Raw genomic sequence first — 57,671 nt, 5'->3', positions numbered from 1 at the left:
CCGCGGTCAACGGAACGGCCCAACCTGCCGTTCCAAGCGCCGACAGCAACAAAAACGGCCCGAACGGAAACCGGCTCACTCCCGCCATATACGGGCAAATTTGCCGCACCCCGGGAGCATAGCAGCCGAACAAAATCCCCCATTTGCCATAGCGGCCAAACCATCGGCGAGCCCGCTCCCAACGTTCAGCCGTAATTCCGACGCACTTGCCGTACTTTTGCACAAACGGCGCCCCCCACCACCGGCCGGCGCCGTATGCCGTCACCATGCCGGCCATCGCCCCGCCCCAGCATGAAGCGAGCGACGGTCCAAGCAGCAACTGCTCCTTGGCAACCATCACGCCGACCAAAAAGAGCAAGCTTTCCTCCGGCGCCGGAATGCCGACAATGCCGCAAAACAAAAAGAAAAACAGCATCACATATCCATATGACTGGACATACGGCAACCATACGCTTGTATCCATAGCTCCCCCGCTACATCGCCGAGATTTGTGTATTAGTTTGCACATTTCGCAGTTCCGTAATCGTCACCCAACGCATCTTTTTCGCTGCTTCATCCTTAAACAGCAGCTCGAGCGCTGACAACATTTGCTCTGGCGCGCGTTTGTCAGCACCTAGCGCATCCCCATTGTCATGAAGCACAATCACCGCCCCGCCGCGTATGGACGAACGCAAGCGGCGGAACAATTCCATTGTACCAATTTTTTCGTTCCAATCGCCAAGAATATGCGACCATAACACCGTTGTATACCGCTTTTGCACGATCGGCGTCCAAGCGTTAAAATGCCCCCACGGCGGGCGGTAATACACCGGGCGTTGGCCCGTCGCCCGCTCAATCGCCTTAGCGGCGCGGCGCACCCCCCAATCCAACCAAAGCGGCGGCAACAGCCAATTGCTGATGTGGCGGTAATTATGAATCCCAATTTCATGGCCTTCTTCGGCCATCCGCCGCACAATATCCGGATAGCGCTCGACTTTGCGGCCGACAACGAAAAACGTCGCCTTCACGCCGTATTTCTTTAATAAATCAAGCAACTTTGGCGTATAATACGGGTCGGGGCCGTCATCAAACGTCAGCGCCAGACAATCGGATGCCGTTCCCTCCCGAAACAAACGCACCCGCTTTTTGCGAATAATGATCGTCGGTACAATCCCATAAATGGCAATTCCCACAATGAAACAAACGAACAACCAAGCCCACATGGCATTCACCTCTTGATTGTACTTTACCAATATTTCTTCTCTCTGAAAATAGAAAAATGAACTTTCTATATTCGAGATCATCACGCTGTAGATGTTTTATCATATAACAAACAAATGAGAAATCGAACAGAAAATCATGAAAATTTCATGCAGACCGTCCAGTCTTCTTATTTCCTATACGAAAACCGCCATCGCTTGGTTTCCTCCCGAAGCTCGGTGGAATTTGCTATAATACATAACGATACACGAGCGATTAAAAAAAGACAGGTGATCCGCATTGCGAAAAAAAATCATCTTAACCGGCGGCGGCACAGCCGGCCACGTGATGGTCAACGTCGCTCTCATCCCGAAATTGAAAGAGCTTGGATGGGATATCGTTTACATCGGATCTCATCAAGGGATTGAACGGGAGATTATCGGCCGCATCGACGGCGTCCCGTACTATTCGGTTTCGACCGGAAAACTGCGCCGCTATTTTGACTGGAAAAACTTTAAAGATCCATTCAACGTGCTGAAAGGCGTTTGGCAGGCGTACCGCCTGATCCAAAAAGAAAAACCGGACGTCGTCTTCTCAAAAGGCGGATTCGTCTCCGTTCCCGTCATTCTCGGCGCTTGGCTGAACGGTGTGCCGTCGGTGATCCATGAATCTGACTTAACCCCGGGGCTTGCGAATAAAATTGCCATGCCGTTTGCGACAAAAATCTGCCTCACCTTCCCGGAAACGAAGCAATATGTCAATGCCGATAAAGCCGTCTACGTCGGCGCCGTCGTCCGCGAAGAGTTGAAGGATGGCAGAGCCGAACAAGGGAGGAAGATGTGCCAGTTCGACGGAAAAAAACCGGTCTTGCTGGCGATGGGGGGCAGCTTAGGCTCGAAAAAAATTAACGACGCCTTGCGCGCCAACCTATCGACGCTTCTTGCCGAATTTGACATCATCCACATTTGCGGCAAAGGGAACATCGACCCAAGCCTCGCAGGCCAAAACGGATACAAACAGTTCGAATACGTCAACGAAGAGCTGCCCCACTTACTCGCCTTAGCCGACATCGTCGTCTCCCGCGCCGGGGCGAACGCCATTTTCGAACTGCTCTCCTTGCGCAAGCCGATGCTGCTCATCCCGCTCTCGAAAGCGGCAAGCCGCGGCGACCAAATCCTAAACGCCCGTTCGTTTGAAAAAGCCGGCTATGCGGAAGTGCTGATGGAAGAGGACTTGACGAACGAATCGCTGCAAGCCGCCATTCACCGCCTATATGAAAACAAAGACCGCTACCGAAAAAACATGGAGAAAGCCGGCGCAAGCGATCCGCTGCAAACGCTGCTTGCAATCATTCAAGACACCGCCCGTTTGTAAAAACAGGCGATGCCCGATGCGGCCAACCACGGCCGTTTTTCGGCATCGCCTCGTTTTGTTTTCATCACCACACAACGAGCCTTCTCTCCTTTACACCGGCTCAAGCCGATAACGGTTGATACGGAACACATGGTCGCACAAGAGATCGATATCTTCTTGATGTTGTACTGGAATTGTGATGCTGGCTCAGTCTTAGCACTCAGCTAGCACTACGGGTTATTTTTATTCAAATTTTTTCGTTTGCCATTTCCTTCCCCCAACCAGAAAACCGCCCGGCGGAACACCCAGCCAGGCGGCGCGACTAGAAGTATAAGAAATAAATGACAACGGCCAGCACGATCCGATACACGGCAAACGGCACGAGGCGGATGCGGTTGATGAGCTCAAGGAAAAAGCGAATCGCGAGCAAGGCGAAGACAAAGGCGCTCAAAAAGCCGGCGATGAAAAACGGAATATCGGCGGTGGTGACGTATTGCCAGTTTTTCAACAGCGACAGCCCGCTCGCCCCAGCCATGATCGGAACAGCCATAATGAACGTGAAATCGGCGGCGGCGCGATGGCTCATGCCGACAAGCACCCCGCCAGAAATCGTCGAGCCGGAGCGGGAAAAGCCGGGCCACAAGGATAAACATTGCATCAAACCAACAAAAAACGCCTGCTTGTACGTAATTTGGTCGACCGTCTGCGTCCGCGCGGCTTTTTTGGCGAATTGGTCGGCGGCAATCATGAGCAACGCGCCGAGCACAAGGCCGATCAGCACCGTTTTGGTCGAAAACAAATGTTCATCGATGTAATCTTCAAACAAGACGCCGAGCACCCCAGCCGGCAGCAGGCCAATGATGACGTGAATGAGGTTAAGGCGCGGATGTCCGCCCGGATGACGGCCGCGAACGCCAAGCAAGTCGAGAAATCGGTCTTTAAACACGACCACAGCGGCTAGAATCGAGCCGAGCTGGATGACGACTTTAAACGTATTCGCCGCGTACTTGCCTAAAAACTCTGTGGATTTCAGCCAAAGATCGTCGACAATAATCATATGGCCGGTCGAGGAAACCGGGGCAAACTCGGTCAGCCCTTCGACCATCCCTAAAATGATCGCCTTCCATAATTCCATCCAGTGCATGTCCTTCCATCCTTTCTGCGCGGGGTCGTCCTTTCTATACATATGGGCCAAGCGGGTGGAATAACACTCCGCTTTTGGCCGCGCCTGCTCTATTGTACTACAAATCTTTGTCTTGTACTACCCGCGCTTTTTCTAGTCAGCGACCTTGTTTTCAAGACAGAACAGTCGACTTCCTGTTGCTGCCTAATGGGACGGGCCGGACGCTTCCCCTAACTCCCCGCGCCGCTCTAAGTAATGATACAAAGCGCCGAGCAAGTTCGCATCGTTTTTGAATTGGCACGTCTCCACCACTGGCTGGACTTTGGCAATGGGAACGAGCGACAATAACACCGAAAGCCGCTTGTTGATTTCGTCGACGAAATCGGGGCGGCTGCTAATGGCCCCGCCCAAAATGATTTTTTCCGGGTCGTATGCGTACTGCAAGTTAAAAATCCCTTGGGCCAATGAAAAATAAAACCGGTCAATGGCCTTTTGCGCGGCTTCATCGCCGCTCTCGGCCAACGCAAATACTTTTTCTCCGTCCAGCTCCCTCTCCGGCATCCCCTTTTCCTCAGCCGCCATCCGGATCAACGCGCTTGTCGCCGCCAGTTCGCTCCATGTTTTGCATTCGATCCTTCCGTTCTCATAGCGGACATCCATCAACATATAGCCAAATTCCCCGCCGTGCAAATGCGCCCCTTTATGGATGCGTCCGTCTTTCACGATCGCCCCGCCAATGCCGGTGCCGACAATGACAAAGGCGATGTCGCGGCAGCCCCGTCCCGCCCCCTTCCATAACTCGCCAAGCGCCGCGCAATTCGCGTCATTTTCCATCTCCACTGGCAGGCCCGTCGCCCCGCCGAATACTTCTTTAAAGTTTGGGCCGTGAATGCACGGCAATGCGCTGCTTCCGCCGATGATGCCGATGTCGCTATCCACGCTTCCTGCGGAACTGATCGCAATGCCGGAAAGTGGATAGTTGGCCTGCGCCTGGCGGACGACGTTAAGCAAGTCATCGCGAAATTGATGAAAGTCATGCCGCTCCGAACGGTAACGCCCCTTTTCGAAAAAGTCGCCATGCTCGTTCATGACGGCATGTTTGACATATGTGCCGCCAATATCAAAAACAATATAGTAACGCACCGATGACGCCTCCTTCGTTTACGATCTTTCCTCTCTTCTAGCTCCATTAGGCTTAGCTGTTTCTCCACTTTTATGTATTCGCCGTCGGTCCATCCGCTCCTCCCCGCTGCAATGAAAGAGGCCGCCCCGTTAGGCGGGGGCGGCTCGCCATCATCATCGTTCATATCCCATTGACAGCGCCTTTTGCGCATTGCGAACATCGTTATGCAGCAGCTGGGCAAGATCATATGCCGGGTAATAGCCGCGTTCATACATATAGTTGAACGCTTTTTCGTGCGTGTCAATGGCTTTGAGCAGATGTTTGACAAACGTTTTGCGCAGCACTGGCGTCGCCGCCTCGGTAATGGCAGCAGCATAATTGTGCACTGCCGTTTTTGAAAAGCCAAGCAAGTCGCCAGCGTGCAAGGCGCGGTCGCCATCATCATGGTCGCGGCTTTCTTCCATCATAGGTGCCGCCGGAATGAAGGCAAGCAGCTCGCGCAAATTCGTTTCCAGCCCTTGAATCGTCTCAAGGTACAATCCTTTTAATTCAGGACAGTCGATTTTGCCGACCGCCTTTTTCATTTTTATGAGCCCGTTTGCTTGAAAAGCGATCAGTTCATGCAACTCCAACGTTTCATGCCAAGCCAAATGGCGATGGCCGTGCATCTGTCCATGCATATGGATCACGTTCTCCCCTTGTTTTTCATTGGTTGATTTCCATTTACTGTATATGCCTGCCAAAAGGAAATGGTCACTATTGTCCAAGCTTCCCGCACCAGCAAAAAAAGGCGTCCCGCGAAAAGCGAAACGCCTTCCTCAGTCACTGTCACAACAGATCCCCGCCGTCAAATCCATCGCCGCCATCAAACCAATCATCCACGTCCAACCCGTCAGCGACATCATCGATCACATCGTCAAGCAACTCTTCCGCCACCATTCCCGCCAACATCCCGGCCGCAAATCCTCCAATGGCGCCAGCCCACCCATGTCCGCCATGATGCGAATGATGGACGGGTGGATAATGGCCTACTGGATGGCTATAGATTGGCGAATGCGGCGTTGCCAATGGATGCCCGCTCAGCTGGCCGAACGCCCCGGCCGCCCGCACCGCCTCTTCGATGGCTTCCCGAAGCAGACGGGCTGCCGTCGCCGAATCGCGAAGCTGTTCGTGAGTGATCAACAGCTCCCGTTTCATTTCGCGTTCCCCGCCAAAGCCGTGGCGGACGTCGATCTCCAGATACAAACGCACCCCTTCTCCCTCGACGAGGGCAAAAAACTCGACTTCTTGGACGATCCCTTGAAATTCGCTCGTCGGGAAGAACGCAAATTCCTGGCCATGCGGCGTAATGCTTCCGGATGTCGCTTTCTCCCGGAATCCCAGGGCGGCCAAAGCGGAAAACACTTGCTCCAAGGCCGTCGGCGGCAAAATGTGAATGGCGTCTTGGTCATATGCATCCGCCCCATCGGCAATATCCAGCCGGGTGACGAACGTATAACGGACCGTTGGGCGGCTGATCGGCAAATGGAGCGGCAGTGCGTACGAAAACGGGAGCACTTTCCGCTCACCGGGCTGAATCGTAAACGAGGAAGCGACCGGGATCACCGCTGCGGTTCGGCGATATGCCTTTCCTTCCGCGTGCACTTCCAATTGCAATACGACATCTAGGTTCCGAATGTGTTGGGCGACCGAACCACCTTCCAGCAAAAATTCCCCTTCCAACGTTTCACCAAGGCGCACATGAGGGCGATGCAGCACAAGATCCACTTTGGCAGCGCCAATGCCGAATTTCGATAAAAACTTTTTCCACATCGAACCTCTCTCCTTTCATCAACCTAATTTCACACTTGAATTACGAACAAGCCGCCAACATGGTGTCACCGAAATAATTTGATCAACCCTAGGACGATCAACACAACCCCAGGCAGCATTGTCGCCTTTTTCATGATTCCCGTTTTCGACACCATGTACCCCAACAATAAGCCAACGCGGATGAACACAAGATTAAACATGCCAACTAACAGGGCAAACGAAAGCGGGGGAAAATGCAAAAGCGACGAACTGATCCCGGCGCCAAACGCATCCATCGACAGGGCAAGCCCGATCAACACCGCTTCTTTTTGGCTGATCGTGCCTGAACGATCAAGATCGCCAAGTTCGGGGCGTTTCAATACTTGAACAGCGCCGCTGAATCGGTTAGCCTCCCCTGCTCCATCACATTCCATAGATGAATCGCTTCCATCTCCCTTTGGCTTATAGACGTTATAAATCGCCCAACCGCCAAGCGCAATGAGAATGACTGAAGCAAGCCCTCGCTCGACTTGCAACGGCAAAAAAAGCGCCAACAGACGGCCGATGTTCATGGATGCAAACACCACCGCCCCGGACATGGATGCGATCAGCGCCAACGAAAAGCAGGAAAAACGGACACCACCCATTCCATACGTAATGCCTACGCTCAAGCTGTCCATGCTCACACTGAAAGCGAGCAAAATCATGGACACCCATAACCACATATGAATCCCCCCTGCCGTACGATATGCAATTCCGTACGGAGAGGGGACTTTCTTGCCATTCGACACGCATCGATTTCCGGGGAAATGTTTCCCCTTTTCTCGACATTATTCCCGCAAATGATACGGCAATGTCGCAATGACAACATCTTTTTTCATGATCAAGAAAAAGCGCAAGATGATGGCTGTTTGGTTATGCAAAAATGTATGCCACCATTTTTTCACGATAAATTGAGGCAAGAGCACCGTCACCGGCGCGCGGTCTGCTTCTTTTTCCGCTTTCGTGATGTATTCTAACAATGGCGACAAAATGGTTCGGTACGGTGAATAGATGACTTTCAACGGAATGTCCGGATAAAACTTCTCCCACTTTTGCCGCAGCTTTTGTTCGTCTTTTTCGTCGAAAATAATCGACAGTGCCGTAATGTCGTCGGAAATGCTGCGAGCGTACTGAACGGATTGGGCGACCACTTTGCTGACGCCGGAAATGGGAATAATGACTTTTGGTTTCAACAGTTTCTCGCGCTGTTGCCACTCCCGTTCGTCAAGCCGCAATTGCTCGCCAAGTTTTTTGTAATGCTCGTGAATTCGGATGAACATCCAGACGAACAGCGGAATCGCCACGATAACGATCCACGCTCCTTGCGTAAATTTAGCGACCATCGTGACGAGCGTGACGATCCCGGTGACCACCGCTCCCGTTCCGACGGTGAGCAGCACGCCGATCTTCCGTCCTTCTTCCCGTTTCCATAATTTTTTAATCAACCCACCCTGGCCGATAGTGAAGGAAAGAAAGACGCCAACCGCATAAAGCGGGATGAGCGAATGAGTCTCCGCATGAAAAACAATGATCAACAAGATCGCCAACACGCTCAATAAAATGATGCCATTGGAAAACACGAGGCGATCGCCCCGGGCCGCTAAGCTTCTCGGCAAAAAACCGTCCTTCGCCATAATCGACGTCAGCTGCGGAAATCCGGCAAAACTCGTATTCGCCGCGAGCACTAAAATGACCATCGTCGCCAGCTGAAACAAATAAAACACAAGACCATTCCCAAATACATGACGCCCGATTTGCGAAATGACCGTTTGATGCTCGGTCGGAGTAACGCCGAATCCCGCCGCCAACACGGTGATGCCTAAAAACATCGTGCCAAGCAGCACGGACATCCACCCCATTGTAATCGCGGCATTTTTCGAGCTGTCCGGCCGGAACGCCGGCACGCCGTTGCTGATGGCTTCGACCCCGGTCATCGCCGAGCATCCTGACGAAAAGGCGCGCAGCAAAATAAACAAACTGTAACCGGACGCAAACATGTGAGCGGTTGACGCATGCTCATGCATCGTAAACCCATGCCATCCTTCCTGCCACAACTGCCACCCGCCGACAGCGATCATCACAAGAACGAAGCCAATGAACACATACGTCGGGTAGGCGAAAACCGTTGCGGATTCGGTAATGCCGCGTAAATTGAGCACCATTAAAAGCAAGACAAGAGCGACAGCGAGCTCCACTTTCCACGGCAGCAGCCCCGGAAACGCCGATGTCAGCGCGGCGACGCCGGAGCTGATGCTGACAGCGACGGTCAAGATATAATCGATCATGAGCGCCGCCCCAGCCACTAAACTGATTTTCGTCCCCAAATGGTCTCGGGCGACCACATACGCCCCGCCTCCAGACGGAAACGCGTAAATAATTTGCCGATACGACAACGTCACTAACAAGAGCAATACTAAAATCGCCACCGCGATCGGCAGCGAATAGAAAAAGACGCTTGTCCCTAATAAAGCAAGCACAAGCAAAATTTCTTCCGTCGCGTAAGCCACCGATGACAGGGCATCGGAAGAAAAAACGGCCAATGCCTTCCACTTAGGCAATTTTTCATGTTTCAACTGTTTCGTTTCCATCGGTTTCCCAATCAACAAACGTTTTAACGAAGCCATGCTTCCGTTCCTCCCTAAAGCATAAGAGTTGACTCATCGATTCAAAAGAAAAAACCGCTGAGGACGCACTCAACGGCTACAAATGTTCTAAAGCCATACTCGTCCCTCCCCAAAGCGCTTGCGAGGTTAGCTGTCGGGTTCGGGCTTGGAGAGATGCCCGTCCTTTCGGATTCACCCCTAGAGGGCCGGTGATTTAGTACAAAATGCCGCTATTCCATCTTTTTCTCAATTAGAGAAGCCTTGCGAAATCAGCCTTCTTTTTTTGGTGAAATGCCGCTGATTTGCTCGTGGCAGCCGTTTTTCACCGGCCTTCTAGCAACGAGCGTTGCAACGATTGGGTCCCCCGCTCCATGCCGGATTCAGCGCATCGTATCAAATTATTCTTGCTTCCATATCTTACTCCTTTGCTTGTCCCTCCGCCAACCTTGAAAAAGGGGGAAAACAGCGAGTTTCTGGGCTTTTGGGATTATTTTTTCTTTATTATTTCCCCTTCGCTCACGCTCCTGACATTTTTCTGTTTTTCACTCATCCAATCATCATTTTCCCTTTCGGATAGCGGAACGGATCAGGCTGACGGCGCAGCGTGACCGCATAAGCGATCGTCAACGGGCCGACGCGGCCGGCAAACATCGTCAAGGCAATGATCACCTTTCCGAGCGGAGACAACTCCGGAGTCAGTCCCATCGACAGCCCGACGGTTCCAAACGCCGACGTCGCTTCGAATAAAATCATGAGAAAGTCTTTTCCGCGCTCGGTGATCGTCAGCACCATCGTCACAAACATGACGATAAACAGCCCGCTCATTGTCACGGTCAGCGACTTGTACACCGTATCGTACACGATCCGTTTCCGAAATAAAATGACATCCTCTTTCCCGCGGATTTGCGACCAAACCGCGCCGAGCAAGGTCGTAAAGGTCGTGGTTTTGATTCCTCCGCCCGTCGAACCCGGGGAAGCGCCGACAAACATAAGAAAAACGATCAAAAACAGCGTCGGTTGCGTCAAATCCGGGATGTTAAGCGTATTCGAGCCCGCCGTTCTCGGAGTGACCGCTTGGTAAAACGCGGACAAAAACTTGCCTGAGAGCGACAACGGCCCCATCGTCTTCGGATTATTCCACTCCAGCAGCAATATGAGCGCCATGCTGGCCACTAGCAGCCATGCCGTCGTGATGACCACCACCTTCGTATGAAGAGACAGCCGCCGTGTTTGCCGGTACTCATACACTTCATTCATGACAATAAATCCGATGCCGCCTAGTATAATTAAAATCGGCACGACAAGGCTCACGACCGGATCTTCCACATAGCCGGTCAAACTGCGAAATTCGCCCATCAAGTCAAAGCCGGCGTTGTTAAAGTTGGAAATCGCATGAAAGAACCCAAAGTAAACGGCTTTCCAAAACGGCATATCGAACGAGAAACGAATCGCCAATAGCAATCCGCCGATGCCCTCAATGACGACGGTAAAAACGAGAATGCGTTTTACGAGCCGAACAATCCCTTCGATGCTCAGCTGATTGAGCGCCTCTTGCAGCAACAACCGCTCTTTCAAGGAAATCCGCTTGCCAAGCAAAAAGGCAAACAACGTAGCAAATGTCATAAATCCAAGCCCGCCCACTTGGATCAGCGCTAAAATGACCAGCTGGCCGAACAACGTGAACGTCGTCCCGGTGTCGACGACGACAAGTCCGGTTACGCACGTCGCGGAAGTCGCTGTAAACAAGGCGTCTAAAAACGGCAGCCCCCTTCCATCGACGGTCGCAACAGGAAGCGTCAACAGCAGCGCTCCAATCAAAATAATGAGTGCAAATCCGGACACGAGAATTTTCGGCGGATCAAAAAATTTGCCTTTCGAATTCATTGACATGGCTTACCCCTTTCTCTTCATCCAATCCCGTATCGTTGTGGATGATGCATAGAAAAAATATACCAAAAACAAGCTTGTTCGGGTACTCAAACCATTTTCATCATAGGCATTCTTTCTGCATAATAAAATGGATAAAGGGCGTGGCCACCGGCTTCAAGAATGTGGATGCATTGAAACCTTTTCCGTCTCCGTTCGTCTATATGAATGGCGAATGGCAGTCCGACTGGGGCCACACAAGCATTGAAGCGCGGAAGGGGGCTTGCACCAGTCCCATAAAAACATTCCATTGACTTTTGGCAGCAGACGTATTATGCTACTTGACATGGAGACGTTCCGATGTAAAATCATGTAAGAATAAAACGTTTGTTGCTGTGGGCAACGGTTGTTGATATAAACATAGAAACATCGTTAAGAATACGAGGCAAAGGAGGAGAAGAGGACGTGAAGGCAATTTGGGAAAAATGGTTGAAAAAATGTCGTTCTCTCCCTAACCAATACATCGGCTTTTTTATTTTTGCCGTGCTCTTATTTTGGTTGAAGACGTACGCCGCCTATTTAGCGGAATTTAACCTTGGCATCAGCAACTCCATGCAGGAGTTTTTATTGTTCATCAACCCGATCAGCTCGGCGGTATTCTTCCTTGGGTTGGCGCTGTTGGCCAAGGAAACGCGTGTGTACAAATGGCTCATTATTATTAATTTCATCTTATCGTTCATTCTATACGCCAATATCGTTTATTATCGTTTTTTCAGCGATTTTATTACATTCCCGACGTTGACGCAAACGAAAAACTTCGGCGATCTCGGCAGAAGCATTTGGGAGTTGCTCCGCTGGTATGACGTGTTCTATTTCTTGGATACGATCATTTTGGCGGTGATCGTTTTCTCGAAGCGATTCTCGCTCCCGGAAGTGCAGGCCGGCCGATTCAAAAAAGGCGCCATTTTCGCTTCGGCCATTCTTATGTTCAGCATCAACTTGGCGCTCGCTGAGACCGACCGCCCGCAGCTCTTGACAAGAACGTTTGACCGCAACTATATCGTCAAATATTTAGGCGTGTACAACTATTTGATTTACGATGCGTTCCAAAGCATGAAATCATCGACGCAGCGGGCGTTCGCAAACAAAAGCGACATCACGACTGTGCTGAACTATGTGCAGGCGACGTATGCCAAACCGAACCCGAAATATTTCGGCGTGGCGAAAGGGAAAAACGTCATTTACATTCATTTAGAGTCGCTGCAAAACTTTGTGATTAACTATAAGTTGAACGGTGAAGAAGTCACCCCGTTCTTAAACTCGCTCACCCGCGATCCGAACACGTTCTATTTCGATAACTTCTTCCATCAAACAGGACAAGGGAAAACGTCGGATGCGGAGTTTATGCTCGAAAACTCGCTGTTTGGCTTGCCGCAAGGCGCTGTCTTTACGACGAAAGGACAAAACACGTATCAGGCGGCTCCGGCCATTTTGCACCAATACGGCTATACAAGCGCCGTCTTCCACGGCAACTACAAAACGTTCTGGAACCGCGATGAAATTTACAAGTCGTTCGGCTTTGACCATTTCTTTGACGCCAGCTACTACGATATGAACGATGAGGACGTGTTGAACTACGGCCTGAAAGACAAACCGTTTTTCCGGGAGTCGATCCCGCTGTTAGAAACATTAAAAGAACCGTTCTATGTGAAATTTATTACGCTGTCGAATCACTTCCCGTACCCGATCAGCGAGGAAGATGCGACGATCCCGCCGGCGACGACAGGCGACGGCTCGGTCGACCGGTATTTCCAAACGGCACGCTATTTGGACGAAGCAGTGAAAGAGTTCTTTGACTACTTGAAAAAATCGGGTCTGTACGACCGCTCGGTCATCATTTTGTACGGTGACCATTACGGCATTTCGGAAAACCATAACAAAGCCATGGCGCAAATTTTAGGAAAAGAAATTACGCCGTATGAACATGCGCAATTGCAGCGGGTGCCGCTGTTCATCCACGTGCCGGGCATAAAAGGCGGCGTCATTCACGAGTTTGGCGGCCAAATCGATTTGTTGCCGACGGTCTTGCACCTGCTGGGCATTGATACAAAAAATTACGTCCATTTTGGAACGGATTTGCTGTCACCTGAACATCAAGAAATCGTTCCGTTCCGCAACGGCGACTTTGTCACGCCGAAGGTGACAGCGGTCAACGGCAAGTACTATGACACGAAAACAGGCGAACCTCTTGAAAGCACGCCGGAAATTCAGCGGCTCGAACAAATCGTCCGTACGAAGCTTGACCTATCGGATAAAGTCGTCTACGGCGATTTGCTCCGGTTCTATACACCGAAAGGCTTCAAGCCGGTCGATCCGTCAAAATATGATTACAATAACCGTGAAGAGGGAAGCGATCAATGATCGCCTCCCTCTTTTTTCTAGCGCTGCAGCAGTTGCTCAATGGCCCGCTTCGCATTCACGTAACCCGCCCCATATACGTTCGGGTCGCGCCCTTTCCACAAATCGGCGCCGTCTTTTAACGCCTGCTTGATTTCATCCGGCGTTGCATTTGGTTTGGCCTGAAGCATCAACGCGACAATGCCGGCGCAAATCGGCGTCGCCATCGATGTACCGGACATCGATATATAATGGTCACCGACCCGGCTTTGCTTATTCATCTTGTCAAGAAATGAACGCGGGGCGCGAAGCGATATAATGTTGACCCCGGGAACGACGAGATCCGGTTTTGTCACCCCATACTCGGTCGGCCCTCGGCTCGAAAACGACGCCACCTCATCGTCGGCGCGCGTTGCCGCCGTATCATGATCGTCAAGAGCACCGACGGTAATGATGCGGTCGCTAATGCCCGGGCTTGAAATCGTCCCATAATTCGGCCCTTCATTCCCTGCCGCCGCACAGACGACAATGCCCTGATCCCACGCCCGCTCCGCGACTTGCACGAGCGGATCATCATTTTCTATCGGAAACGGCTGCGGCTCCCTTCCAAGCGATAAGGAAATAATATGGATTCGCTTAGTCGAGTTTTTCTTATTGTAATCCATGCACCATTCAATGCCGCGCATAATCGTTTCCAACGTCCCGCTCCCTGAACGATTAAGCACTTTAACGCCGATGAGGTTTGCCTCATACGCCGGGCCGGCATACAGCCCGTCCGACATGCGCCCGTTTCCGGCCGCATCGCCGGCGCAATGCGTACCGTGGCCGTTGTCATCATACGGGGTTGTGCGCCCATTGACAAAATCGACAAAGGCAGCAATCCTCCCCTCCAAATCCGGGTGCGGGTAAATGCCTGTGTCGACAATGGCGATCGTCACTCCTTTTCCGCTTAACTCCGTTCCGTTGACAGCCACATGTTTGGCATTGGCCGATGGGACTGCATTGTTTAACAGCGCCTTGACCTGCCGATTGAGGTACACTTTTTTCACTTTCGGATGCTCGAGCAGCTGCTCAATCGCTGCCGGCGTCACCCGTGCGCTGTAGAAGGGAACATGGCGAAAATGGTGGCGTACTTTCATACGGAAATGATCGCGTTCCGCCTTGGCCACTGCCTCCATCCCTTCAGCATTTTCGACTTCAATCAAGACGGAAAGCGTCCGCCATTTCCTCAGCCATCGCTCCACCCAACGATGGAAAATGCACGGCATGCGCATCATCGGCTGGTACATGTTGACGAGCGCATGACGAAGCGGACGGTCAAGCCGCGCTGCATGGCGGCGAGCGAGCTGCACGATCGAATAGGTGAACACATTCTTCCCCTCCTTGCGTGTTTCGCTATACTCATATGAGGGAAAGATCGCGAAAGAAGCGGCGAGCTCACCAAGACAAACAAACAAAAAGCTCGCCCAGCGAAAACTAGGCAAGCCTTTCTTATTTACATTCCAATCCGCTCCAACACAATGTATTTTGCTTTTCCTAAATAACGCTCCACTTGGCGCAGCACATTTTCCTTCTCCGCAAATGCCCCGACTTGCGTCCCATCCACGATGACGCGCGTCAAATCACTCCCACTTGGCGCCTGTCCCCCTCCTTCGTCCGGCCTGCTTGGCGGAGGATCGTTCGGAGCATTCGGTTTCTTCCGCAGCCCAAGCGCCCGCTCCAACCCGTTCACATGCCCGCGGGCGACCATGCGCAAAAAACGGGTATCATTCAGTTTTCTCGCATCCTCTTCCCGGTCAATAAATCCGTTCTCCGTGAGCACGGCTGGCATCGCGGTCTCCCGCAGCACATGAAAATTCGCTTTCTTTTTCCCACGATCGCGAAATCCCGTAGCTTTGACGACTTCTTCATGAATGGCATCACGAATGCGGGCTGTTGCCGAATCGTCATCGAGCCGATCATAAATATAATCTTCATACCCCGTGCCGCCACCGGCATTCACGTGAATCGCGACGTATAAATCCGCCCCCCATTGATTGGCCCGGTCTGTCCGCTCATCAAGTGACACCGTTTCATCTTTTGTCCGGCTTAGCTGCACGGAAACTCCTTCATACTCATTTTGCAGCAGACGATTGATTTCGAGAGCAATAAACAACGTAATGTCTTTTTCCAACAACCCGTTGCCGACCGCGCCGGTATCGTTCCCACCGTGACCTGGATCGAGAAAAATTTTAACCATCTTTCTTCTCCTTTCACATCCTTCGTCGTTTCGGAATATGGCACTATTAGCATAAGCGTGGCACTCCAAAATGCCATAGATACTTCCCCAAGGCCAACAAATAAGGCGCAGTCAAAAAACGACTGCACCTGACATTTCCGCTGATCGACTTGTTCGATATGATGAAAGCCCCCCACACAGCCGTACAAGAAAACATAGACCGCTGGGCATTATACAAACTGTCCACTCTGTTGGCTTCGACTGAACTTGTAAACAGCCAGAAGGAAAAAGGTCAGCGCAAAGGCGAGAAGAATCAACAGATGCCAATACAAACTTCCGAAAGAGCGCCCCTCCTGCAGCTTTACCAAACAATCGAGCGCCCACCGCTGCGGTATAAAATACGCCGCTTTTTGCAAAAATTTCGGCATCAGCTCGACCGGCCAAAAACAGCCGGCCAGCATGCACGTCGGCACCGTGACTAAGGGCTGCAGCGCCCCTGCGGAAGCAGAGCTGTTCGCAAACATCACGGTAATCAAAGACAAGCCGATCGCGGATAAAGAGAAAAGCAGGAGCACCAGGGCCATTTGCCACATCGGAATATTAGGATCAATATGAAAGATGTTCTTCATGGCCGCGATTGTCACGATGATTTGTGCCGCCATCATCAACAAATTCACCACGACATTCGATAACACATACGTTCTCGCCTGAATCGGCGTCGTCAATAAGCGGGAATAGGTGCGCTCTTCTTTTTCTTTGATGATGATCTCCGTCAAATTTCCCGCTGACATCAACATAATCATGACCAAATAACCGATCGTTTGATACGTGACCCCTTTTTGTTTGGCTGTGTCGGACAGCGAGTGAACGGACAGGCGGAACGGCGCTTGTTGATACCGTTCATACATCTTCCAAAAGAGATCGCGATCCCCATTGGCCAATCGCCCCAATGTCGCCAAATGATCGATGTATTCATGCAAGTACGACTTGATGAACATCGTGATTTCCGCTCCCTTGAGCGAGACAAGTTCGATCGGCCGGGGCTGGCCGTGCTGAACGCTTTCGGAAAACCCTTGGGGGAAAATCAGCACGCCATCCACCTTTTGCGAGGTGATTTGGTCGTCCACCGCTGACAACTTCACGCTTTTCACGGAGAGATGATCAAGGCTTTTCAGAAAACGGATCGCATCATCGGCAACCCGCCCATGATCCTCATTGACCACCCCGATGCGCACATCCTTGGCCGGGGAGCTTCCGTAAGCAAACAAGGACAACAGAATCGCGGCCAAAGGGGTGCCGAAATAGAGCAAAAAATTGATTTTCCGACGAAACGTTCGCTTTAACGTATATCTCACCAACCAGATGACGTCATTCACCTTATAATCCCTCCCGTCTCGCCATCGACACGACAGCGATCATCAAAAACAACGCCGCTATACCGATATTCAGCAGCATAGTAGGAACGACGCTTGACAAATCGTTCGCATACACGATTTTGAAAATCGTGTCATTCATCCAAGAAAGCGGAGACAAATGGGCATACCATGCTGTTTCATCGATCGGAAAATAAGCGCCGCCGAAAAAGGAAGACAGCTGAATGATCACCATCGCAATCGTTCGCGCCGCTCCTTCCGTCCTTGCCATATAGCTCATCCCTAGACCAAAGCTGATGGCCAATACCACCTCGGTCAACATAAGCAACCATACGAGGCTTACGTGATGCCCCCAATCGGCATGAAGCACCCATTGGCTGAACAACATGACGACCGCAACACAAAGAAAATTCGCCGCCACGTTCCCGGTCAGCTTTCCAATAAAAATCTCGCTTTTGCGAACAGGAGCAGCCAAAAGGCGATCAGCCGTCTTCCGCGTCCGCTCCCCCCGCAGCAACGAACTGCCCGGCAATGCGCTGTATAAAGCAATCATCGTTGTCATCGCCACCGCATAATAATCCATCGCTCCCGGTTTGCGCTTGGAATGCAGCGACCGTTCTTGAATATACTCATCATGCACATGTTTATTGGATGGAACAAAACCAGGCTTCACCTCGGAAACGGCCATCGCCAGCTGATATCGGCCGACAAACGCGGCCATCATCCCCTCTACAATGCTTCCTTTGATCTTGTTGCGCTCATTGGTGTACAACTCCACTCCATGCGGGCTGATCTCGATGTATCCATCCGCTTTTCCTTCCTGCACCGCTTTCGTTCCTTTTATATGGTCGGATGCCTTTTGAAAATCGATGTGGGCTTTCTTCGCGGCTTGGACCATCGTTTGAATATACGGCGACAACGGCCCTGCTTGTTGATCGTTGTACAAGACGTGTACATCATCGACGGAAATCGTCCAGTGAAACGCGTTGGAAAGGGCTGTTCCTAAGATGAATATCAGTACGATCGGAAACAGCATCATAAAAAACAGCGTCCGGACATCACGAAAATCACTTTTGATTTCCTTGGCTGCAATGCGAAAAATATTCAAAAGAAGCACCTCCTTCGCATGATGACACTCCAAACCGCTAATCCCGCAAATTTCTCCCCGTCAGCGCCAGAAAGACCGTTTCCAAATTCGGTGATTTGTCTTCCAGCGAACGAATTTCGACGCCGTCATGGATCAGGCATTGCACAATTTCGTTTAAATTATTGACACTGATATCCGAACTGATTTTGATCATATTTTCTTCACATTGCACCGCCTTGACCCCGGGAATGTCTTGAAGATGTTGCTTGTTGAGCCGATCCATCCCCCTAATTTCCAGCCAAATATCTTTTGTATCGGTGATAATCGCTTCCAGCTGTTCCTTTGTCCCCTCGGCGATGATCTTTCCATGATCAATGATCGCGATCCGTGTGCAAATCTCCTCCACTTCCTCCATATAGTGGCTTGTATAAATGATCGTACATCCCATCTCATTGAGCTTTTTGACCGAAGCCAAAATATAATTTCGCGACTGCGGATCGATGCCGACAGTTGGTTCATCCATAATGATGAGCTTCGGCCGATGGGCAAGAGCGCAGGCGATATTGAGCCTCCGCTTCATCCCTCCTGAGAAATGTTTCGGATAACTTTTGCGCTTATCGCTTAAACCGACAAACTCGAGCGCCTCTTCCACCCGCTGGCGCAACTGTGCGCCGCGCAGTCCATACAACCCGGCAAAAAATTCAACATTTTCATACGCCGTTAAATTTTCATAGATGGCGATCTCTTGGGGAACAATGCCGATATGCCGTTTGGCAAACTGGCGATGCTTGGCGATGTCCTTGCCGAGAATCTTGATTTCTCCCGCGTTCGGGCGCAACAGCCCGGCAATCATATTGATGGTTGTGCTTTTTCCTGCTCCATTGGCTCCGAGGAAGCCAAAAATTTCCCCTTCGGCAACCGTAAGAGACATATGATCGACAGCGATGAAGTCACCAAATTTTTTGGTCACTTGTTTGATCTCTAACATGTTCATCGTTCCACCTTCTTTCCATGCTTGGTATTATGGATTATAGAAAAAAAGATGAACTCCTGTAAGTGCAGGAATTCATCTCGTTGACATGAGAAAATTCACGATTTACTCATGAATCGGAAGCAACGTCGTGACAGAGAAACCGTTCGTTCCATCGACAATGACCGTGCCATGAACAGAGGCCGCCCGCTCCTCCATGCCGATGATCCCAAGTCCTTTCTTGATCTTGGCCGCACCTTTCCCGTTATCTTTCACTTCCACCTTGATGACTCGATTCAACACGTGAATTTCAACGGCAATGGCCGTGGCCTCAGCGTATTTGCTCGCATTCGTCAACGCTTCAGCAATGTTCTCATAAATCACTTTCCATTGGATTGGTGTAATTACATCCAAATCCCCTTTGCATACGAGCGGAACCGGGAGATGATGTTGGGCGGAAAATTCTTCAATGAATAATTTCACCCGATTCAGCCCGATTTGCTCGAGCGGTGGCTTGATCTGTTTTAAGGTCATCCGGATTTGTTCCATGCCTTCTTTGGAAATATGGATGGCGTTTTCCAACAGTTGTTTCGCCTTGTCGCGGTCCCCATCCATCAACCGTTTGGCCGCCTCCATCTGAATGAGCGCTCCCGCGAGCGAGTGGCCGATTTGATCATGGATGCGCTGCGACAGACGGTTCCGTTCTTCCAACTGCAACGTATATTCCGACTGCTTGATGTATTGATGATATTCGCTGATCCTTCTTGTCAGCCGATGCAAATCATGGCGCATCTCGTCGAGACGATCTTCTTGTTGTTCGATCCGCTCGATATGCCGCTTGACTGCCGTCACACTCGCAAGACTGAACAAGGCCACCAAACCGTATAATTTCGCCTCCAACGGACGAAGCCCAATCATCGGCGTCAACAACACCGCCCCGATCCCCCAAACTCGGTGGATATACACGGAGGCCAGCTCATACCCATTGAGAGGCAGCAACAACGCCCATAACGGCTCCACAAAGACGGCGGCTAGAACGAGAAGAACAACGGAACCAAACGCCGCTCCCTTTTTCCACCTCATATGCCGAACGATCAGGGCAAACAGCTGAAGACAAAAATAGATCAGAGAGACGAGAACAAAGCCCGCTCCCGTTTGCTGTTTCGATGAAATGTAATCGAATGCCGCATAGCCCCATACAATCAGCTTGTAAATGATCAGCAGCGATTCCATAACGTCCCCTCAGCCGATTTTTCCCGTCAAGTAATAAACAGCAATTTGCGTTCGATGTTGCAGTCCGGTTTTGTCCAAAATCGAGGTGATGTAATTGGCCACCGTTCCCTCGGAGAGAAAGAGCTGTTTGGCAATCTCTTTATTCGAAAGCCCCTTCGCAATGAGCGCCATAATGTCCAACTCTCGTTCCGTAAACAGGCTTTTATCGATTTTCGGGGCTGCTTCTGCTTCTTCTTTTAAGTTGGACTTAATTTTGTCCATCACCATCTCCTGCATCACCACTTGGCCGTGATACACCGCTTTGATCGCTTCGCGGATTCGTTCCGGGTCCGTATTTTTTAAAAAATATCCTTTTGCACCGTATTGAATGGCGTCTAGAATGTATTCATCATCATCAAACGTCGTCAAGATGAGCGGCTTTGTCTTCGTCTGCTCGCATAGAAGCTTTGTCGCTTCCACTCCATTCATGTTCGGCATGCGCACATCCAATAACGCGACATCAACTTCATGATGTCGACAATAGTCCACTGCCTCTTTCCCATCGCCTACAGTCGCGGCGACATCAAACTCGTCATACGTGCTTAAGATGATCCGCAGCCCTTCGCGGACAAAAGGATTGTCATCGGCGATGAGCACTTTTATGCGCGGAACATGGGACGAAGAGTGATGTTCCATCTTTACCCACCCCTTTTCATCATGACGCCTGTCCACTACCTCGCGTGCATGATTTTTATGGTTTACTTTCATCTTTCCAAAACCGGAGGAACTATTCTTTCAACGTGGACCATTCGTGCACACAAACATATGCCTTCAAGGCGGCCTTCTGTCCAGCGAGTGAGAAAATGATTGTACACAAATCGGCAACATCCTATGATGCACCGGATATACGGTTCCTGTTCTTTTGTCGGATAGAGACGGACGGAACAGGCTTGGTGCATTCCAATCGTCAAGAAAATTATACCATATTGCACTTCCTCCCACTCCTTTAAGGGGGAGAGGAGCACAAGATTTCTGTAATGAATAAGGGCGATTTTTTCCGTTGCCACAGAGGAAATGAACCAAAGCAAGAGCAGGCCGAACCGAGTCGACGCTGGGATGCGTCCGGTGTTGCCAAGAGTAGCTGTCGGATCAAGACATGGGAACAGAGCCAAGCTCGATCGAATAGGCAAAACGGAAGGCAGGTCGAGGTGCCCATTCACCAACGGAGCGATCATCCTGTACCGAAACAGTGCGATGTCGTGTCTCATCGACTTATCCATCTGGATCTCCTCCTCGTCTTTCCCACCATCCATATACATTTGAATGTCAATGACAAAGTCGTGAAACTTGATCAAATTTCCTCCCCATCTTTGAAACAAATGGAAATTTCCGCCCGAAACGGCTCTTCACCACAACATGTACTTGACAAGCAATACAGCTTCCTGCACAAAGATTTGAAAAAATCACTGATTTGTTGATTTTCCCTTACAAGCGTAAATGGGGTATGTTCAGAAAAAATCATGTACAACTTTTGGTGAAGAGCCTCCGAAACAATTCACAAAAAATTTAGCACACTCTTCAGAAAAGAGGGAAAAGGCTTTCTGAAAGAATGTACAAGAAACGGTGTTTTGTTTTCGCAGAAAAATTCCATGGGCAGCGCACTTTGCCCTCCACCCGGGGATGAAAATCACACGTCAGTCCTGCATTTTCACAAAAACATATTTTTACATAAAATACTAATATTAACTCAAAAAATATCCCTGCTTACTATGCCGTTATACCTCTTAAAACCCCTTCACAAAAACATTTAGGTTGAAAAAAACAAAAAATTCTTTTATTCTAAATTTTATACAACCAAATAATCAGTTCACGCAACAGGTGGTTCACACATGCGGTGAACCTTAAAAGGGAAGTTTGGTGAAAATCCAACACGGTCGCGCCACTGTGATGCAGAGCTGTTTATCACAATCCACTGTTTCATTTGAAATGGGAAGGAGATAAACAGCGATGAAGCTAAGTCAGGAGACCTGCCTGTTGTATGCACTTTCGACCTACGCGTCATAGGGAGGAGTGAGGACATATGATATTGAGGCACTTCACGTATCTCAATACAAGCTAGTTATACCCTCCTTCCGTTGGAAGAGGGTTTTTTGCTTGATTGGGATCAAATAACTGGAGGTGCTTCCACATGTTCATCCGCAGTTCAAATGTAGGGTATCCACGCATTGGGGAGAAAAGAGAATGGAAAAAGACGTTAGAATCGTTTTGGAATGGGCAGATCACCAAAGAACAATGCACCAAAATGATGGAAGCGATTCGACTTGATTCGATTCGTAAACAGATGGAGAAAGGAATCGATCTCATTCCAATTGGAGATTTTTCTTTATACGATCACGTATTAGATACAGCATTCATGTTTGGATATATTCCAGAGCAATTTCAACAAATAGACGATACACTTGAGCAATATTTTGCGATGGCACGCGGGACAAATGGGCAACATGCGCTTGAAATGACGAAATGGTTTAATACAAATTACCATTACATCGTGCCTGAAATTGGACAAACAAAGCCAAGATTAGTGGAGAATCGCCTATTGAAAGAATACAACCTTGTAAAAGAAACATTCGATTTAGAAACAAAACCTGTGTTGCTTGGACCGATTACGTTTCTTTTGCTTTCTAAGCAATACGATCGACACGAGTGGCGCAAACATCTCGCACGATTAGTTCCTGTTTATGTAGAATTATTCAAACAACTAAGCGAAGCGGGCGTGTCATTCGTCCAAATCGATGAACCGATTCTCGTCCAAGATATAGACGATGACATCGTCGATGCATTTCGTGATGTATATGAAGTTTTTCATCGCGGTGTACCAAATATAAACCTTATTTTACAAACATATTTTGATAGCGTGTCGCATTATCGTGAAATCGTTGCTTTACCTGTCGCAGGCATTGGGCTTGACTTTGTACATGATAATGGCGAAAACATGAAAAACATAAACACCTATGGATTTCCGAAAGATAAAATATTAGTTGCTGGGATTGTAGATGGCCGCAATGTATGGAAAAGTTCGCTTGCCCAAAAAGCGACGCTCCTTCACCATCTAGCAAACGTTGCTGAACAACTGATCATTCAACCGTCTTGCAGCTTACTGCACGTCCCTGTCACGACAAAACACGAACATTCACTGCCGCCGGAGCTCGCTGGGGCTTTATCATTTGCCGATGAAAAATTAGATGAAATACGTATGCTGACAGAATATATGAAAGGAAACACAACAATCGACAAGCTAATCCAATACGACGAACAAACAAACAGTAATTTAGCCAAGTTCCGCAAACAACAAGAACAAATAAACGAGATCACAGCCGTTCCGGTAAGCCGAACACCTTACAGCAAACGACGAAAGATACAACAATCACATTTGCAACTCCCGCTGTTGCCGACAACGACAATCGGCAGCTTCCCGCAGACGAGCGACGTGCGCCGAGCTCGGATGAAGTGGAAAAAAGGGGAATGGAACGATCATCAATATAAGTCCTTTATAAAGAAAGAAATCGCAAAATGGATCGACATTCAAGAGCAACTGCAGCTCGACGTGCTTGTCCATGGGGAATTTGAGCGCACAGATATGGTAGAATTTTTCGGTGAAAAGCTGCAAGGCATGGCATGCACGACAAACGGCTGGGTACAATCGTATGGATCACGTTGTGTTCGCCCGCCCATTATTTTTAGCCATGTGTCCTACCAACAACCGATGACCGTAGAAGAAACGGTATATGCCCAGTCGCTGACCCATAAACCTGTCAAAGGCATGCTGACAGGCCCTGTAACCATGTTAAACTGGTCGTTCGTTCGCGACGACATTCCACGAAAACATGTGCTGACACAGCTCGCCTTGGCCATTCGTGAAGAAGTGTTGCGCTTGGAAGCGAAAGGCATACGCATCATTCAAGTCGATGAACCAGCATTGCGGGAAGGATTGCCATTGAAAAAGGAAAAACACGCATCCTATTGGGAAGATGCCGTTATGGCGTTTCGTCTTGCTACCTCATCAGTGAAAGAGGAAACGCAAATTCATACCCATATGTGCTATTCACAGTTTGAACAGATGATGCATGTCATCGATAAACTTGATGCCGACGTCATTTCCATTGAATCATCGCGAAGCCATGGTGAGCTTATTGCTGCATTTGAAACATATGAGTACAAAAAAGAAATCGGCTTAGGGGTTTATGACATTCACAGCCCACGCATTCCGACAAAAAAAGAAATAAGCGAACAAATCGAGCGAGCGCTTCGCGTCCTTCGTCCAGAACAATTTTGGGTCAATCCCGATTGCGGATTAAAAACGCGAAAAGAAAAAGAAGCAATTGCCGCACTCAAAGCGATGGTGGAAGCCGCACACGAATACCGGGAGCGACTTTTGGCTTACGGAGGGATGAAGTCATGGAAGTGAGCGTCGAGCAATCAAAAACGATTCAAATGCGGCTCGTTTTGCCTTCTGATACGAACCATCTTGGCACGATTTTTGGCGGCACCGTTTTAGCGTATATTGATGAAATTGCAGCAATATCCGCCATGCGCCATGCACGAAAAGCGGTCGTCACCGTTTCGATCGACAAAGTTGATTTCATTTCGTCCGCGAAAGTAGGCGATATTTTAAAACTCGAAGCATTCGTCTACTCGACTGGACGCACATCCATGAAGGTATTCGTCAAAGTCGAAACAGAAGATTTATTTACAGGCGAACATCACTTGACCACTACATGCTTTTTGACGATGGTCGCCATCGATCAAAACAAAAAACCGACGCCTGTTCCAAAAGTCATCATTAGCGAACAGGAGGAACAAATCGTACAACTGTATCAGCAAAACAATAAGGTATAAATATTTATACCCCAGACTGTTGAAAAACGATTTTGTCAAGGACAAAATCGTTTTTCTTTTTGGCTCTTCACCACAACATGTACTTGACAAGCAATACGGTTTCCTGCACAAAGATGTGCAAAAATCACGGACTTGTTGATTTTCCCTCACAAGCGTAAATAGGGTATGTTCAGAAAAAATCAAGTACAACTTTTGGTGAAGAGCCTTTATGGTAAAATAGAAAATAGAAGTCCATAACCAAAGGGAGGAATGGCCATGTCCCGCGCACAACAATGGGTGCAATATTTCCTTTCGCACCGCCGTGTCACGCTGGAACTGATCCACAAAATCGACGAGGCGCATTATGAGTACAAACCGACGCCGACCTCGATGACAGCGAAGCAGCTGGCGACGCATATGCTGTTCAGCTTCTACAATTTCGCTAATACGGCAAAACACGGCGATCCATCGCTGTTCCGGCAAAAAATCGAGGAACCGGAGACGAATTTGGCCAAGCTGGCGGAAACATATACGGAAAAAACGAGGCAGCTCATCGAATCGATGAGCGATGACGACTTCGACCGGACGCTCGATTTAACATCGATTTTCGGCATTCAAATTCCAGCCAAGCAGTTGTTGCAAATGGCAATGGATCACGAAATTCATCATAAAGGCCAGCTGTTCGTCTACGTCCGCGGCATGGGGCATACGGACTTACCGCTTTTTGTCAAACGCGGTTAAAACTAACGAAGGGGGATCCCAGACAGAAACGGGACACCCCTTTCTTATTTTTGTCTGCCAAACCTGAAAAAGAAATTCATTGCAAGGTATTTCACCCTGCTCCCTATACCCCCTTGATCAACTGCTCGATGATCGCTTGATTTTTCTCTTGAAACCGCTCGTTATGAGAGGAGACCATGGCAAATCGTTCCGCTGATGGATCAATGAACCGCTTGGCACTGTTGACTGCATTGGCGGCGTCTTGGAAAGCTCCGGCGATCAGATGAAGTTTGCCGTCATACTTTAAAATGTCGCCCGCCGCATACAGCCCCGGCACCGAAGTCTCGCTGTTCGCATTGCCCGCGATATAGTAGTCATCCACCATTTCGATATGCAAAGGGCTGTTTTTCAGAAGCGAAGTGTCAATTTCATAACCATGGCTGACGATCACCTCATCCACGGGCAGATGGACGACCTCACCGGTCGCATGGTTGGTCAGCTCGACCTGCTCAATGGCATGATGGCGGGCATCAGCAATCAGTTTCGTAATCGATGTATGAAAATAACAAACCGCCCCGCTGTGAAGCAGCTGTGAAACTTGCGCTTCATGGCCTTTGAACTCTTCGTTTCGGTAGGTGACATAAACGGTTTTGGCGATCGGCACGAGCTCGTTTGCCCAATCGACCGCCGAATTGCCGCCGCCGGAAATGATCACGGTTTTCCCTTTAAATCGCTGGAGCGATTTGACGGTATAATGCAAATTCGTCACCTCAAATGTTTCCGCCCCTTCGATGTCCAGCTTTTTCGGTTTGATGATGCCGCTTCCGACTGCTACAATGACCGTTTTGGACCAATGTTGCGCTCCTGAAGCGGTTTGCAGCAAAAATGTGCCGTCTGGTTGGCGTAGGATGGCCGTGACTTTTTCATTCAAAACGATTGTTGGGTCAAATAACAGCGCCTGCTTGATCAATTGGTTCATCAATTGTTCTCCTGTAATGGGCGCATGCCCTCCGACATCCCAAATAAACTTTTCCGGGTAGACATGCAACTTGCCGCCCAACTGCGGCTGGTACTCGATCAACTTCGTCTTCATTTGACGCAGCCCGCTGTAAAACGATGCATACAATCCCGCTGGTCCGCCGCCGATAATGGTGACATCGTACAAATCGGCCATCACTGTTCCCTCCGCATCTGATTTAAAAACGATTTTCATTATCATTAAATGTACCATACTTCCTAATCGGATGACAACTTCATCATCAAAGAGGGTGTCCCCAACGCAACGGGACACCCTTTCTTTCTTGCAAGAAGGCAGGAACAAATCACTGCGGCGACACGATCTATCTATTGAATCTCTCAAAGAGAGACGATCTTTTGAGACCGCCTCTACCCAACCATTCCATATCGATTCAATTGAATCGGCAATCATCGTCTCCACACGCCCGCCCCTCTTCACCGAGAAGCTGCAGCGGCCGCGATTGTTCTTCCTCCCATACCTTCTCCAGCGCCCGCCGGAACACGTCAACCGGCTGGGCGCCGGAAATCGCATACTTCCCGTTGAAAACAAAAAACGGCACACCGCGGATGCCCAACGCCGCCGCTTCTTCTTCATCGCGGCGCACCTCTTGTGTGTAGCGGCCGCTGGCCAACACTTCTTCCGCTTCCGTCCGCTCAAGCCCGGCCGCTTCGGCGAGCGCAAGCAGCACATTGCGGTCGCTGATTCGCTTCGACTCCGTGAAATATGCATAAAACAGCCGTTCCACCATGTCGTTCAGCTTCCCTTTTTCCTTGGCGTATTGCGCCAACCGGTGGGCGTCAAACGTGTTCGTCGGCTTCATCGTCTCAAAGCGGAATGTCAATCCGACCGCCTCCGCCTGCCGGCCGATATCGGCGTTCGCCCGCTTCGCTTCTTCAAGCGAAATGCCGTATTTGTTGGCGATGATTTCATGAATCGTCAACGGGGTCTCGTTTGGTGCGTTTGGATCGAGTTCAAAGCTGCGGAATACGATTTCAACGTTTTCCCGGTGCGGAAATGGCTCAAGCGCCTGTTCCAAGCGACGTTTGCCGATATAGCAAAACGGGCAGACAAAATCGGACCATACTTCAATTTTCATGGCCATCCTCCTCTACTTTTGACGCGCTTCCCCTCCATTGTAGCCCATCGCTGGTCAAATGGCTAACGAAAGGCATGGGGGCGGACCCGCCCGCATACATTGTACTACCATGCTGTTGGGACAAGGAGGACAAAAACCGATGCATTCTCACGAACTAGGCGCTTTTCTATTGCGGATTGTCACCGGATTCATCTTTTTCGCCCATGGGTGGGTGAAATGGCAACGGGGGCTTGAGGCGGCAACGGATTCGTTTGTTGCTATGGGCCTTCCCGGCTGGCTCGCCTACATCGTGACGATGGTGGAGCTTGCCGGCGGCTGGGCGATGATGCTTGGCCTTGGCACACGGCCGATTGCGGCGGCGTTTGCCATCATCATGATCGGAGCCATCGCCACCGCCAAAGCCGACGCCGGTTTGCTTGGCAACGGACGGGAAACGGGCTATGAATTCAACCTCGCCTTGCTTGCAATGTCCGTATATTTGTGGCTGAACGGCAGCCGGCTTTGGTCGTTAGATGCGGTCATCGGACGGCCGCGGGGCTGAACAGCCGGCACGAAAACAGGTGTCCCGCATACCGAACGGGACACCTGTTTCTACTTGCCTTGTCCTTTTTCCACTGTCAGCTTGACGACGCGCTCGCCGATCGCCCGAATCAATTCCGGCGGCATCGGGAAGCTGACTGCGGCCGGATCGGAGGCAACCGCCGGGATGGTGGCGGCAAATTGCTCCGCCGTGATCGGGTAGTCAGCAAAATCCCTTGGCAAGCCAATGTCGTCGCGCAGCTGGCGGATTCGTTCAATGGACTTCGCCAACAGCACATCGTCTCCTTGGCCGTGATCGTGAATGCCAAGCGCTTCAGCGAGCAGCTTCGCTTTCGGCAAGTACAACTCCGGAATCGCTTCCATCACGACCGGCAAAAAGACGGCGTTCGCCAAGCCGTGAGGAATGCGGAACATTGCGCCGTACGCATGGGCGAAATTGTGCACCGGAATGGCGTTTAAGGCAAAGCTGAACGCGGTGATGCCGAGCAGGCTCGCCTGCAGCATCTCCAAGCGGGCGCGGATGTTTCCGCCGTCGCGGACCGCTATCGGCAAGTAGTCGCGGATCAGGCGGATCGCCTGCAAGGCGCACGCATCGGTCATGGCGGTCGCCGTCGGCGAGGCGAGCGCTTCAATGGCATGGGTGAGCGCGTCCATGCCGGTAAACGCCGTCACCTTCGGCGGCAGCCCGACGGTTAAATCCGGGTCCAAGACAGCGACGTCGGCATTGATAAACGGATTGATGATGTTCGTTTTCAAGCGCAGCTCTTCGTTATAGATGACCGCAATCGGCGACACTTCCGACCCCGTGCCGGCCGTCGTCGGGATGGCGATGTGCGGGATCGGCATGAATTGCGCTTGCGGAAACGACTCGTACCGCAGCCCGCCGGGAATCGCCTCTTTAATGTCGCGCAACCCTTTAAACAGGGCGTATTTCACCCCTTTGGCCGTATCGAGCACGCTGCCGCCGCCGACCGCCAACAAGGCGTCCGCTCCCATCTCGCGCGCATAGCGCACCGCTTCATTGACGCATTCGCTCTCCGCATCTTGGCGAATATCTAAAAAGATGCCGGCCAGCTCCGGTCCAACGCCGCGCGTTGTCAGCCGAAACAGATCGGCCACTTTCTCCACGACCCCAGCCTGCTCGAGTCCTCGGTCGGAAAGCAATAGCACCCGCTTAGCACCCAGCCCGCGGAACAAGTCCGGCACGAGCGCGCGGGCGTTCGATCCGGTGTAAATGGCGGTGCGCAGCCAAAAGTTCGCTAACGTCGTCATGTTCCTTCGTCCCCCTTTACTTTTTCATCATAGCGTGCAGGCGGGAAAACAGCACTTGATACCATTTCCGCTTTTCAAGCTCCGGCACCATTGATGTGTGCACATGCTTCAGCTGCGTGTAAGCATCAAGCGAATATTTGCCCATCTCGTGCCCGATGCCGCTTTGTTTGTAGCCGCCAAACGGCGCGTCATTGCGAAGCATATGCCAATCATTGATCCAGACGACCCCAGCCTGCAGGCGCCCGGCGATGGCGTACGCCTTGTTGACGTCGCGCGTCCAGACGCCGGCCGCAAGCCCGTAGATCGTGTCGTTGGCCATCGCCACTGCCTCTTCCACGTCATGATAGCGGATGACCGACAGCACTGGGCCGAAAATCTCTTCTTGGGCGATTGTCATGTCATTCGTGACATTCGTGAAAATCGTCGGTGCGACAAAATGGCCTCCCTCACAGCCGGGCACATCCACTTCATGGCCGCCGCAGACAAGCGTCGCCCCTTCTTGCTTGCCGGCTTCAATATATATAGATGCAATTTGAAGCTTTAACATTTGTAGCTTTTACCGAGCATTTGATCGACTGTCGGGCGACCGAACAACGCCGCTTTCAGACCCATGTATGGGTCTGTGAAGCGGGTGGTTGTTCGGTCTTCCGTCACGCCTTGGCGTGACGGAGGCAAGCCTGTGGCTTGCCTTCGACAGTCGAAAAATGGACAAGTGACTTTTCCATCAAGGATATGTTAAACTTTTTCGTTGCATCTATATAGACATCTATCGATTTCCATTGGCGTCGAACAGCCGGTCATCATTGCCGGTTGGCGTCTGCCTGTTCAACGTATAGAAAGCCGTTTTTCGGCCTAGCCTCCCTCTCACCCGACATGTTCGCTTTCTTCGAGTCCAAACAGCTCGTCAAACGGTTTCTCATGCGCTTTTTTCAACACTTCCATCCTCGCTGCCAGTTGGTGGGCGGTGAAATTCATGATGTCGGCATGGTGATCGGGGCCGAACATCGAATCGTGGGCCGCCGCTTCCAACCGCTTGGCCTTTTGATAAAGCCGAAATGGGAACGAATCTTCCTGCAGCCCGCGGCTGCCTGTTGTAACCAACGGCTCGGCCCGCCGCACGGTCACCACTCCTTTTCTATTTTTTCTCGAACTCACTGGATATGATGCTTCTCCATCGATGATCATGGGGCAAGTTCATTTATGTAAGGGCTTACAAGAAAGGCCTTGTTACGAAAGGTAGGTCGTCATCTAAGAGGAAGATTGCACAAATGACTGGAGCGTTATGAATAGTCACTCATTTTCTCTCATTCTAGCAATCTTCTTTTCCTTTCGTCAACGAAAAGCGAATGACATTTTCCGACAATAACGGTGAAAAAACACCGCCTGCTGTCAGCAGACGGCGTTTCGGTCAGACCCGCACTTTTCCGTATTCTTTCCGCAGTTCGCTCGCAATGATGTTGCGCTGGATTTCCGAGGTGCCTTCGTAAATTTTCGTAATGCGGGCATCGCGGAAGTAACGTTCGATCGGGTAATCTTTCATGTAGCCGAGGCCGCCGTGGATTTGCACGGCCATGTCAGCGATTTTGTTGTACACCTCCGAGCCGAACAGTTTGGCGATGGCCGCTTCTTTGACGACGCGCATCTTTTGGTCGACCATCCAGGCGACGCGGTAAACGGTTGAGCGCAGCACTTCGATCAACATGCTCATTTCCGCCAGCATATGCTGGATCGCTTGCTGCTCGATGATCGGCTTGCCGAACTGCTCGCGCTGTTCAGCGTATTCCATGCAATACTCGAGCAGACGGATGCACGAGCCGAGATTGCGGGCGGCGAGGCCCGCGCGGCCGTTGGCGAGGATTTTCAGGGCGTTGACATACCCCTCGCCTTCTTTTCCGAGCACGTTTTCGACCGGCACTTCCAAGTTGTCAAAAAACAGCTCGGCTGAATGCGATCCGCGCAGCCCCATTTTCCGCTCGACTTTTCCGACGATAAAGCCGGGGAAATCTTTTTCCACGATAAACGAGGTAATGCCTTTCGGGCCTTTTGACGGATCGGTGACGGCCATCACCGTAAACACGTGGGCGTCGACAGCGTTGGTGATGTAATGTTTCGAGCCGTTGATGATGTAGCGGTCGCCTTTGCGGACGGCGGTCGTTTTGATCGCGGCGGCGTTCGAGCCGGCGCTCGGCTCGGTTAAGGCGAAGGCGCCGATCCATTCCCCTGTCGCCATTTTCGGCAAGTAGCGCCGCTTTTGTTCTTCCGTGCCGAGCTCCACAATGCCGACCGTGCCAATGCCTGTATGGGCGCCAATTAGCGTCGTATAGCCGTTATGCGTTTTGCCGAGTTCCTCGTAAATAGCGCATTTGCCGACCATCGACAAGCCAAGGCCGCCGTATTCTTCTGGGATGCTTAAGCCGAACAGCCCCATGGCTTTCGATTTTTCAATAATATCTTCTGGAATGTGGTCGTTTTCTTCAATGTCCATGGCCACCGGTTCCACGACTTCTTTCACAAATTTGCGGACGTTTTCTTTTAAAAATTCAATCTCGGCTGGCAACGTAAAATCCATCCTCTTCCCCTCCCGATGATTAGATTCCATATTTTTGCGCCTTGCGCACAAGGGTTGACGCATCGACGCCCAACAGCTTCGCCGCCCGCCGATACGTGCGCGCATGATGAAGCGCTTTGATGATGAGCTGGCGCTCGACGTCCGCCACCGCTTGTTTGAGCGGGATGATTTCGCCTGATGACACCGGATTGGCAGCCGACGGCGGCTCAAGATGAAGCCATTTGGCCACGTGATCTTCGTCGACGACGGGCGCGGCAGACGTTACAAACATGCGCTCAATGGCGTTGACGAGCTCGCGGACGTTCCCAGGCCAATGGTAGTCCATCATCATCGCAAGCGCCCTGTCGGTGAACACGAGCTGTTTTTGATACTTTTTAGCAAACCGCTTTCGATAATGGTCGACCAACAGCGGAATGTCTTCTTTCCGGTCGCGCAGCGGCGGAATGGCAATCGGCATCACGTTCAGCCGGTAAAACAAATCAGCGCGAAACCGCCCAGCGGCGACCAGCTCTTCAAGCGGTTTGTTCGTCGCGGCGATGACACGCACATCGATCCGCTTCGGCGCCTCCGCCCCCAACCTCATGATTTCCATCGACTGCAACACGCGAAGGAGCTTTACTTGCAAGTGAAGCGGAATTTCACTGATTTCATCGAGAAAAATCGTCCCGCCATCCGCCTGCTCGAAATAGCCTTTTTTCCCTTTCTTCGCCGCTCCGGTGAACGCCCCCGGCTCATAGCCGAACAGCTCGGACTCCATCAACGTCTCCAGAATCGCCCCGCAGTTTACCTTCACAAACGGACGGCCGCTGCGCGCGCTCTGCTTCCAGATGAAGTTCGCCAACTCTTCCTTTCCGACGCCCGACTCTCCGGTCAAAAGCACGGTGACATCCACGGCCGCTGCCTGGCGGGCAATGGCGACAACGCGCGCCATCGCCGGCGCCCGGTAAATAAGGTCATCGCCTTCCTGCCGGCTTAACGTATGAAGGAGCCGTTTCGTCTCCTCAAGTTCGGCGCGAAGCTGCTCCATCTCGGTCATGTCTTTGACATACACGACAACCCGCTCGCCCCGGCCGCCTTCCTCGATGACCGGCACGGCGGAGACGATCAACGTATTGCCGGTTTCCGCGCCTTGATGAAGCATGGAGCACGGCTGGCAGCGGTCAAGCGCCTGGCGCACAACTTGGTCGAGCGGGGCGGGGATGCGCCCTTGTCCCGCATCGGGGAACAGGGCGGCCCATTTTTGATTTTGCCGGGTGATCACCCCATTGCGATCCGCGATGGCGATGCCGTCGCCCGCCGCATCCATCACCGTCTCAAGCTCGTTGGCGATGCGCTTCACCGTTTCAAGCTCGCTCGAGATGAATTCGATCTCGGAAATGTCTTGAAACACCCCGACAGCACCGACGACCTTCCCACCGTCGATAATCGGCGACCGGTTCGTAATATAGACGCGCTTGCCGACGCGGTACTTTTCCGTACATCCTTGACCGGTGTGCACGACATCGAGCAGGCCGGATGGAACGACGATATCGGTCAACAATCGGCCGAGCGCCTCTTCCTTCGTCGTCCGCGCCATCCGTTCCGCCGCCGGATTGATCGAGGTAATGCGCCCTTTTGCATCGATCGACAAAATGCCGTTATGGGCGGCGTTGAACATGGCTTCCAGCTGTTTTAAGCGAAGGCGGGACGCCTTTGCCTGCGCCGCCAAATACTGCTCTTTTGTCAATAGACCGGCCAGGCGGCCGCTCTCATCAACAACGGCGCGGAGCGGACTGCCGCCAAACGCGATCTCCTCAAGGCGCGCATGAGCCGGAAGCGGCTGCGGCGGCCGCATCACCTCACGAACCGTTTTGCGCCCCTCCGCGAGGCCAAACAGCACGTCCTCGGCCGCCACCACCCCGACCATTTCTCCTTCGCTGTCGCATGCGATGGCCCCAGCCATCCCTTGCTTGGCCAACGTGCGGGCCGCCTGCTCAAGGGAATCGCTTTCCCAAACAGCAGCGGTTGTTTTCCACATGATGTCTTCTATCGTCATCCCCCATCCCCCTGTCTCGCCTTCACTTTGTTTGGAAAAGCAAACTGCGTGCCAACAAATCAAGTGTCGTATTATTCAGAAAAAATACATCTCCATTCTCCATCGTATCAAACCTTCCGTTGCAAAACAACAACGACTTGTTGCAAAAACGCAACAAACCTGCAGAATGTGTTGTGTTTTTGCCATTCAGACAGCCGGGATCGTTGCGTTTTCGCAACAGCATGGCGCTAGACAACTGCGAGGCAAAGGGCCGGGCTTTCTGAGGCCGCACCGGCCGTATGTCGGTCAGGTTGCAGCGTGGGATGCAGCGATAGGCCTGCAAAATATAGTCCGGGGTTCTCTTAACAGCGGGGCTGTGGCGGCCGCATAACTTGTCCATCCTGTTCTCCTTCTTTTTTCCATCATAAAACTTGTTTTTTCGATGAGAAAATTCATTGTCTTTTTTAAGAATTTCGTTATAATAAAGATTGTTAATGATAGTGATTTTCATTTTCTTAGTCCAAAAGGAGGTGGCCGCATGGTTCGCTTGTATGCCGAGGAGCTCACCGTCCGCTATGACGACCGGACGATTTTTGAACGATTGTCCGTCCGCATTCCCGATCGGCAAATCACCGCCATTATCGGGCCGAACGGGTGCGGCAAGTCGACGCTGCTCAAGACGTTGACGCGCATCATTTCCCCGCAATCGGGCGCGGTCATTTTAGACGGCCAAGCCATTTCCCAGCAACCGACGAAAGAGCTGGCGAAAAAAATGGCCATTTTGCCGCAGACGCCGGAAGCGACAAGCGGATTAACGGTCGCCGAGCTCGTCTCGTACGGCCGCTTTCCGTATCAAAAAGGATTCGGACGGCTGACAAAGCGGGATTATGAAGCGATTGACTGGGCGCTTGACGTCACCAAAACGGCCGACTTAAAGCACCGGCCGGTCGATGCGCTCTCGGGCGGGCAGCGGCAGCGCGTCTGGATCGCCATGGCGCTCGCCCAAGAGACCGACATCATCTTTTTGGATGAACCGACGACGTATTTGGACATCGCCCATCAGCTTGAGGTGCTCGAGCTGCTTGAGCGGCTGAACCAAGAAGAAGGGCGGACGATCGTCATGGTGCTTCATGACATCAACCAGGCGGCCCGCTTTGCCGACTATATCATCGCTATGAAAGCAGGAGCCATCATCAAGTCCGGGCGGAGCGAAGACGTTATCTGCCGCGAAGTGCTCCGCGACGTGTTTGGCATCGACGCCGACATCGGCCGCGACCCGCGGACGAACAAACCAATTTGCTTCACTTATCAATTGCTCAAGGAGGCTTAATTCATCATGAGGAAAACATGGCTTGCACTGCTGCTGATGTTCGCGCTTGTGCTAAGCGCATGCGGCAACACCAATAACGGAAAAAAAGAGGACAACGCGTCATCTTCCAAAAATGAAAAGGAGACGGTCACCTTCCAATCGGAAAACGGCCCAGTCGAAATTCCCGCCCATCCGAAACGAATTGTCGCTCTATGGGGAGCTCCTTATATCGTGGCGTTTGGAGTGCCGGTGGTCGGAGCGGATGCCTGGTCCAAAGCAAGTCCCGTTCTGCAGGACAAGCTGAAAGATGCCGAAACGGTCAGCGAAGATGATATTGAAAAAATCATTTCATTAAAACCGGACTTAATTGTCGGATTATCGACAACGAAAAATATCGACAAATTGAACAAAATCGCGCCGACGATCACCTTTACATATGAAAAATACAACTACCGCGATTTAATCTTGCAATACGCCAAGCTCGTCAATAAAGAAGACGAAGCAAAAAAATGGATCAAAGACTTCCAACAACGGGCACAGGAAGCTGGAAAGCAAATTCGGGCGAAAATCGGCGAAAACGCGACGGTGACCGTTGCCGAGAATTTCGGCAAACAGCTGTACGTGTATGGACAAAACTGGGGACGCGGCACGGAAATTTTATATCAAGAAATGAAACTGAAAATGCCGAAAGCGGTTGAAGAGCACGCGCTAAAACCAGGGTATTACGCCGTTTCGCTTGAAGCGCTGCCGCAATTTGTCGGCGACTATCTCATCTTCTGCAAGTACACGGAAGGCGACAGCGACACTTCTTTCATGGAAACGAACACATTCAAAAACATCCCTGCGGTGAAAAACGGCCGCATGTTTGTCGCGGATTCAAAAGCATTCTACTTTAACGACCCGATCACACTCGAGTACCAGCTCGATTTCTTTAAAAAGCACTTTTTAGGTCAATGACCTTGACGACGGGACGTCCAACCATGGATGTCCCGTCTGTTTCGTATACACAACAAGGAGGAGAGAGACGATGGAAGAGATGCAGCGCCGTTTGCCGTTTCGCTACACCTTTCCGCTATCCGTCCTCATCTTGGCCGCCGTTTGGTTCAGCTCCATGGCCATCGGCGTAGCGGACACCACTTGGCGTGACGTATGGCAAGCCCTGTTTTCCGATCAGGAGGGCAAGACGTTTGATCTCATCCGAGAATTGCGCATTCCGCGCGAGACAGCGGCAGCAGCTGTCGGCGCTGGCCTCGCCGTCGCCGGAGCGATCATGCAAGGAATGACGCGCAATCCGCTCGCTGATCCGGGGCTTCTTGGCCTCACGGCGGGAGCGAACGCGGCGCTGGCCGCCACCCTTGCCTTTTTCCCTTCAGCCGGCTATATCGCCATCACCTTCGCTTGCTTGGCCGGTTCTGCTGCAGGGGCGGGGATGGTCTTTGGCATCGGCGCCGCCCGCAAAGGAGGGTTTTCACCGCTTCGCATCGTCTTGGCCGGTTCAGCGGTCTCGGCGCTTTTGTTCGCCATCGCCGAAGGAATTGGGTTTTATTTCCATATTTCCAAAGACGTGTCAATGTGGACGTCAGGCGGAGTCGCTGGTGTCTCCTGGAAACAGCTGACGGTGATGATCCCGCTCGTTCTTATTGGTTTAGGCATCGCCGTTGCGTTTTCACGCCAATTGACCATTTTGAGTCTAAGCGAAGATGTGGCTGTCGGGGTTGGGCAGAAAACGTCCGTCGTCAAGGCTTGGTTGTTTTTCGTCGTGTTTTTGTTGACGGGGGCCTCGGTGTCCATTGCCGGCAACATCACCTTTATCGGCCTGATGATTCCCCACCTCGTAAGGGCAATCGCCGGGGCCGATTATCGCTTTGTCATCCCTCTATCCGCCGCCATCGGCGCTAGCGCCATGGTCATGGCTGACACGGCCGCGCGCACGATTTACGCGCCATTTGAAACACCGGTAGCCGCCATCATTGCGGTCATCGGCCTGCCCTTTTTCCTATTCGTCGTGCGGAGAAAAGGGAGGGGATGGGAATGAGAACACGCATGACATCAGTGTTAGGATGGCTCGCTTTGCTCATTCTCGCCACGGTTGCAGTGGCATTGGGCACAGGCGAAGCACCGCTCTCGTATGACCGCATCATTCCGACGCTGTTAGGGGACGGCTCGATGCAAGAAAAGTTCATCTTGTTTTCTCTTCGCTTGCCGCGCATCGTGATCACCTTGCTAGCGGGGATGGCGCTTGCTTTGTCGGGTGCGATTTTGCAAAGCATTACCCGCAATGACTTGGCCGACCCAGGCGTGCTCGGAATCAACGCTGGGGCTGGAGCGGGCGTGGCCTTATTCTTTTTATTTTTCCCGATCGACGCCGGCACCTTTGTGTACGCCATTCCGCTTGTTGCGTTCATAAGCGGCTTGTTGACAGCAGGCGTCATTTACACGATTTCCTACAATCGAACAGTAGGGCTCCAGCCTGTGTCATTTGTACTCACCGGCGTCGGGGTGTCGATGGCGCTCTCCGGGCTGATGATCGTGCTCATTTCTTCCACCGACCGGACAAAAGTCGATTTCATTGCCAAATGGCTCGCCGGCAACATCTGGGGGGATGATTGGCCATTTATTTGGGCCGTGCTGCCGTGGCTGGCGGCCGGCGCATTGGCGGCATTGTACCGAGCCAAGAGCCTCAATATTTTACATTTGGGCGACGCCGTCTCAATTGGCGTCGGCGTCCACGTCCGCCGCGAGCGGCTCGTGCTGATGGCAGCGGCCGTCGCCGTCGCTTCCACCGCCGTCTCCGTAACCGGGGGCATCTCCTTTATCGGCTTAATGGCGCCGCATATCGCCAAGTTGATCGTTGGCCCGCGGCATGAGCGTGTCATTCCGGCCTCCATGCTCATTGGCGGATGGTTGCTGCTTGCGGCTGACACGATCGGGCGCAACGTTCTCGCCGAGCCGCTTCCGGCCGGCGTCATCGTCTCCTTGATCGGCGCCCCATATTTCATTTACTTGTTGCTAAAACGCTGACCGATCCGCTTCCGGCCAGCGGCGGCAGCGGTCATTTTCACAATCAAGGCCGCAAAAAAGGCGCCGGCATCAGGACATCCGGCGTCTTTTCCATAAGCGGATAGCGGCAACGGTTATGATCAGGCCGATGATGACATACACCACCTCGGCATACATCCCAATCACCTCAGACACTTTCCCCCACGACTGGCCAAGCGCTGCGCCGATCGAAACGAGCGCCGTATTCCAAATCAATGTGCCGAGCACGGACAGCCAGACAAACAGTCCGATATTCATCTTCGCCATGCCCGCCGGGATGGAAATCAAGCTGCGCACCAACGGAATCATGCGGCCAAGAAAGACGGCCCATACCCCATAACGGTGAAACGTCCGGTTCGCTTTGGCGATGTCTCCCGGCTTCACCCGCAGCCATCTCCCCCAACGGTCGACGATCCGCTCGAGCCGTTCAACCGACAACAGCCGGCCAATTCCGTACAGCACCAATGCCCCGGCAACCGAACCGGCGGTCGCCGCCGCAATGACGCCGGGCACCGTCAAAGACGTGTACGTCGTCATAAACCCGCCAAACGGCAAAATGACTTCCGACGGAATCGGTGGAAAAATGTTTTCCAGCGCGATGATCAGAAAAATGCCGATATAGCCGAATTGTTCCATTACATTCGTGATCCACGCCTGCATGGCGCCATTCTCTCCCTTCCGCCCGGCTCATTGTATGTATGCATGTCTCTTTCCTCATTAATGTATGTATATGATATGGTAGTACAAAAAAAGATCCTTTGCAAAAAAGAAAAGCAGCTTGCTTTCGCTCTCCCTTCGATATCACCGGCTTCATCGGCGTCCCGCAAACGAAAGGCCGCCCACCCCCAAGCAGATGAGGATGGACGGCGCGCCCCCCTTGCAACAACCCTTCCATGATTATACCCAACCACGATAGCGAGCTGCTTCTGCTGTTTGGCGCAGCCCGATCATGTACGCCGCCATGCGCATATCCACACGGCGCGATTCCGCCAATTCATAGACGCGATGAAACGCGCTCGTCAATTTCTCTTTCAACTTCTCGACGACTTCCTCTTCCGTCCAATAATAGCCTTGGTTGTTTTGCACCCATTCAAAATAGGAAACCGTCACCCCGCCAGCGCTCGCCAGCACATCAGGCACCAATAGCACGCCCCGCTCCGTCAAGATTTTGGTCGCTTCCAGCGTCGTCGGGCCGTTGGCCGCCTCGACCACAATTTTAGCGCGAATATTCGCGGCATTGTCACGCGTAATTTGATTCGCTACCGCGGCCGGAACTAAAATATCACACTCTTTTTCCAGCAGCTCTTGATTGGTGATGACATTCTCAAACAGCGTTGTCACCGTGCCAAAACTGTCGCGGCGATCCAACAAATACGGAATATCCAGTCCGTTCGGGTCATACAACGCGCCATACGCATCGGAAATGCCAATGACGCGAGCTCCAGCTTCATGCAAAAACTTGGCCAAAAAGCTGCCTGCATTGCCGAATCCTTGAATAATGACCCGCGCCCCCTGCAACTCAATTCCTGCTTTTTTCGCTGCTTCTTCGATGCAAATCGTGACACCGAGCGCCGTCGCTTTTTCCCGACCTTGGGAGCCGCCGAGCACAAGCGGCTTGCCGGTGATAAAGCCAGGCGAGTCAAATTCGCGGATGCGGCTATACTCATCCATCATCCACGCCATGATTTGCGAGTTGGTAAACACGTCCGGCGCCGGGATATCTTTGGATGGCCCCACGATCTGGCTGATCGCCCGCACATAGCCGCGGCTGAGCCGCTCCAGCTCACCCATCGACATGTTCCGCGGGTCGCAGACGATGCCACCTTTGCCGCCGCCATACGGCAAACCGACAATTCCGGCTTTGATCGTCATCCACATCGACAGCGCCTTCACTTCTTCCTCGGTGACATCCGGATGAAAACGAATGCCTCCCTTGGTCGGCCCTACGGCATCGCTATGCTGGGCGCGGTAGCCGGTAAACACTTTCACCGTTCCGTCATCCATACGGACGGGAATGCGTACGGTAAGGACGCGCAATGGTTCTTTGAGCAGCTCATACATCTCCTCACCGTAGCCGAGTTTGGCCAGCGCCGCTTTGATCACACGCTGGGTGGAGAGAAACATATTTTCTTCCATCGTCTCATTCGCCTCTTTGACTCGATTTATGGACGGGACAAGACATTGGCAATCCGTTCAAACGCCCAATCCAATTCCTCTTTCGTAATGATGAGCGGCGGCGCAAAACGGATGACCGTTTCATGCGTCTCCTTGCAAAGCAGCCCTTGTTCTTTCAGCGCTTCGCAATACGGACGCGCCGGCACATGCAGCTCGACGCCGATAAACAAGCCGCGGCCGCGGATTTCTTTAATGTCCTTGTTTTCGATTTGCTTTAACTTTGCCAAAAAATATTCGCCAAGCTCAAGCGACCGCTCCGCCAGCCGCTCTTCTTCGATCACCTCAAGCGCCGCGATCGACACCGCGCAAGCGAGCGGATTGCCGCCGAACGTCGACCCGTGCGAGCCCGGTTCAAACACCGACAAAATGTCGCGGTTGGCGACGACGCACGAAATCGGGAACACCCCGCCGCCCAATGCTTTCCCTAAAATATACATATCAGGCACAACATTTTCCCAGTCGCAAGCAAACAACTTCCCCGTCCGTCCTAGCCCGGTTTGGATTTCATCGGCGATGAACAACACGTTGTGTTCTTTGCACACGTCATAGGCCGCTTTTAAAAAGCCTTGCGGCGGGATGCGGATGCCGGCTTCCCCTTGGATTGGTTCGACAAGAAACGCCGCCGTATTCGGTGTCATCGCTGCCTTGAGCGCTTCGATATCCCCGTACGGGATGATTTTCACCCCGGGCAAAAGCGGACCAAAACCGCGTTTATAAGCCGGTTCGGACGACAACGACACCGCGGCGAGCGTCCGGCCATGGAAATTGCCTTCACAAACGATGATTTCCGCCTGATTGTCAGGGACGCCTTTCACGTCATACGCCCAGCGGCGCGCCGCCTTGAGCGCCGTTTCTACCGCCTCGGCGCCGGTGTTCATCGGCAGCACCATCTCTTTTTTCGTCAGCCGGCACACTTTTTCGTACCATGGGCCGAGCTGGTCGTTATGGAAGGCGCGCGATGTGAGCGTGACGCGGTCAGCTTGCCGCTTCAACGCCTCCACAATTTTCGGATGACGATGTCCTTGGTTGACGGCCGAATAGGCGCTTAACATGTCCATATAGCGGTTGCCTTCCGGGTCTTTCACCCATACCCCTTCCGCTTCCGAAATGACAATCGGCAACGGATGATAATTTCGTGCTCCGTATCGCTCCGTCTGTTCAATGAGCTGTTCGGACTTCGTAGCCATCATCAACCGCTCCTTTCCTTATCTGCGTTTCTTCGCTATAAAAGGGCGGACGCCGCCGCCCTTTTTTGGTTTAAAACATTTCCGACACTGTTTTCGCTTGCATATGGAGGATCAAATAGTCCGGGCCGCCCGCTTTCGAGTCAGTGCCTGACATGTTGAAGCCGCCAAACGGCTGATACCCGACGATCGCCCCTGTGCAGCCGCGGTTGAAGTACAAGTTGCCGACATGGAACTCGTGCCGCGCTTTTTCAAGATTCGCCCGATTGCGCGAGATGACGGCTCCTGTCAGACCGTATTCGGTGTTGTTCGCAATCTCAAGCGCATGGTCAAAGTCGCGCGCTTTCGCAAACGCCACGACCGGTCCGAAAATTTCCTCCTGCATGATGCGCGCGTTCGGGTCGACATCCGCAAACACGGTCGGCTGGATGAAGAACCCTTTCGAGTCGTCTCCTTCCCCGCCGGTCATGAGACGGCCTTCCTGCTTGCCGATTTCGATATACTCCATAATTTTGTTGTACGCCCCTTGGTCGATGACAGGCCCCATAAACGTCGCTTGCTCCGCCGGATCGCCGACGTTGAGCTGCTTCGTCAGCTCGACAACGCGATTCAACACTTGGTCATACACATCTTCGACGATAATGGCGCGCGAGCACGCCGAGCATTTTTGCCCAGAGTAGCCAAACGCCGACGCCACGATCGATTGCGCCGCCAGTTCGAGGTCCGCTTCTTTATCGACAATGATGCCGTCTTTGCCGCCCATTTCCGCGATGACGCGTTTCAGCCAAATTTGCCCTGGGTGCACTTTCGCCGCCCGCTCATAAATGCGGATGCCGACATCCCGCGATCCGGTGAAGCTGATAAATCGTGTGCGCGGATGGTCGACGAGATAATCCCCGACTTCGGCTCCGCTGCCCGGAATATAATTCAACACACCAGCCGGAAGCCCCGCTTCCTCCAACACTTCCACAAATTTATACGCCACGACCGGCGTTGCGCTTGCCGGTTTCAACAGCACCGTATTGCCCGTGACAAGCGAAGCGACCGTCGTTCCGGCCATAATGGCAAACGGGAAGTTCCACGGCGAAATGACAACCCCGACGCCAAGCGGAATGTAGAAAAACCGGTTCGTTTCCCCCGGACGGCTCTCAACCGGAATGCCGTCTTTCAGCTTCAGCATTTGCCGTCCGTAATATTCCATAAAGTCGATCGCTTCCGCGGTATCGGCGTCCGCTTCACGCCACGGTTTGCCCGCTTCTTTCACCAGCCAAGCGGAAAACTCGTGCTTGCGCCGGCGCACGATCGCCGCCGCCCGGAACAAAATATCGGCCCGCGCTTCCGGGCTCGTCCGGCTCCAAGTGCGAAACGCCTCATCAGCGGTTTTCATCGCCCGCTCCGCCAGCTCTTTGGTCGCTTTCGCCACCCGGCCGATGACTTCCGCTTTGTTCGCTGGATTGATCGACGTGATTTTGTCTTCCGTCATCACCCGCTCGCCGCCGATCACAAGCGGATAATCGCGCCCAAGCTCCGATTCCACTTTTTTGAGCGCTGCTAAAAACGCCTCGCGGTTTGCTTCCACGGTAAAATCTGTGAGCGGTTCGTGTCTGTACGGCTGCACCATTTCGTCATCCTCCTTTTTAAAGGCAAAAAAATTTTTCGTTATAAAACGGTTTCATAGTTATATTATGCAAATGATTATGGCTTTTTTCAATGATTTTTACTTGGCGGCCTTGAGCTCCCCTTTTTCTGCGGCTAGGAGCTGAACCCGTTTTTTCGCCACAAGGTGGTAGTACCCATAACACGCAAGGAGAAACGGAATGCCGCAGTAAAGAGCGATCCGTTGATCTGGAATAAACGCCAGCCCGATGATCGTCGCCATATTCAACGCAAACGCCGCGAGCGGCACGAACGGATACAACGGCGTCCGGTATTTCAGATCGCGCACATCGCCGCCTTCACGCAAAAACGCTTTTCGTCCGAAATAGCTGGACAGCGCGATGGAAGCCCACACCGTGACGGCGCCAAATCCCGCGACCGCCGTCAGCCAAACGTACACTGTATCTTCGGCGTAAATGCTGCACAAAAGCGACAAGCAGCCGATGGCAATGCTGGCAATAAGCGCGTTGATCGGCACGCCGCGTTTCGATAGCTTGCTGAAAAACGGACTGACCATGCCTTGGCGCGACATCGACCAGAGGACGCGCGACGTCGCGTATAACCCCGAGTTGGCCACCGACAGCACCGCCGTAATGATGACAAAATTCATGATATCGGCTGCATACGGAATGCCAATGTTGTCAAACACCTCAACAAACGGGCTTTCCACAACGCCGGCTTTCTCCCACGGAAACAAACCAGCCAGCACAAAAATGGCCAAAATGAAGAAAATTAAAATGCGCCATATGGTGTTGCGCAGCGCAACCGGCACCGTTTTTTCCGGCTCGCGGCTTTCCCCCGCCGCCACGCCGACCAATTCCGTCCCTTGGAACGAAAAGTTCACGAGGATCATCGTCGTAAAGATGGCCCAAAACCCATTTGGAAACAAGCCCCCATGGTCTGTAAAGTTCGAGAAAAACGGAGCAGGTTGTCCATTTTTCATATGGATGACTCCGAACATCGCTGCCAGACCAAGAACAATAAAGGCGATCACCGTCAGCACCTTGATGCTCGAAAACCAAAACTCCACCTCGCCAAATCCTTTGACAGACAAGGCGTTGATCAAAAACAAGAGCAAAGCGAAGACCGCACAAAACACCCATGTCGGCACATCAGGAAACCATCGCTTCATCAAAATGCTGACGGTGAGAAGCTCGATGCCGACTGTCACCGACCAGTTCAGCCATGACAGCCAGCCGATGCAATACCCTACCGCCGGCGAGATGAATTTCGTCGCATACGTCTGATACGACCCGGCATCAGGAATTCTCACGGCCAATTCTCCTAACGAAAGCATGGTCAAATACATGACCAATCCGCCAAAAAGATACGCAACGACGGCCCCGCCTGGCCCCGCCTCATGAATCGTATAACCCGATCCTAAAAACAAACCGGTGCCGATCACTCCACCTAGCGCGATCATAAATAAATGCCTGCTTTTTAGCTCTCGTTTCAGTTCTTGCACGGGTTGCATCCGAAAACTCTCCCCTCTCTATGATCGATTTCGCAACCGCTTACATTTTGAGAAAGGGAACAGAACCTCCCTTACTGCAAATCTATTTGTCATTTTATAATAAACTATAACTTTATTATGGAACTATTTTTGTCTATTTTCAATATATTTAGCAAAATTTTTTTTCACATCTTTCTTTCCCTTCCTGTCTCCCGTCCACCTTATGCTATAATACAAAAAAGAGAGGTGCTGATCGTGAACCGGGATATGGAAACGCTTTTAACGATGTATGAGCAAATTCTCGAACTGATTGACCTTGGCGTCCATGCCGTCGATCAACACGGGAAAACCGTCATTTACAACCGAAAAATGCGGGACATCGAGGGCATGAACATCGAGGACGTGCTCGATAAAAACATTTTGGACGTCTTCCGCTTCAACCCGGAGCAGCCGAGCACATTGCTTGAAGCGCTGCGCACCGGTGAAAGCATTCTGAACAAGCAGCAAACCTATTTCAATAACAAAGGACAAGCCGTGACAACGGTCAATCAAACACACCCGCTGCAAAAAGACGGGCGCATCATCGGCGCCGTGGAAATCGCCAAAGACATCACGAAGTTCCGCAAACTGATCCAAGAACACCACCAACGCAAGGAAGCCAGCCGCACGTTTGCCGATATCATCAGCCAAAGCGAAGCGATGCAAAAGGCCATCCGCCTTGCGCGTCATGCCGCCCGCTCCGAAGCGCCTGTGCTGCTCATTGGGGAGAAAGGGACAGGAAAAGACTTGCTCGCTTCCTGCATTCACCACGAAAGCGAACGGCGAGCTAAGCCGTTTTTTGCGCAAACGTGTTTGTCGCTTCCGGACGATTGGATGGAAACGATGCTGTTTGGCAGCGAAGAAGGCGGCGAGATCCAGCCCGGTTTGTTTGAACAAGCGGACGGCGGCACTGTGCTGCTTGACGATATCGACTCGTTAAGCCTGCCGCTTCAACAAAAACTCGCCCGTTTTCTGCAAGAAAAACAGTTTGTCCGCGCCCATGGCCAAAAACCGGTTCATGCAGATGTTCGCCTCATCGCCTCGACAAGCGGAGACCCGATCGATGCCGTCCAAGCAGGGGAATTGCTCAAATCGCTTTACTACCAAATTGCCGTCCACTGCATCGTCCTGCCGCCGTTGCGCGAACGGAAAGAGGACATTTTGCCGCTCGCTATCCATTTCATCCGTCAAGGCAACGAGCGCTATGGCCTACATGTCGAAGGACTCGGCGATGACGTGCAAGAGGCGTTTCTTGCTTACAGCTGGCCCGGCAACGTGCGCGAACTGGAGGCCGTCATGTTGGAAACGATGGCGACGATGGAACAAGAACAAACCATCACCCTCGCCCATCTGCCTGCCCCTTTTCGAGCCAAGCTGGCGCCCGACGAAGCGAAAACGGACTTTTTGTTCGATACGGAAGATATGTTGCCGCTTGACAAATACATGGAAGAAGTCGAAATTTACTACATCCGCAAGGCGCTGCAGCATCACGGCTTCAACATCACAAAAACGGCCAAAGCGCTCGGCTTAAGCCGACAAAACTTGCAATACCGCATCCGCAAGTACCAGATTGATAAGGAATGGGGATAAGCTGCAGTTGGCGATCGTACGGCCAAAAGGACAGGGGAGGTCGCTGTGGATGATCGACGCTCATATTCATCTCGACCAGTACACGGACATCGATGAACAAATCAACCGTTGGCAAGAGGCCGGCATCACCGGTGTCGTCGCCGTCTCCACCGATTTGCGCTCCAGCTGCCGAACGCTCGAGTTGAAACAGCGATTCCCTTCCTTCGTCTACGCCGCCATCGGTTTTCATCCCGAGCAACCGCTGCCAAGCGAAGCCGATTGGAACGAATGGACAGAGCTTGTCAAGCAAGAGCGGCCGCTGCTCGCCGCCATCGGCGAAGTCGGGCTGCCATACTATTCCGCAGAAGCGTGCGCCAAGCTGCCCGCTTATCAAGAACGGTTGGCCGAAATCGCGGCCATCGCCGCGGATGCCTCCTTGCCGCTCGTTCTTCACGCCGTCTACGACCGCGCCCAAACCGCCTTGGCCATCTTGCAGCAAACTGGCGTCCGACAAGCCCATTTCCACTGGCTGAAGGCCGAGCCTGCCGTGGTCAAACAAATCGTCCAATGCGGCTACTACATCTCCGTCACGCCGGAAGTGTGCTACCGCGAGCGCGACAAGCAGCTGTTATCCCTCGTTCCCATCGAGCAGCTGCTCCTTGAAACCGATGGCCCATGGCCGTTTGCAGGCCCGTTTGCCGGAAAACTGACGACCCCGTTATGGCTATTGGACTCCGCGCGAGCCGTGGCGGCACACTATGGCCGAGATATCGAACAAGTCAAAACCATGATCACGGCGAACACAAAACGGCTTTACGGTTGATCTTCCTTATGATACGATGAAACCAAATCTACATCGAAATGAGGGAAACATGATGGATCATAATGAGCAAGTGCGCCAACAGCTGATCAAAAGCGTTTCCGGGCTGTCGGACGAACAGCTGAACACCCGAGTGGCGGACGGAAGTTGGACGATTGCCCAACTGCTCGAACACCTGTACTTAATCGAAACATCGATCACATCCATGATCGCCCATACATTAAAGCATGGCGAGAGCCAACCGGTCGAGGAGAAACCGATCCACTTGACCGTTGACCGTTCGAAAAAAGTGGAGGCGCCTGATTTCGCCCGCCCGAGCGACCGCTTTTTCACTCGACACGAACTGGAAGAAAAATTGCATCAATCGCGGCAGCGGTTGCGCCAAATCACGGAGCAAGCCAACCCGGCTGACTTGGAAGCCAAATCGTTCCCGCATCCAATTTTTGGGCCACTGAATTTGAAGCAATGGGTGGAATTTGTCGGCTATCATGAACAGCGCCACCTCGCGCAAATGGAAGAAATCAAGGCACAGCTTCCGTGAGGAGCGGGCGGCTCATCAAGGAAAAAGCCGAGCAACGACCAGCCAAATCCCCGCTCTGCTCGGCTTACAACGATTTTCCATCTTCATGTGAACGCTCCACTGCCCCTGTCACAGCCATTGTTTTCACTTGCTTTAACGTCGCCACGATGAGAAAACTGACAATAACAAGCAAACACCACGAACTCACCTTCCCAAGATGAACAAGGCTCCACGCCTTCACCTGGTTTGGATATTGCCAAGCGCCAAAAAAGGTGGCGATGTTTTCCGCGATCCAGATGAAAAACCCGATCAGCAAAAACGACAAAACAAGCGGCATCCGGTAGCGGATTCCCCCGACCTCATACGTCACCCATGACCGCCAAAAGACAAGCATGACGAGGCTTGAGAGCCACCAACGAACGTCCACCCAATAATGGTGGGTGAAAAAATTCAAGTAAATCGCCGAAGCGAGAGGAACGACCATCCAAAACGGCGGCCATCGCACAAGCTCCACTTTCATTCTTCTCCACGCCTGGCAAAGATAGCTCGCCACACTTGCATACATGAATCCGCTGTACAACGGCACGCCAAACAGTTTCGTATACCCTTCTTCCGGATATGCCCATGAACCCATACGCACCTTAAACAGCTCTAATGCAAGCCCAATCAAGTGAAAGACAGTAATGACTTTGAGCTCATCCCGCGTTTCCATCCCTGACCGCACCATCCACCATTGCATGAGCAGGCAAATAACAAGCAGCCAATCATACCGCGGCAATAGCGGAAGCGGCGCGATCTTCGTCAGCGCCAATGAGGCAAAAATGACAACCGGAAACACGCAAGACAACGCCTGCGCCCAACCGAAGCGAACAAGCTGCACAAACGCTTTGATCAGCCGCGACGTTCTGCCAAACGAACCCCTAAATGTTGCAGGCGGCACCCCTCGTTTGAAAGCAAAAACCGCAGAACACCCCTGACGAAGGGCTCTGCGGCTACTTTTTCCCATAATCAATTGAAAACCTGACATAACTCTGGTTTCCAACGAAACTGCCAAATCAGTCACCGATAATCGGCCATGGCCTCGGCTTTCGTCCTGTGAACCGTGCCAAACGGATGCTCGGGCGGAGCATAAATGGAATATAGCTTCAAGGGAACATGCCCTATATTGGTCACATTATGCCACGTCCCAGCTGGAATCATGATCGCGTCACCTTCGGACACTCTTCTTTCAAAATCCAGACGGTCTTTTCGTTCCCCCATCTGCACAAGACCCTGTCCTTGTTCAATACGAATAAACTGGTCCACATTCGGATGAACTTCCAGTCCAATATCTCCTCCTACCTCAATGCTCATCAACGTCACTTGCAAATGTTTTCCTGTCCATAATGCGGTTCGGAAATTTTGATTTTGCTCGGCGGCTCTCTCAATATTGACAACGAACGGTTTTCCGCCGTAATCTCTCAATTTGATGGGAGGAAACCTGTCGTTCCTTGCATGTTGTAGCATACCATAAGCATACGGTGACCAGCTCCACCAGTCATAATGAGGGGGGCAGTAACTGGACATCGGGTAAGGCCACTGAGTGCTAATATACGGATGGGCGTAATTCGGATTCAATTGCCTGTTCACTCTCCTCACACTTGGAATCTGCTACTATCTTATGCAATGGCCCAGTCTGGCGTGACAAGAGCACACGGGCGAAGCATCGCGAGGAAAAGAAACCCTCAAAAAGCGGTGGCCATTCGCCGCCATGAAACCCGAACAGGTTAGACTCTTCCCGCCTGTCTAACCAACTCAGCCAAATGATCTCCATTTTTCAAGTGTCAATTCGTGACAGGAAAGCTAAAGAGGGTGCTAGGTATGACAGACCAATCTTTAGGTTTTATCATAGGCACTCGCTGACATTGCCTTGTTCATCGATAAATAATGCCGTGATTCCTGTTCTCTTCTTCGCTAACAGAGGTAGCCTGTCCCAAAGATTTCGAAACTGTTTCACATCTGGTAATGCGATGCTGTATTTGGCATTGGGATCCTCCATTCTTTGCAAAGTTTCCGCCAATACCCCTAAGAAATAATTCACGTTCATTGGATTTGATGTTCCTAGACCCTTCACCTCAATAATCCAACGCTCATTACCTCGGATTGCGTTTATATCAATTCCAGGTGTTTTTCCCCACGCAATTTGTGTTTCCCATCCTTCTGAATGCAGGTATGCCTGCAAGACCTCTTTAATATAGTCTTCTTTCAACTTCGAATCTGTATTCTCTGTTATCTTGGAATCGTTTCCTTGAGCCGAATTCACTACTAATCCGTCATCGGTTAAAAAATTACCTATTAAACCATCCTTACGGACAACCCGCCTAAGCAAACCTCTATTCGCCAAATTTCTACAGGCTTGATTCACTGATTGTTGCGGATTATTTTTACCCAATAAGATATCAGTAATTTCCCGATCTGTTAACCCATCCTTCTCTGTTAATAAAGTTATAATCCTATCTGTTAGGGTCATTTTTCCCATCCTTTCATGAACACTGTTCGCATCTATGTAAAATCATTGATTTGCAAATAAATCAGGAAACTCGCTTCGAATTAAATTATAACATTCGTCGCATACCACATAATTCCTATCCCCTGTCCCTACGAACTTCACCCTTATCTGGTAGTTCACATTCGGTTTTAACTCCGCAGGCAAAAAACTGGTACTGCAAGAGCCGCAACAACCACGAAATTTCAAGTAGCATTCCATACAAAGGCTTCAAGAAATGCTCGTACCTCTCCTGGTGCTCTGGAATCAAAAACATAGAAGTTCCCTCCTGTTTTTTTGAAGAACTTCTATGTCATATGCGGATGGGCAGGTGCTGATAATTGTGCAGGTCGATGATTGGTTAAAAGATGGTTGGATAAGCGTGCAACCGATCCATGTTCAACAGGTCAGTTCCCGTTCACCTGTCGAATATAAATTCCGCCACGTTCCCCATGCAACAAGCCCCCTGGGGGTTGTTCACTTCACAACCGCATCGCCCTGCCTGGACATGGGCTTTGATTTCCTGAAGCGGCTCTCCGCCGTTCCGCACAGCTCGCTCAATGCGTTCCCGCGTCCAGTCAAAACAGTAACAAACAGGAACATCCATGTCCGAATCCTTTTGAAACACGGGCACTTTCAAGTCTCCTACGGCAAAAGTCAGCGAACCGTCCCACGCAAAATAGACCGTTTCGCAGGACGGGTTCGGGCAAAAGGCGTAATCACGGTCAGGTTCAAGCGTCGCCAAAGCCGCAGGTTTCAACAACGACTTGAGCGTGATCAGCGGCACCCGTCGTCCGTTTTGCCCGCAGTTCGGGCAATTCGTTTTCATCGTTCCCACACGGTTTGTCGGAGCACAACAGTCCATATTTCCATCCCTTTCATGCAGTGTTATTGCAAGTATCCAAGGTTATACCGACTTTCTATCTTTTCAATATTGTATCACATGCCAGGTGTGGCAATATTAAAAAACGACCTTCCCCTTGCCTACTTTGGCAAACCAACCGCAGGATCCTGATCAACCCATTTTAAATTCCCTACTATGTCAAGAGAAAATAATTCATGTCCATCCCACTCAAGCCCCACCAAAGCCTCCAATCCCTTGCCGCACAAAGGGTTTCAGGTTTTGAGGAGCTAGTTGGTACAAAATACCAAGAAAATAAAAAGTGGGCTCTTCACCAAAAGTTGTACTTGATTTTTTCTGAACATACCCTATTTACGCTTGTGAGGGAAAATCAACAAATCAGTGATTTTTGCACATCTTTGTTCAGGAAACCGTATTGCTTGTCAAGTACATGTTGTGGTGAAGAGCCATCGTGAAGCAAAGAAAAAGAGGAGCTGCTTTACTCCTCTTCACCTTTATACATCTTCCCGATGCCTTTCATAGGACTGTCTGATCAGAAACATCGCATAGTCGATTTCATCTAAAGAAGAAACGCCAAATTCAACGTCACCGTTCCCCCAACGACCGAGGTTACTCACATCTTTACAAATACCTCGAGGATCCTGTATTTCATCGAATGGCATATTTAAGCTTAACCGCAGTCTGCTTTTCTGAGGCACAATATCGACGAAGTTTGTTGACGTCTTAAAAGCAATGTATAACTTTTTGAACTCCATGCGGACAGAGCTGTCCAGGTTACAAATTCGTTTGCTCAATTCCTCGAATAACGCCAACATATCTCCCTGTAATTCAGGGTGATCGGCAATCGTATAAGTCACATTATCATTTTCGGAGCCTTTCTTTCGGTATTTAGCCAGAATATCATCGGAAAGCTGTGGATACTTCCAGACTTTTAACGCCAAATCCGCCAAGAATTGAGCTCTTTTGCAGATTTCCTCCTCATTCCAAGTTTCAAGTCTAGCTAGTCCTCTATTTAACCTCAGTGGACTGTCAGCAAACCCGCCCTCCATATCCCGTTTTTCCTTAAACGGACGATCACTGAGCTCGGAATTATATCGGGTCAGTGTTAGATTTCCCAACGTATGGAGATATGTTTTGTGTACTTCTTCCCAATTTGGCCCTAAATCCCGGCGCCACTCATAGGATAAGTTCGGATTTTGTGGCATAATATGTTCAATTGTATAGGACTCGATATCAATAATCTCTTTCCGATTAAAGTTTTCTAGTTTCCGAAGCAAGTAGTTTCGATTTCTGAAATTATATACATCCTTAATGACAAGCTCCCGCTTGAACTCTTCATCGGTCGGAAACCGTTTATAAGAATCCTTAAGCAAAAACGCGGCCTGTAAGCTTTCCAAATAATTCGCTTTATCGATCTCTTTACTTAGTGTCGCAAACGTTTTATTCAATGAATTGGTCGGGATACCGCAAACCGCTCTGCGGAATACATATGCCTCAACAAGCCTCAAAATCTCAATAAAGTCCGATTTAGATATGACTTGACGTTCATAGTCGTCATATACCTCAAGCAAGAACGGATACGAGACATCGACCTTAAGAGTGTTGATGTCCGTTAACACTTTATTGATTTCTTTATCCTGTTCCTTTTGAAATGCAAGTTTCACAAAATATTGGGAATATCGATAAATGTCCGCAACAATCTGTTGAACATCTTGTTCACTTTGCTCAAATACATATGACTTAAAACTCGAGTAAACTTCCCGTATATTCGGAATTCTCCCGGTCTTCACCGTCAAGTAATCGCGCATAAATCGGTCAAATAAGGAAGAATTAGTCAGATTTCCGAAACTTTTCTCCATCGGATACCAGTATTCCTTGTACAATTCTGCCTGCTCTTTCGGCTCCAGTTTCATCAAAACGAAATTTCGGATCAAATCGGCTTGAGATAGATCGAGTCCCGTCGAGTTTAGACTTTCAAAAATCAACTGCGGATTATCATGATCTCGATCTAACGAAATATCTACAACAATCAACTTGGAGATCCCTTGGTACAGCTTGTTCAAATCAATACCGCTGTTTTTGATGGATTCAACAAAAAAGTGATAGTTCTCGTAAATTCTTGGGGAGTATTCGTCGGGGAGCTCTTTGCCTAAAACCAAGTTAATCAACGTATCTTTATCGCTTTCGGTCAAAATGAGTTTGTGATACAGCTCTCCCTCTTCTTCACTGTTGACCAGATAGTAATTCATGATCTTCTTTTTCGTAATATCCAAGGTTTGTCCGCTTTCCTCAATGGCTTTGCCCAACGCAAGCAACAGTAACGTCAATGTAGTCAATCGTTGTTGTCCATCGATGACGAGCAGTTGTGGAACCGATGATACTTGATATAATCCTTGTTCGATATAGACAATCGACCCGACAAAATGTCCCCTAATCTTTTCGTCTTCCGCTGCCCTTACAATATCGTTCCAAAGCTGACGGCACTGCTTTATTGTCCAACTATATTTTCGCTGGTAAATGGGGATTATGAATTGCTTTGTTCCTTGCATAAATTTCAATAAATTAGTTTCTACCGCCTTCACTTGACCCTCTCCTCATAAAAATTTCTTCCCCCATTTTACGATGACCTTATTACATCTTGCAAGTTTTGGAATTTCTACAGTAAGTTAAGACTATGCAAGAACTTTTTAGTTCACTAGGAAATAGGGGGACTATCAACGAAGGAGCATGAGAAAAGATAATCACCACTATTCTCATATTTTTGAGCTCACGTATTTTCAAGGTAAAGCTGTGCTTTTTCTTCCGTATACAAAAAAGGCGATTTCTTAGGGGCTTCCTAGTCATCCCCTTCCTAACGCTACTGCCTCGGCCCCCAAAGGATGATAGAAACCCCGATTAGACAAATGACAGCACCAATCCAATTGTACCGATCCGGCGTTTTTTGGCCAACGCCCCAGCCCCACAAAAACGACAGTATGATAAATACACCACCACAGGCCGCATACACCCCTTCCGAAGGACAGGAATTTTTGCAAGGTGGGAATGGCACCGTACAAAACTAAAATCAGTCCCCCAACGATTCCATACCAGTATGGCTTCCCTTCGCGCAACCATAACCAAATGAAATAGCCACCGCCAATTTCTGCGATTCCTGCAAAAATGAATAAAACGATTGTGCTAACATCATTCGCCTCTTGTCCCCCGCACTATTTTGGTAAGTATTTGCTCACTTCTTCTCCCCTGCTTTTAGATAGAGAAGGAGATTTGCGGCTGTCCAGATCATCTCCTAGATACAATTATTCCAATTTTCGGAACGATGATACATTAAAATAAGATGTATTGCCCATACTATCAAGTTTATATCCTTTGCATATCACTTATTTTCAGGATAGCTTATTTATAAAGTATAAATTCAAAGTCGCTCTGCTGCGGCGGAAAAGAAGCAGGTTTTCCCGATGAACTCCATTGCTTTTTCCGCTGCTTCCGTTTTCCTTTTCCAGCAATTACTTGCTCTAACCCTTTCCCCATTAATTTGAAGGCAAAAATCGCAACGATAAAGGCCACACACGGCCCGACAACAATCCATTGGTCAAGCATCATTTCCCGATAGGAAAGACCGATCAAGCCGGACCATTCATTCGAAAGGGAGAACGCCACCTTCTCGGGAGGGCCCAACCCATCGGAATCGTATATAACTTTTACGCCTCCTAGCAATATTTGAAACGCCCCGAGATGCACAAGCAGCAAGAGCGACTGCACCGTCTGCTGGGTAAACAGCAAAAACAGCCGCGGCCGCATATACGGGAGAACGTGCTTGCGGATGAGCCAAACGTTATCAGCTCCCATCAGCCGGGAAGAAACGACAAATTCATTTTGCAAAAAGACAGCGATATCATTGCCGATGACCAGCATTAACGGCGGAAGCGCAACAGCCGCAAGCACCAATAGTTGTTTGATCAACACTCCCATTCCAGCTCCTTGCTCCTCCAATGGAATGAAAGCAAAAAAGAGCATCGTTAAAAAGATCGCCGGCACAAACCGAAAGGCGCGAACGATGGACTCGGCAATAAACCGAAATTTCTGCAAATAAAAAGCATACACGATTCCGCCGACCGTCCCAAACACAAGCCGCAGCAAACTGACCGCCAATGCGGTGACAATCGTATATTTCGCCCCATCGATGACTTTCCAAAACACATCTTCGCCTTGGCGATCGACGCCAAACGGATGGGCCCAGCTCGGCGGGTACGGAGGAACGTCAACGAGCCGACCAGCCTCATTGTAGATCTGCTTCGGCGGCTGTGGCATGATGTCTTTCAGCCAATAAGAATAGAAAAAACTGGCCAGCAATAGACCAGCCGCGATGATAAACCCTGCCGCAAAATACACGTTGCGGAATGCGCGCATCACGCCACCCCCCTCTCGATTCCCGTCAAATAAGCAATCACTCGTTTCCCGGCCACATCAATGATGTAAAACGGCAAAAACAGCATGGCAAGACCGATAGCCACTACTTCCGGCGTATGGAGCTGCTCATACAAAAACCGGAACAATCCGTGCATATTAAACAAATATTCCGCCACTAACAAGTTCGACAGCATAAACCAAAACAAATATTGGACGTTGGAAAACACGGTGATCAGCGCGTTGCGGAACATATGGCGCCATAGCACTGCCGTTTTTGACAATCCTTTCGCTAGCGCATATTCGACGTATGGCTTGTCTTTTTCCTCCGCAAACGCAAGAAATGTCATTTGGAACAGCAGAATGGAAGGCAAAATGGAAATCATGACAATCGGCAGCACGTATACATTGTCAAAACCGGCAACAGGATTGACAATAAGCAAATCTGTCTTTTTAAACACCCAGATGACAAACAGTTGCGTAGAAAAAATAAAAATAACATCGGGGATCGACTCAAGAAAAAACGCGATTCCTTTAACCATTTTTTGCAGCGGACGCGGAAGCAAAAAGCAGATGTAGGCTCCTGTAACGGCTATAAGGAAGGAAACAGCCAGCGCCCCCCATAAAATAACAAGGGAATAGGCATACGGCTCCATCATCGTTGAGAGCAGGGGAGCATTGTGCCATTGCGAGAGCGAAACCGTTATATCACGAATAGAAAAAAAGCTCCAAAACAGCTGCTGAAATTGCTGCCAAAATACCGTGATCATTTGCGGGCTCGGGAACAAGGAATAGCTTTGCGCAAACGCGATAATCGCCATAATCGTGAAAATGGTAAGCAACAAATCCGCCAGCACCGTCAAGGCGAGCTTCCATTTCTTCATAAGGCCGATCCCTCCCTCAGAGCACAGGCAAACGATTGCTACATGTTCCTTTCATCTGTAAGCTGCCAGTGCTTGCATGTTAATAAGATGGTGGCGGTGGAGGCAATGTTTCTGCTAACATGGATTGCTGTCCTCCCATTCCATCGCCTATTTTCAAGATGCGGTCATACATTTTAATTCCTACATAGGTTTGTCCGTCTGTTTGATATTCTACCCTGCCCGACGAGTCTTTTTTGATAAGCTCTCCCTTTTCGCCATACTTCTCTTTTACGTGCTTCGGCTGCAATTCTGGCAAAAACATCACATCCAGCTCATATTCCTTAGCTCGCTCCGGTCTTTTCGCGCTCCATGAATAACTTCCGTCTTCCCCAACGTTTACTTTTTCCTCGAGTACCTGTTTGCCCCCCTCGATTTCTTTCATCACAATTTGCACGACGGCGCCTTTTGGCAAATTGCTGTTTCCGTTTAGCACCACTAGGTCACCGATCGTTTTGACCGCACCACCTAATTTTACCGTTTGCTCCACTTTCGGTTTGGCACAGCCAACTAGCACCAATAGCAACAACAACGTAAGGACCACCGTCATTCGGATATCCTTCATAAAAACCCTCCCTCTAGAAATGTTGATGTATCAAGGCTTTTCGGCCCCTCAGGGGTGTCCAAAAAATATTTTTCGACAAAATCCCTTACATCCTCCATTGAAAAAGGCTCGATATCTTCTCTTAAAAGGCTGTGAAAAGCTTCGTAAGGACCAACGGCTTCGATTGGACAATATCTTGGAGGAGTATCCGG

Annotated in this window: 52 protein-coding genes, 2 pseudogenes and 2 riboswitches (1 of these 56 running past the window's edge); of the genes and pseudogenes, 13 read left to right on the top strand and 41 right to left on the bottom strand. The window is 50.9% G+C overall.

From position 1 onward, the window contains the following. A protein-coding gene (locus CV945_RS03780; RefSeq protein ID WP_011229731.1) for a DedA family protein crosses the window boundary here: on the bottom strand, positions 1–463 show its 5' portion. Its footprint begins 134 nt before the window's first position; only the first 463 of its 597 coding nucleotides appear in the window; it begins with the start codon at positions 461–463; its stop codon lies off the left edge, out of view. A gap of 10 nt (positions 464–473) precedes the next feature. Beyond that, positions 474–1,202, bottom strand: coding sequence for a polysaccharide deacetylase family protein (locus CV945_RS03775; RefSeq protein ID WP_015373786.1), 729 nt, complete (start codon positions 1,200–1,202; stop codon positions 474–476). Positions 1,203–1,479: 277 nt separating this feature from the next. Here CV945_RS03775 and CV945_RS03770 point away from each other — a divergent pair, with 277 nt between their 5' ends. Further along, positions 1,480–2,553 (top strand): undecaprenyldiphospho-muramoylpentapeptide beta-N-acetylglucosaminyltransferase, encoded by a 1,074-nt coding sequence (locus CV945_RS03770; RefSeq protein WP_100659164.1) that lies wholly within the window; start codon positions 1,480–1,482, stop codon positions 2,551–2,553. Positions 2,554–2,854: 301 nt separating this feature from the next. Here CV945_RS03770 and CV945_RS03765 read toward each other — a convergent pair whose 3' ends face one another. The 7 genes from CV945_RS03765 to CV945_RS03735 form a co-directional block, all read right to left on the bottom strand. After that, positions 2,855–3,676 (bottom strand): undecaprenyl-diphosphate phosphatase, encoded by an 822-nt coding sequence (locus tag CV945_RS03765; RefSeq protein WP_063193584.1) that lies wholly within the window; start codon positions 3,674–3,676, stop codon positions 2,855–2,857. 183 nt (positions 3,677–3,859) lie between these two features. Further along, the gene (locus CV945_RS03760; RefSeq protein WP_100659163.1) at positions 3,860–4,798 is read right to left on the bottom strand and encodes an ROK family protein; all 939 of its coding nucleotides are present in this window, start codon (positions 4,796–4,798) and stop codon (positions 3,860–3,862) included. 153 nt (positions 4,799–4,951) lie between these two features. Further along, the gene (locus CV945_RS03755) at positions 4,952–5,458 is read right to left on the bottom strand and encodes a spore coat protein (protein WP_100659173.1); all 507 of its coding nucleotides are present in this window, start codon (positions 5,456–5,458) and stop codon (positions 4,952–4,954) included. 148 nt (positions 5,459–5,606) lie between these two features. Then, complete coding sequence (locus tag CV945_RS03750) at positions 5,607–6,590, bottom strand: sporulation protein (RefSeq protein WP_015373781.1); 984 nt, start codon at positions 6,588–6,590, stop codon at positions 5,607–5,609. Between the two features lie 65 nt (positions 6,591–6,655). Then, positions 6,656–7,294, bottom strand: a complete 639-nt coding sequence (gene ytaF / locus CV945_RS03745) for a sporulation membrane protein YtaF (protein ID WP_100659162.1) — start codon at positions 7,292–7,294, stop codon at positions 6,656–6,658. Positions 7,295–7,399: 105 nt separating this feature from the next. Then, positions 7,400–9,235, bottom strand: coding sequence for an APC family permease (locus CV945_RS03740; protein ID WP_100659161.1), 1,836 nt, complete (start codon positions 9,233–9,235; stop codon positions 7,400–7,402). Positions 9,236–9,335: 100 nt separating this feature from the next. Beyond that, positions 9,336–9,610, bottom strand: a riboswitch (cyclic di-AMP (ydaO/yuaA leader). A 150-nt stretch (positions 9,611–9,760) separates the two neighbouring features. Further along, positions 9,761–11,098 (bottom strand): TrkH family potassium uptake protein, encoded by a 1,338-nt coding sequence (locus CV945_RS03735; protein WP_063193581.1) that lies wholly within the window; start codon positions 11,096–11,098, stop codon positions 9,761–9,763. A gap of 447 nt (positions 11,099–11,545) precedes the next feature. Here CV945_RS03735 and ltaS point away from each other — a divergent pair, with 447 nt between their 5' ends. Next, positions 11,546–13,501 carry a lipoteichoic acid synthase gene (gene ltaS, locus CV945_RS03730; RefSeq protein ID WP_100659160.1) on the top strand — a complete coding sequence of 652 codons (1,956 nt, stop codon included), beginning with the start codon at positions 11,546–11,548 and terminating at the stop codon, positions 13,499–13,501. Between the two features lie 17 nt (positions 13,502–13,518). Here ltaS and CV945_RS03725 read toward each other — a convergent pair whose 3' ends face one another. The 9 genes and pseudogenes from CV945_RS03725 to CV945_RS17445 form a co-directional block, all read right to left on the bottom strand. After that, on the bottom strand, positions 13,519–14,847 hold the full coding sequence (locus tag CV945_RS03725; protein ID WP_100659159.1) for a S8 family serine peptidase: 1,329 nt from the start codon (positions 14,845–14,847) through the stop codon (positions 13,519–13,521). A gap of 125 nt (positions 14,848–14,972) precedes the next feature. Continuing rightward, positions 14,973–15,716 carry an N-acetylmuramoyl-L-alanine amidase family protein gene (locus CV945_RS03720; RefSeq protein ID WP_063193578.1) on the bottom strand — a complete coding sequence of 248 codons (744 nt, stop codon included), beginning with the start codon at positions 15,714–15,716 and terminating at the stop codon, positions 14,973–14,975. 209 nt (positions 15,717–15,925) lie between these two features. Continuing rightward, on the bottom strand, positions 15,926–17,071 hold the full coding sequence (locus tag CV945_RS03715) for an ABC transporter permease (protein WP_100659158.1): 1,146 nt from the start codon (positions 17,069–17,071) through the stop codon (positions 15,926–15,928). A 1-nt stretch (position 17,072) separates the two neighbouring features. After that, positions 17,073–18,176 (bottom strand): ABC transporter permease, encoded by a 1,104-nt coding sequence (locus tag CV945_RS03710; RefSeq protein WP_100659157.1) that lies wholly within the window; start codon positions 18,174–18,176, stop codon positions 17,073–17,075. Positions 18,177–18,213: 37 nt separating this feature from the next. Then, the gene (locus CV945_RS03705) at positions 18,214–19,149 is read right to left on the bottom strand and encodes an ABC transporter ATP-binding protein (RefSeq protein WP_063193575.1); all 936 of its coding nucleotides are present in this window, start codon (positions 19,147–19,149) and stop codon (positions 18,214–18,216) included. A gap of 102 nt (positions 19,150–19,251) precedes the next feature. Continuing rightward, positions 19,252–20,358: a sensor histidine kinase gene (locus tag CV945_RS03700; protein ID WP_100659156.1), complete on the bottom strand. Its 1,107-nt coding sequence runs from the start codon at positions 20,356–20,358 to the stop codon at positions 19,252–19,254. 9 nt (positions 20,359–20,367) lie between these two features. Next, positions 20,368–21,033: a response regulator gene (locus CV945_RS03695; protein ID WP_100659155.1), complete on the bottom strand. Its 666-nt coding sequence runs from the start codon at positions 21,031–21,033 to the stop codon at positions 20,368–20,370. 68 nt (positions 21,034–21,101) lie between these two features. Next, complete coding sequence (locus CV945_RS17450) at positions 21,102–21,296, bottom strand: helix-turn-helix domain-containing protein (RefSeq protein WP_232721979.1); 195 nt, start codon at positions 21,294–21,296, stop codon at positions 21,102–21,104. Between the two features lie 243 nt (positions 21,297–21,539). Continuing rightward, a pseudogene (locus tag CV945_RS17445) lies at positions 21,540–21,617 on the bottom strand (helix-turn-helix domain-containing protein); the annotation flags it as partial. A gap of 579 nt (positions 21,618–22,196) precedes the next feature. Then, positions 22,197–22,386, top strand: a riboswitch (cobalamin riboswitch). 139 nt (positions 22,387–22,525) lie between these two features. On the opposite strand from CV945_RS17445, the gene metE reads away from it, so the two are divergent. The 3 genes from metE (at position 22,526) to CV945_RS03675 (ending at position 25,953) form a co-directional block, all read left to right on the top strand. After that, positions 22,526–24,802: a 5-methyltetrahydropteroyltriglutamate--homocysteine S-methyltransferase gene (gene metE / locus CV945_RS03685; RefSeq protein WP_063193573.1), complete on the top strand. Its 2,277-nt coding sequence runs from the start codon at positions 22,526–22,528 to the stop codon at positions 24,800–24,802. Next, entirely contained in the window at positions 24,793–25,233 is a 441-nt protein-coding gene (locus tag CV945_RS03680; protein ID WP_063193572.1) for an acyl-CoA thioesterase, read from the top strand. The genes metE and CV945_RS03680 overlap by 10 nt, the downstream gene beginning before the upstream one ends. A gap of 255 nt (positions 25,234–25,488) precedes the next feature. Next, positions 25,489–25,953 carry a DinB family protein gene (locus CV945_RS03675; protein ID WP_063193571.1) on the top strand — a complete coding sequence of 155 codons (465 nt, stop codon included), beginning with the start codon at positions 25,489–25,491 and terminating at the stop codon, positions 25,951–25,953. Positions 25,954–26,056: 103 nt separating this feature from the next. On the opposite strand, the gene CV945_RS03670 is transcribed toward CV945_RS03675, so the two are convergent. Both CV945_RS03670 and CV945_RS03665 read right to left on the bottom strand, forming a co-directional pair. Then, positions 26,057–27,106: an NAD(P)/FAD-dependent oxidoreductase gene (locus CV945_RS03670; protein WP_020754705.1), complete on the bottom strand. Its 1,050-nt coding sequence runs from the start codon at positions 27,104–27,106 to the stop codon at positions 26,057–26,059. A gap of 235 nt (positions 27,107–27,341) precedes the next feature. Further along, a complete protein-coding gene (locus tag CV945_RS03665; protein WP_100659153.1) occupies positions 27,342–28,046 on the bottom strand; it encodes a DsbA family oxidoreductase in 705 nt (234 codons plus the stop codon). Between the two features lie 139 nt (positions 28,047–28,185). Here CV945_RS03665 and CV945_RS03660 point away from each other — a divergent pair, with 139 nt between their 5' ends. Next, a complete protein-coding gene (locus tag CV945_RS03660; protein ID WP_063193569.1) occupies positions 28,186–28,587 on the top strand; it encodes a DoxX family protein in 402 nt (133 codons plus the stop codon). A gap of 50 nt (positions 28,588–28,637) precedes the next feature. Here CV945_RS03660 and CV945_RS03655 read toward each other — a convergent pair whose 3' ends face one another. The 6 genes from CV945_RS03655 to CV945_RS03630 form a co-directional block, all read right to left on the bottom strand. Further along, positions 28,638–29,858, bottom strand: a complete 1,221-nt coding sequence (locus CV945_RS03655; RefSeq protein ID WP_100659152.1) for an iron-containing alcohol dehydrogenase — start codon at positions 29,856–29,858, stop codon at positions 28,638–28,640. 16 nt (positions 29,859–29,874) lie between these two features. Continuing rightward, positions 29,875–30,405 carry an aldehyde dehydrogenase family protein gene (locus tag CV945_RS03650; protein ID WP_232721978.1) on the bottom strand — a complete coding sequence of 177 codons (531 nt, stop codon included), beginning with the start codon at positions 30,403–30,405 and terminating at the stop codon, positions 29,875–29,877. Positions 30,406–30,722: 317 nt separating this feature from the next. Continuing rightward, positions 30,723–30,983, bottom strand: a complete 261-nt coding sequence (locus CV945_RS03645; protein ID WP_232721976.1) for a hypothetical protein — start codon at positions 30,981–30,983, stop codon at positions 30,723–30,725. A gap of 283 nt (positions 30,984–31,266) precedes the next feature. Next, positions 31,267–32,427 (bottom strand): acyl-CoA dehydrogenase family protein, encoded by a 1,161-nt coding sequence (locus tag CV945_RS03640; RefSeq protein ID WP_063193565.1) that lies wholly within the window; start codon positions 32,425–32,427, stop codon positions 31,267–31,269. Positions 32,428–32,446: 19 nt separating this feature from the next. Further along, positions 32,447–34,462, bottom strand: coding sequence for a sigma-54-dependent Fis family transcriptional regulator (locus tag CV945_RS03635; protein ID WP_100659150.1), 2,016 nt, complete (start codon positions 34,460–34,462; stop codon positions 32,447–32,449). A gap of 22 nt (positions 34,463–34,484) precedes the next feature. After that, complete coding sequence (locus CV945_RS03630; protein WP_100659172.1) at positions 34,485–34,841, bottom strand: hypothetical protein; 357 nt, start codon at positions 34,839–34,841, stop codon at positions 34,485–34,487. A gap of 138 nt (positions 34,842–34,979) precedes the next feature. Here CV945_RS03630 and CV945_RS03625 point away from each other — a divergent pair, with 138 nt between their 5' ends. From CV945_RS03625 to CV945_RS03610, 4 genes are all read left to right on the top strand, one after another. After that, entirely contained in the window at positions 34,980–35,771 is a 792-nt protein-coding gene (locus CV945_RS03625; RefSeq protein WP_033007976.1) for an ABC transporter ATP-binding protein, read from the top strand. A 6-nt stretch (positions 35,772–35,777) separates the two neighbouring features. Beyond that, positions 35,778–36,707: an iron-hydroxamate ABC transporter substrate-binding protein gene (locus CV945_RS03620; RefSeq protein WP_020754694.1), complete on the top strand. Its 930-nt coding sequence runs from the start codon at positions 35,778–35,780 to the stop codon at positions 36,705–36,707. Between the two features lie 70 nt (positions 36,708–36,777). Continuing rightward, positions 36,778–37,785, top strand: coding sequence for a FecCD family ABC transporter permease (locus CV945_RS03615; protein ID WP_100659149.1), 1,008 nt, complete (start codon positions 36,778–36,780; stop codon positions 37,783–37,785). Further along, complete coding sequence (locus CV945_RS03610; protein WP_100659148.1) at positions 37,782–38,771, top strand: FecCD family ABC transporter permease; 990 nt, start codon at positions 37,782–37,784, stop codon at positions 38,769–38,771. Before CV945_RS03615 ends, CV945_RS03610 begins: the two co-directional genes overlap by 4 nt. Before the next feature lie 69 nt (positions 38,772–38,840). Here CV945_RS03610 and CV945_RS03605 read toward each other — a convergent pair whose 3' ends face one another. The 5 genes from CV945_RS03605 to CV945_RS03585 form a co-directional block, all read right to left on the bottom strand. Continuing rightward, on the bottom strand, positions 38,841–39,449 hold the full coding sequence (locus CV945_RS03605) for a DedA family protein (protein WP_100659147.1): 609 nt from the start codon (positions 39,447–39,449) through the stop codon (positions 38,841–38,843). A 237-nt stretch (positions 39,450–39,686) separates the two neighbouring features. Next, positions 39,687–40,925, bottom strand: coding sequence for a Glu/Leu/Phe/Val family dehydrogenase (locus CV945_RS03600; protein ID WP_013144008.1), 1,239 nt, complete (start codon positions 40,923–40,925; stop codon positions 39,687–39,689). A 26-nt stretch (positions 40,926–40,951) separates the two neighbouring features. Next, positions 40,952–42,151 (bottom strand): ornithine--oxo-acid transaminase, encoded by a 1,200-nt coding sequence (locus tag CV945_RS03595; RefSeq protein ID WP_100659146.1) that lies wholly within the window; start codon positions 42,149–42,151, stop codon positions 40,952–40,954. A gap of 70 nt (positions 42,152–42,221) precedes the next feature. Continuing rightward, positions 42,222–43,769: an L-glutamate gamma-semialdehyde dehydrogenase gene (pruA, locus tag CV945_RS03590; RefSeq protein ID WP_055359031.1), complete on the bottom strand. Its 1,548-nt coding sequence runs from the start codon at positions 43,767–43,769 to the stop codon at positions 42,222–42,224. 96 nt (positions 43,770–43,865) lie between these two features. Beyond that, a complete protein-coding gene (locus CV945_RS03585) occupies positions 43,866–45,278 on the bottom strand; it encodes an amino acid permease (protein ID WP_100659145.1) in 1,413 nt (470 codons plus the stop codon). Between the two features lie 234 nt (positions 45,279–45,512). On the opposite strand from CV945_RS03585, the gene CV945_RS03580 reads away from it, so the two are divergent. From CV945_RS03580 to CV945_RS03570, 3 genes are read left to right on the top strand one after another with little or no spacing between them, the layout of a single operon-like run. Next, positions 45,513–46,886, top strand: a complete 1,374-nt coding sequence (locus CV945_RS03580; RefSeq protein ID WP_100659144.1) for a sigma-54 interaction domain-containing protein — start codon at positions 45,513–45,515, stop codon at positions 46,884–46,886. A gap of 49 nt (positions 46,887–46,935) precedes the next feature. Next, positions 46,936–47,688, top strand: coding sequence for a TatD family hydrolase (locus CV945_RS03575; protein ID WP_100659143.1), 753 nt, complete (start codon positions 46,936–46,938; stop codon positions 47,686–47,688). A gap of 52 nt (positions 47,689–47,740) precedes the next feature. Continuing rightward, complete coding sequence (locus CV945_RS03570; RefSeq protein WP_232721974.1) at positions 47,741–48,226, top strand: DinB family protein; 486 nt, start codon at positions 47,741–47,743, stop codon at positions 48,224–48,226. A 64-nt stretch (positions 48,227–48,290) separates the two neighbouring features. On the opposite strand, the gene CV945_RS03565 is transcribed toward CV945_RS03570, so the two are convergent. From CV945_RS03565 to CV945_RS17960, 10 genes and pseudogenes are all read right to left on the bottom strand, one after another. Next, a complete protein-coding gene (locus CV945_RS03565; protein ID WP_369827700.1) occupies positions 48,291–49,145 on the bottom strand; it encodes a DUF817 domain-containing protein in 855 nt (284 codons plus the stop codon). A gap of 119 nt (positions 49,146–49,264) precedes the next feature. After that, entirely contained in the window at positions 49,265–49,822 is a 558-nt protein-coding gene (locus tag CV945_RS03560; protein WP_084544565.1) for a cupin domain-containing protein, read from the bottom strand. 268 nt (positions 49,823–50,090) lie between these two features. After that, positions 50,091–50,714 carry a hypothetical protein gene (locus CV945_RS03555; protein WP_015373749.1) on the bottom strand — a complete coding sequence of 208 codons (624 nt, stop codon included), beginning with the start codon at positions 50,712–50,714 and terminating at the stop codon, positions 50,091–50,093. A gap of 433 nt (positions 50,715–51,147) precedes the next feature. Then, positions 51,148–51,594, bottom strand: coding sequence for a putative iron-sulfur cluster-binding metallochaperone (locus CV945_RS03550; protein ID WP_014194633.1), 447 nt, complete (start codon positions 51,592–51,594; stop codon positions 51,148–51,150). Positions 51,595–52,085: 491 nt separating this feature from the next. Then, positions 52,086–54,173, bottom strand: a complete 2,088-nt coding sequence (locus tag CV945_RS03545) for a DUF262 and DUF1524 domain-containing protein (protein ID WP_100659141.1) — start codon at positions 54,171–54,173, stop codon at positions 52,086–52,088. Between the two features lie 275 nt (positions 54,174–54,448). Further along, positions 54,449–54,764: pseudogene (locus CV945_RS03540) on the bottom strand (YnfA family protein). Positions 54,765–54,984: 220 nt separating this feature from the next. After that, positions 54,985–55,998, bottom strand: coding sequence for an ABC transporter permease (locus CV945_RS03535; protein WP_100659140.1), 1,014 nt, complete (start codon positions 55,996–55,998; stop codon positions 54,985–54,987). Then, on the bottom strand, positions 55,998–56,879 hold the full coding sequence (locus CV945_RS03530) for an ABC transporter permease subunit (RefSeq protein ID WP_100659139.1): 882 nt from the start codon (positions 56,877–56,879) through the stop codon (positions 55,998–56,000). The genes CV945_RS03535 and CV945_RS03530 overlap by 1 nt, the downstream gene beginning before the upstream one ends. A 79-nt stretch (positions 56,880–56,958) precedes the next feature. Continuing rightward, a complete protein-coding gene (locus CV945_RS03525) occupies positions 56,959–57,480 on the bottom strand; it encodes a hypothetical protein (RefSeq protein WP_047817667.1) in 522 nt (173 codons plus the stop codon). Then, positions 57,477–57,671 (bottom strand): hypothetical protein (locus CV945_RS17960; RefSeq protein WP_232721972.1); only part of this gene is annotated, 195 nt, incomplete at its 5' end. The genes CV945_RS17960 and CV945_RS03525, both read right to left, overlap by 4 nt.

The sequence above is a fragment of the Geobacillus sp. Manikaran-105 genome (assembly GCF_002809955.1).
Lineage (GTDB): Bacteria > Bacillota > Bacilli > Bacillales > Anoxybacillaceae > Geobacillus > Geobacillus thermophilus.
The sequence above is the reverse complement of the archived record's forward strand: the minus strand, read 5'-3'. Positions and strand labels throughout refer to the sequence as shown.

Coding starts and splice junctions, on each gene's coding strand:
- CV945_RS03720 (WP_063193578.1), bottom strand. CDS start 15,716: ATGGTTAAAATTTTTCTCGATCCAGGTCACGGTGGGAACGATACCGGC.
- CV945_RS03610 (WP_100659148.1), top strand. CDS start 37,782: ATGAGAACACGCATGACATCAGTGTTAGGATGGCTCGCTTTGCTCATT.
- metE (WP_063193573.1), top strand. CDS start 22,526: ATGTTCATCCGCAGTTCAAATGTAGGGTATCCACGCATTGGGGAGAAA.
- CV945_RS03585 (WP_100659145.1), bottom strand. CDS start 45,278: ATGCAACCCGTGCAAGAACTGAAACGAGAGCTAAAAAGCAGGCATTTA.
- CV945_RS03705 (WP_063193575.1), bottom strand. CDS start 19,149: ATGAACATGTTAGAGATCAAACAAGTGACCAAAAAATTTGGTGACTTC.
- CV945_RS03695 (WP_100659155.1), bottom strand. CDS start 21,033: ATGGAACATCACTCTTCGTCCCATGTTCCGCGCATAAAAGTGCTCATC.
- CV945_RS03665 (WP_100659153.1), bottom strand. CDS start 28,046: ATGAAAATTGAAGTATGGTCCGATTTTGTCTGCCCGTTTTGCTATATC.
- CV945_RS03700 (WP_100659156.1), bottom strand. CDS start 20,358: ATGGAATCGCTGCTGATCATTTACAAGCTGATTGTATGGGGCTATGCG.
- CV945_RS03630 (WP_100659172.1), bottom strand. CDS start 34,841: ATGGACAAGTTATGCGGCCGCCACAGCCCCGCTGTTAAGAGAACCCCG.
- CV945_RS03635 (WP_100659150.1), bottom strand. CDS start 34,462: ATGACGATAGAAGACATCATGTGGAAAACAACCGCTGCTGTTTGGGAA.
- CV945_RS03595 (WP_100659146.1), bottom strand. CDS start 42,151: ATGGCTACGAAGTCCGAACAGCTCATTGAACAGACGGAGCGATACGGA.
- CV945_RS03775 (WP_015373786.1), bottom strand. CDS start 1,202: ATGTGGGCTTGGTTGTTCGTTTGTTTCATTGTGGGAATTGCCATTTAT.
- pruA (WP_055359031.1), bottom strand. CDS start 43,769: ATGGTGCAGCCGTACAGACACGAACCGCTCACAGATTTTACCGTGGAA.
- CV945_RS03605 (WP_100659147.1), bottom strand. CDS start 39,449: ATGCAGGCGTGGATCACGAATGTAATGGAACAATTCGGCTATATCGGC.
- CV945_RS03640 (WP_063193565.1), bottom strand. CDS start 32,427: ATGGATTTTACGTTGCCAGCCGAGATTGAATTTTTAAAAGAAAACGTC.
- CV945_RS03620 (WP_020754694.1), top strand. CDS start 35,778: ATGAGGAAAACATGGCTTGCACTGCTGCTGATGTTCGCGCTTGTGCTA.
- CV945_RS03600 (WP_013144008.1), bottom strand. CDS start 40,925: ATGGAAGAAAATATGTTTCTCTCCACCCAGCGTGTGATCAAAGCGGCG.
- CV945_RS03765 (WP_063193584.1), bottom strand. CDS start 3,676: ATGCACTGGATGGAATTATGGAAGGCGATCATTTTAGGGATGGTCGAA.
- CV945_RS03655 (WP_100659152.1), bottom strand. CDS start 29,858: ATGACGACGTTAGCGAACTTTTGGCTGCGCACCGCCATTTACACCGGA.
- CV945_RS03525 (WP_047817667.1), bottom strand. CDS start 57,480: ATGAAGGATATCCGAATGACGGTGGTCCTTACGTTGTTGTTGCTATTG.
- CV945_RS03680 (WP_063193572.1), top strand. CDS start 24,793: ATGGAAGTGAGCGTCGAGCAATCAAAAACGATTCAAATGCGGCTCGTT.
- ytaF (WP_100659162.1), bottom strand. CDS start 7,294: ATGTGGTTATGGGTGTCCATGATTTTGCTCGCTTTCAGTGTGAGCATG.
- CV945_RS03750 (WP_015373781.1), bottom strand. CDS start 6,590: ATGTGGAAAAAGTTTTTATCGAAATTCGGCATTGGCGCTGCCAAAGTG.
- CV945_RS03660 (WP_063193569.1), top strand. CDS start 28,186: ATGCATTCTCACGAACTAGGCGCTTTTCTATTGCGGATTGTCACCGGA.
- CV945_RS03755 (WP_100659173.1), bottom strand. CDS start 5,458: ATGCATGGACAGATGCACGGCCATCGCCATTTGGCTTGGCATGAAACG.
- CV945_RS03550 (WP_014194633.1), bottom strand. CDS start 51,594: ATGGACTGTTGTGCTCCGACAAACCGTGTGGGAACGATGAAAACGAAT.
- CV945_RS03570 (WP_232721974.1), top strand. CDS start 47,741: ATGGATCATAATGAGCAAGTGCGCCAACAGCTGATCAAAAGCGTTTCC.
- CV945_RS03615 (WP_100659149.1), top strand. CDS start 36,778: ATGGAAGAGATGCAGCGCCGTTTGCCGTTTCGCTACACCTTTCCGCTA.
- CV945_RS03555 (WP_015373749.1), bottom strand. CDS start 50,714: ATGACCCTAACAGATAGGATTATAACTTTATTAACAGAGAAGGATGGG.
- CV945_RS03650 (WP_232721978.1), bottom strand. CDS start 30,405: ATGTTAAAGCTTCAAATTGCATCTATATATATTGAAGCCGGCAAGCAA.
- CV945_RS17450 (WP_232721979.1), bottom strand. CDS start 21,296: ATGCACCAAGCCTGTTCCGTCCGTCTCTATCCGACAAAAGAACAGGAA.
- CV945_RS03575 (WP_100659143.1), top strand. CDS start 46,936: ATGATCGACGCTCATATTCATCTCGACCAGTACACGGACATCGATGAA.
- CV945_RS03740 (WP_100659161.1), bottom strand. CDS start 9,235: ATGGCTTCGTTAAAACGTTTGTTGATTGGGAAACCGATGGAAACGAAA.
- CV945_RS03625 (WP_033007976.1), top strand. CDS start 34,980: ATGGTTCGCTTGTATGCCGAGGAGCTCACCGTCCGCTATGACGACCGG.
- CV945_RS03675 (WP_063193571.1), top strand. CDS start 25,489: ATGTCCCGCGCACAACAATGGGTGCAATATTTCCTTTCGCACCGCCGT.
- CV945_RS03535 (WP_100659140.1), bottom strand. CDS start 55,998: ATGCGCGCATTCCGCAACGTGTATTTTGCGGCAGGGTTTATCATCGCG.
- CV945_RS03530 (WP_100659139.1), bottom strand. CDS start 56,879: ATGAAGAAATGGAAGCTCGCCTTGACGGTGCTGGCGGATTTGTTGCTT.
- CV945_RS03670 (WP_020754705.1), bottom strand. CDS start 27,106: ATGGCCGATTTGTACGATGTCACCATTATCGGCGGCGGACCAGCGGGA.
- CV945_RS03735 (WP_063193581.1), bottom strand. CDS start 11,098: ATGAATTCGAAAGGCAAATTTTTTGATCCGCCGAAAATTCTCGTGTCC.